This is a genomic window from Micromonospora sp. NPDC004704 (assembly GCF_053601675.1).
Window position 1 is genome coordinate 57,672 of the sequence record NZ_JBSGCD010000018.1, and the last position, 57,671, is coordinate 115,342.

At 71.2% G+C, this 57,671-nt stretch carries 48 protein-coding genes (2 of these 48 cut by a window edge); 8 read left to right on the plus strand and 40 right to left on the minus strand.

Annotated features, from left to right (window positions below):
- From ACWEFB_RS23380 to ACWEFB_RS23440, 13 genes are all read right to left on the minus strand, one after another.
- Positions 1–1,058 carry the 5' portion of an Atu2307/SP_0267 family LLM class monooxygenase gene (locus ACWEFB_RS23380; protein ID WP_452288582.1) on the minus strand. It extends 25 nt beyond the left edge of the window, so the window shows 1,058 of its 1,083 coding nt (coding positions 1–1,058); its start codon is at positions 1,056–1,058; its stop codon lies beyond the left edge, outside the window.
- A 75-nt stretch (positions 1,059–1,133) separates the two neighbouring features.
- The gene (locus ACWEFB_RS23385; protein WP_452288584.1) at positions 1,134–1,799 is read right to left on the minus strand and encodes an NADPH-dependent F420 reductase; all 666 of its coding nucleotides are present in this window, start codon (positions 1,797–1,799) and stop codon (positions 1,134–1,136) included.
- Positions 1,796–2,323, minus strand: coding sequence for a MarR family winged helix-turn-helix transcriptional regulator (locus tag ACWEFB_RS23390; RefSeq protein ID WP_452288586.1), 528 nt, complete (start codon positions 2,321–2,323; stop codon positions 1,796–1,798). The genes ACWEFB_RS23385 and ACWEFB_RS23390 overlap by 4 nt, the downstream gene beginning before the upstream one ends.
- A gap of 155 nt (positions 2,324–2,478) precedes the next feature.
- Positions 2,479–2,985: a dihydrofolate reductase family protein gene (locus ACWEFB_RS23395; RefSeq protein ID WP_452288588.1), complete on the minus strand. Its 507-nt coding sequence runs from the start codon at positions 2,983–2,985 to the stop codon at positions 2,479–2,481.
- A 309-nt stretch (positions 2,986–3,294) separates the two neighbouring features.
- Positions 3,295–4,008 (minus strand): VOC family protein, encoded by a 714-nt coding sequence (locus ACWEFB_RS23400; protein ID WP_452288590.1) that lies wholly within the window; start codon positions 4,006–4,008, stop codon positions 3,295–3,297.
- A gap of 192 nt (positions 4,009–4,200) precedes the next feature.
- Positions 4,201–4,383 carry a hypothetical protein gene (locus tag ACWEFB_RS23405; protein ID WP_452288592.1) on the minus strand — a complete coding sequence of 61 codons (183 nt, stop codon included), beginning with the start codon at positions 4,381–4,383 and terminating at the stop codon, positions 4,201–4,203.
- Positions 4,384–4,476: 93 nt separating this feature from the next.
- Positions 4,477–5,085 carry a GTP-binding protein gene (locus tag ACWEFB_RS23410; protein ID WP_326557587.1) on the minus strand — a complete coding sequence of 203 codons (609 nt, stop codon included), beginning with the start codon at positions 5,083–5,085 and terminating at the stop codon, positions 4,477–4,479.
- On the minus strand, positions 5,066–5,455 hold the full coding sequence (locus tag ACWEFB_RS23415) for a DUF742 domain-containing protein (RefSeq protein ID WP_326557586.1): 390 nt from the start codon (positions 5,453–5,455) through the stop codon (positions 5,066–5,068). The genes ACWEFB_RS23410 and ACWEFB_RS23415 overlap by 20 nt, the downstream gene beginning before the upstream one ends.
- A 6-nt stretch (positions 5,456–5,461) precedes the next feature.
- The gene (locus ACWEFB_RS23420) at positions 5,462–5,893 is read right to left on the minus strand and encodes a roadblock/LC7 domain-containing protein (protein WP_452288595.1); all 432 of its coding nucleotides are present in this window, start codon (positions 5,891–5,893) and stop codon (positions 5,462–5,464) included.
- A gap of 56 nt (positions 5,894–5,949) precedes the next feature.
- Positions 5,950–8,490 carry a nitrate- and nitrite sensing domain-containing protein gene (locus tag ACWEFB_RS23425; RefSeq protein ID WP_452288597.1) on the minus strand — a complete coding sequence of 847 codons (2,541 nt, stop codon included), beginning with the start codon at positions 8,488–8,490 and terminating at the stop codon, positions 5,950–5,952.
- A 112-nt stretch (positions 8,491–8,602) separates the two neighbouring features.
- Entirely contained in the window at positions 8,603–10,219 is a 1,617-nt protein-coding gene (locus ACWEFB_RS23430; protein WP_452288599.1) for a prenyltransferase, read from the minus strand.
- Positions 10,216–11,139, minus strand: a complete 924-nt coding sequence (locus ACWEFB_RS23435; protein WP_452288601.1) for a terpene synthase family protein — start codon at positions 11,137–11,139, stop codon at positions 10,216–10,218. The genes ACWEFB_RS23430 and ACWEFB_RS23435 overlap by 4 nt, the downstream gene beginning before the upstream one ends.
- Positions 11,136–12,497: a cytochrome P450 gene (locus ACWEFB_RS23440; RefSeq protein ID WP_452288603.1), complete on the minus strand. Its 1,362-nt coding sequence runs from the start codon at positions 12,495–12,497 to the stop codon at positions 11,136–11,138. Before ACWEFB_RS23440 ends, ACWEFB_RS23435 begins: the two co-directional genes overlap by 4 nt.
- 685 nt (positions 12,498–13,182) lie before the next feature.
- Between ACWEFB_RS23440 and ACWEFB_RS23445 the strand changes: the two genes are divergently transcribed.
- Positions 13,183–14,214: an LLM class flavin-dependent oxidoreductase gene (locus ACWEFB_RS23445; RefSeq protein ID WP_452288605.1), complete on the plus strand. Its 1,032-nt coding sequence runs from the start codon at positions 13,183–13,185 to the stop codon at positions 14,212–14,214.
- Between the two features lie 41 nt (positions 14,215–14,255).
- Here the strand turns inward: ACWEFB_RS23445 and ACWEFB_RS23450 are convergent, their stop codons facing one another.
- The 7 genes from ACWEFB_RS23450 to ACWEFB_RS23480 form a co-directional block, all read right to left on the minus strand.
- Positions 14,256–15,302, minus strand: coding sequence for a polysaccharide deacetylase family protein (locus ACWEFB_RS23450; protein WP_452288607.1), 1,047 nt, complete (start codon positions 15,300–15,302; stop codon positions 14,256–14,258).
- A gap of 134 nt (positions 15,303–15,436) precedes the next feature.
- Complete coding sequence (locus ACWEFB_RS23455) at positions 15,437–16,471, minus strand: Gfo/Idh/MocA family protein (protein ID WP_452288609.1); 1,035 nt, start codon at positions 16,469–16,471, stop codon at positions 15,437–15,439.
- 47 nt (positions 16,472–16,518) lie between these two features.
- The gene (locus tag ACWEFB_RS23460) at positions 16,519–17,484 is read right to left on the minus strand and encodes an aldo/keto reductase (protein ID WP_452288611.1); all 966 of its coding nucleotides are present in this window, start codon (positions 17,482–17,484) and stop codon (positions 16,519–16,521) included.
- Between the two features lie 5 nt (positions 17,485–17,489).
- A complete protein-coding gene (locus ACWEFB_RS23465) occupies positions 17,490–18,695 on the minus strand; it encodes a mandelate racemase/muconate lactonizing enzyme family protein (protein ID WP_452288613.1) in 1,206 nt (401 codons plus the stop codon).
- Between the two features lie 32 nt (positions 18,696–18,727).
- Positions 18,728–19,570, minus strand: coding sequence for a carbohydrate ABC transporter permease (locus ACWEFB_RS23470; protein WP_326557575.1), 843 nt, complete (start codon positions 19,568–19,570; stop codon positions 18,728–18,730).
- A complete protein-coding gene (locus ACWEFB_RS23475) occupies positions 19,567–20,472 on the minus strand; it encodes a carbohydrate ABC transporter permease (RefSeq protein WP_452288616.1) in 906 nt (301 codons plus the stop codon). Before ACWEFB_RS23475 ends, ACWEFB_RS23470 begins: the two co-directional genes overlap by 4 nt.
- Positions 20,469–21,716 (minus strand): ABC transporter substrate-binding protein, encoded by a 1,248-nt coding sequence (locus ACWEFB_RS23480; protein WP_452288618.1) that lies wholly within the window; start codon positions 21,714–21,716, stop codon positions 20,469–20,471. Before ACWEFB_RS23480 ends, ACWEFB_RS23475 begins: the two co-directional genes overlap by 4 nt.
- A 360-nt stretch (positions 21,717–22,076) precedes the next feature.
- On the opposite strand from ACWEFB_RS23480, the gene ACWEFB_RS23485 reads away from it, so the two are divergent.
- Complete coding sequence (locus ACWEFB_RS23485) at positions 22,077–22,838, plus strand: GntR family transcriptional regulator (RefSeq protein ID WP_452288620.1); 762 nt, start codon at positions 22,077–22,079, stop codon at positions 22,836–22,838.
- Positions 22,839–23,021: 183 nt separating this feature from the next.
- Positions 23,022–23,423, plus strand: a complete 402-nt coding sequence (locus ACWEFB_RS23490) for a DUF2267 domain-containing protein (RefSeq protein ID WP_452288622.1) — start codon at positions 23,022–23,024, stop codon at positions 23,421–23,423.
- 22 nt (positions 23,424–23,445) lie between these two features.
- On the opposite strand, the gene ACWEFB_RS23495 is transcribed toward ACWEFB_RS23490, so the two are convergent.
- From ACWEFB_RS23495 to ACWEFB_RS23555, 13 genes are all read right to left on the minus strand, one after another.
- Entirely contained in the window at positions 23,446–24,099 is a 654-nt protein-coding gene (locus ACWEFB_RS23495) for a hypothetical protein (protein WP_452288624.1), read from the minus strand.
- A gap of 319 nt (positions 24,100–24,418) precedes the next feature.
- A complete protein-coding gene (locus tag ACWEFB_RS23500) occupies positions 24,419–26,011 on the minus strand; it encodes a DHA2 family efflux MFS transporter permease subunit (protein WP_452288696.1) in 1,593 nt (530 codons plus the stop codon).
- Positions 26,012–26,193: 182 nt separating this feature from the next.
- Positions 26,194–27,141, minus strand: coding sequence for a sulfotransferase domain-containing protein (locus ACWEFB_RS23505; RefSeq protein WP_452288628.1), 948 nt, complete (start codon positions 27,139–27,141; stop codon positions 26,194–26,196).
- Between the two features lie 19 nt (positions 27,142–27,160).
- Positions 27,161–28,423, minus strand: a complete 1,263-nt coding sequence (locus tag ACWEFB_RS23510) for a glycosyltransferase (RefSeq protein ID WP_452288630.1) — start codon at positions 28,421–28,423, stop codon at positions 27,161–27,163.
- Between the two features lie 11 nt (positions 28,424–28,434).
- A complete protein-coding gene (locus ACWEFB_RS23515; RefSeq protein ID WP_452288632.1) occupies positions 28,435–29,418 on the minus strand; it encodes a glycosyltransferase family 2 protein in 984 nt (327 codons plus the stop codon).
- The gene (locus tag ACWEFB_RS23520; RefSeq protein WP_452288634.1) at positions 29,415–30,806 is read right to left on the minus strand and encodes an O-antigen ligase family protein; all 1,392 of its coding nucleotides are present in this window, start codon (positions 30,804–30,806) and stop codon (positions 29,415–29,417) included. Before ACWEFB_RS23520 ends, ACWEFB_RS23515 begins: the two co-directional genes overlap by 4 nt.
- Positions 30,803–32,896, minus strand: a complete 2,094-nt coding sequence (locus tag ACWEFB_RS23525; protein WP_452288636.1) for a glycosyltransferase — start codon at positions 32,894–32,896, stop codon at positions 30,803–30,805. The genes ACWEFB_RS23520 and ACWEFB_RS23525 overlap by 4 nt, the downstream gene beginning before the upstream one ends.
- Entirely contained in the window at positions 32,893–33,744 is an 852-nt protein-coding gene (locus ACWEFB_RS23530; RefSeq protein ID WP_452288638.1) for a class I SAM-dependent methyltransferase, read from the minus strand. The genes ACWEFB_RS23525 and ACWEFB_RS23530 overlap by 4 nt, the downstream gene beginning before the upstream one ends.
- The gene (locus tag ACWEFB_RS23535; RefSeq protein WP_452288640.1) at positions 33,741–35,351 is read right to left on the minus strand and encodes a lipopolysaccharide biosynthesis protein; all 1,611 of its coding nucleotides are present in this window, start codon (positions 35,349–35,351) and stop codon (positions 33,741–33,743) included. Before ACWEFB_RS23535 ends, ACWEFB_RS23530 begins: the two co-directional genes overlap by 4 nt.
- Positions 35,344–36,498: a sugar transferase gene (locus tag ACWEFB_RS23540; protein WP_452288642.1), complete on the minus strand. Its 1,155-nt coding sequence runs from the start codon at positions 36,496–36,498 to the stop codon at positions 35,344–35,346. The genes ACWEFB_RS23535 and ACWEFB_RS23540 overlap by 8 nt, the downstream gene beginning before the upstream one ends.
- A gap of 74 nt (positions 36,499–36,572) precedes the next feature.
- Complete coding sequence (locus ACWEFB_RS23545; protein WP_452288644.1) at positions 36,573–38,096, minus strand: polysaccharide biosynthesis tyrosine autokinase; 1,524 nt, start codon at positions 38,094–38,096, stop codon at positions 36,573–36,575.
- A gap of 197 nt (positions 38,097–38,293) precedes the next feature.
- The gene (locus tag ACWEFB_RS23550) at positions 38,294–38,980 is read right to left on the minus strand and encodes a response regulator (protein WP_452288646.1); all 687 of its coding nucleotides are present in this window, start codon (positions 38,978–38,980) and stop codon (positions 38,294–38,296) included.
- A complete protein-coding gene (locus tag ACWEFB_RS23555; protein WP_452288648.1) occupies positions 38,959–40,143 on the minus strand; it encodes a sensor histidine kinase in 1,185 nt (394 codons plus the stop codon). The genes ACWEFB_RS23550 and ACWEFB_RS23555 overlap by 22 nt, the downstream gene beginning before the upstream one ends.
- A 130-nt stretch (positions 40,144–40,273) precedes the next feature.
- Here ACWEFB_RS23555 and ACWEFB_RS23560 point away from each other — a divergent pair, with 130 nt between their 5' ends.
- Complete coding sequence (locus ACWEFB_RS23560; RefSeq protein ID WP_452288650.1) at positions 40,274–41,728, plus strand: alpha/beta fold hydrolase; 1,455 nt, start codon at positions 40,274–40,276, stop codon at positions 41,726–41,728.
- Between the two features lie 83 nt (positions 41,729–41,811).
- Here the strand turns inward: ACWEFB_RS23560 and ACWEFB_RS23565 are convergent, their stop codons facing one another.
- Positions 41,812–42,534 (minus strand): DsbA family oxidoreductase, encoded by a 723-nt coding sequence (locus ACWEFB_RS23565; protein WP_452288652.1) that lies wholly within the window; start codon positions 42,532–42,534, stop codon positions 41,812–41,814.
- A gap of 120 nt (positions 42,535–42,654) precedes the next feature.
- On the opposite strand from ACWEFB_RS23565, the gene ACWEFB_RS23570 reads away from it, so the two are divergent.
- Positions 42,655–43,092, plus strand: coding sequence for a winged helix-turn-helix transcriptional regulator (locus ACWEFB_RS23570; protein WP_452288654.1), 438 nt, complete (start codon positions 42,655–42,657; stop codon positions 43,090–43,092).
- 18 nt (positions 43,093–43,110) lie between these two features.
- Here ACWEFB_RS23570 and ACWEFB_RS23575 read toward each other — a convergent pair whose 3' ends face one another.
- Positions 43,111–43,701: a nucleotidyltransferase family protein gene (locus ACWEFB_RS23575; protein WP_452288656.1), complete on the minus strand. Its 591-nt coding sequence runs from the start codon at positions 43,699–43,701 to the stop codon at positions 43,111–43,113.
- A gap of 207 nt (positions 43,702–43,908) precedes the next feature.
- Between ACWEFB_RS23575 and ACWEFB_RS23580 the strand changes: the two genes are divergently transcribed.
- Genes ACWEFB_RS23580 through ACWEFB_RS23590 form a run of 3 tightly spaced genes read left to right on the plus strand, consistent with a single transcriptional unit; the run spans position 43,909 to position 45,882 of the window.
- On the plus strand, positions 43,909–45,108 hold the full coding sequence (locus tag ACWEFB_RS23580; protein WP_452288698.1) for an RNA ligase RtcB family protein: 1,200 nt from the start codon (positions 43,909–43,911) through the stop codon (positions 45,106–45,108).
- A complete protein-coding gene (gene prfH, locus ACWEFB_RS23585; RefSeq protein WP_452288658.1) occupies positions 45,105–45,725 on the plus strand; it encodes a peptide chain release factor H in 621 nt (206 codons plus the stop codon). Before ACWEFB_RS23580 ends, prfH begins: the two co-directional genes overlap by 4 nt.
- A gap of 7 nt (positions 45,726–45,732) precedes the next feature.
- Positions 45,733–45,882, plus strand: coding sequence for a hypothetical protein (locus tag ACWEFB_RS23590; protein WP_326557553.1), 150 nt, complete (start codon positions 45,733–45,735; stop codon positions 45,880–45,882).
- A gap of 134 nt (positions 45,883–46,016) precedes the next feature.
- Here ACWEFB_RS23590 and ACWEFB_RS23595 read toward each other — a convergent pair whose 3' ends face one another.
- The 5 genes from ACWEFB_RS23595 to ACWEFB_RS23615 form a co-directional block, all read right to left on the minus strand.
- Positions 46,017–46,607 (minus strand): hypothetical protein, encoded by a 591-nt coding sequence (locus tag ACWEFB_RS23595; protein WP_452288660.1) that lies wholly within the window; start codon positions 46,605–46,607, stop codon positions 46,017–46,019.
- Between the two features lie 85 nt (positions 46,608–46,692).
- Positions 46,693–47,091: an MmcQ/YjbR family DNA-binding protein gene (locus tag ACWEFB_RS23600; protein WP_452288662.1), complete on the minus strand. Its 399-nt coding sequence runs from the start codon at positions 47,089–47,091 to the stop codon at positions 46,693–46,695.
- A gap of 100 nt (positions 47,092–47,191) precedes the next feature.
- On the minus strand, positions 47,192–47,923 hold the full coding sequence (locus ACWEFB_RS23605) for a hypothetical protein (RefSeq protein WP_452288664.1): 732 nt from the start codon (positions 47,921–47,923) through the stop codon (positions 47,192–47,194).
- Positions 47,924–47,998: 75 nt separating this feature from the next.
- A complete protein-coding gene (locus ACWEFB_RS23610; protein ID WP_452288666.1) occupies positions 47,999–49,504 on the minus strand; it encodes a condensation domain-containing protein in 1,506 nt (501 codons plus the stop codon).
- Positions 49,501–57,671: the 3' portion of a MupA/Atu3671 family FMN-dependent luciferase-like monooxygenase gene (locus ACWEFB_RS23615; RefSeq protein WP_452288668.1), read on the minus strand. The gene runs 1,057 nt beyond the window's last position; the window shows 8,171 of its 9,228 coding nt (coding positions 1,058–9,228); its start codon lies beyond the right edge, outside the window — the gene reads right to left on this strand; its stop codon occupies positions 49,501–49,503. Before ACWEFB_RS23615 ends, ACWEFB_RS23610 begins: the two co-directional genes overlap by 4 nt.

Consider the following 57,671-nt stretch of genomic DNA (forward strand, 5'->3'; position numbering starts at 1 on the left):
GGAATGACCTGGGTGCCGTACAGCTCGATGTTGGTCATCAGCGCGCCGTGGGACAGGCCGCCCATGCCGTACTTCAGGTCGAAGCGGGTCGCGCCGAGAGCGGTGAGGTTGGCCGCGATCTTCCGCGCGACGGTCTCCGGCGAGCCGACGAAGAGCGCGCCGTTCGGCCCGGTCTCGAACCGGAAGGAATCCTTCGTCGGTACGGCGAACCCGCGGGTCTTGCCGACCCGCCGGATGACCTCCAGGTAGCGCGGCCAGAACTCGTCGAGTGCCTGCTCGTCGGTGGCGGCAACGTGTCCGGGTGAGTGGACGCCGACCGGTCGCGCGGGCTGTCCGAGCTTCTCCAGTGCCTGGTGGAAGAGTTCGGAGAAGGGCGCGAAGCGGGCTGGGGAGCCACCGATGATCGCCAGCATCAGGGAGTAGCCGTAACGCGCGGCACGGATGACGGACTGCGGGCTGCCACCGACACCGATCCAGGCCGGAAAAGGTCCCGACTCGGTGTACGGAACCACGTCCTGGTTGCGCAGCGGGGCCCGCGTCTTTCCCTGCCACGTCACCGGCCCGCCCTTGAGCAGCTCGGAGAAGAGGTGCGCCTTCTCCTCGAAGAGCTTCTCGTAGTCGGCGAGGTCGTAACCGAACAGCGGGAACGAGTCGATGCTGGAACCGCGCCCGAGGATCACCTCCGCCCGGCCGCCGGAGATGGCATCGAGGGTGGAGTAGCGCTGGAACACCCGTACCGGGTCGTCCGAGCTCAGTACGGTGACCGCCGACCCGACCCGGATCCGGCTCGTACGCGCGGCGATCGCGGCGAGCGCCACGTCGGCCGCCGACAGCGGGAAGTCGTCGGTGTGGTGCTCGCCGATGCCGAAGAAGTCCACCCCGACCTGGTCGGCGAGGACGCCCTGTTCGACGACGTTGCGGATCGTCTGGGCGTGGGTGAGGGGGCGGTCGCCCTCGTCGTGGCTGACGTCGCCGAAGGTGTCGAGGCCGAGCACGAGGGGGAACTTCCCGCTCTCGGTCGCGGCGGTCGGTACGGCGTCCTGGGGTGCGGTGCTCACGTCGAGTCTCTCTGTTCTGGGCGGTGGTGGGGTGGCGAGCCCGGGTGGGGTGGGACCGGCGGGACGGGGCCCGGCCTACCCGGACCCGGTCTCCAGGGACAGCTCGAACTCGGCCCGGCGCAGCGAGGCGCCGAAGACGGGGCCGCCCGGTTCCAGCAGGCGGCCGGCCCGGAGACTGTCGAGTCGTACGCTGTCGTAGCCGACGCGCTCGACGAGTTCCGCCACGACCTTCACCGCGGCGGGGTCGTCCCCGGCGACGCCGAGCGCACGGCGTTCGGGTGAGCCCGGCGGGCGGCGTTCCTCCTCCAGCTCGTGGTAGCCGAACTGGTTGAACGACTTGACGACGGTGGACTGGGCGAGCCGCCGTTGGACGATCTCGCTGCTGCCGTACCGGCGGTCGTCGAACATCTCCTGGACACCGTCGATCGGTGGCCAGTAGTTCATCGTGTCGACGACGATCCTGCCGGCGACGATGGTGGGGTCGAAGGTCGCGAACCGGTGCAGCGGGATGGCCAGCACCACTATGTCGGCGTCCGTGACGGCGTCGGCGGCCCACCGTGGCTCGGCGCCGGGTACCAGCACCTGCGTGATGAGGGCGATCCGCGCGGGGTCGCCGGAGGCCGCGATGGTCACGGGATAGCCGGCGGCGAGCGCGACCCTCGCGATCACCGGTCCGGTGTGTCCCGCCCCGAGCACCGCGATCCGCGGCATCGGCGGCGGTACGGGCGGACCAACGGTCATGACCGTCCCTCCTCGCCAGGAACGGCGGCCGGTGCCGGATGCAGGTGGCCCCGCAGCGTGCGCAGGATGTCGGCGAGCGCCTCGAACTGCTCGGGCGTCAGGGCGTCGCCGAAGTGTCTCTTGATGGCCCTGAGGTGGGGCGCGGTCGAGGCCCGGAACATCCGCGCACCGTCGTCGGTGAGCGAGACTTCGGATCCTCGGTTGTCGGTGGCGCAGTCGTCGCGGCGGATCAGTCCGCGCCGCTCCATCCGGCCGAGGTGGTGGGACAGCCGGCTGCGCTCCCAGTCGATGCTCTCGGCGAGTTCCGACGATCGCATCCGGTGGCCGTCCGCCTCGTTCAACGCCAACAGCACCTGGTAGTCGGCCGACGAGAGGTTCGACTCCTGGAGCAGCTGCGCCCCCAGGAGCTTGCGGAGTTCGTCGGTGGTGTCGAGCAACGACCGCCAGATCGCCAGTTCCCCGGCCGTCATCCGCTGCCGGGCCGCCGCGCCCACGGCTTCCTCGCCAACCCGCACGGTCCGCACCTCATCTCCTTGACGCGTCAACCATAGCTCGCATGATTGACACGTCAATGATGCGTCGACCACAGGTCGGGAGCCGTTGGATGACGAGTACGCCCAGGAATGTTTCGGGATAAAAGGTGCAGGGAGGACGAACCCGATGTCCGACGAGGCAGGCGTCAGGCGGACGTGAACGAACCGGGGATGATCTCGCCGGCTGGCTCGTACGTACCGATCATGACGCCGGTGCCGGAGACCGCGCTGTGGACCAGCCTCAGCCCGCCGGGCACGGCGCCCTCCGCGAACAGCCGCTTGCCGGAGCCGAGGACCACGGGGAAGACCAACAGGTGGTAACGGTCGACCAGGTTGTGGCGCAGCAACGTCTGGACCAGGTTTCCGCTGCCGTGCACCTGCAACTCCGGACCGTCCTCCTGCTTGAGCGCCAGGACACCCTCGGCCGCGTCCCCCTCGATCAGGACCGAGTTGCGCCACTCCAGGGTCGGACGACCGCGCGACGCGACGTACTTGGTGGCGTCGTTCATCGGGCCGGCGCCGTCCTCCGCCGAGGCGTGCGGCCAGTACGAGGTGAAGATGTCGTAGGTCCTGCGCCCGAGAACCAGGTCGAACGGCGGGCGCATCACCTCGGCCATGGCCCCGGCGACCTGCTCGTCCCAGTAGTTGACCATCCAGCCGCCGTACGGGAAACCGTGGTCGTCGTCCTCCCCGGCCGGCCCGGGGCCTGCATGACCCCGTCGAGGGTCAGGAAGGTGCTCACGATCAGCTTTCTCATCCCTCGTTTCCTCCCGATCGGGTCCCGCCGTCCGCCCACTCGTCACGGCAGCTGCCCCGGGACGGTGCCCGTGCCGTGGTCGCGGCACGGGCACCGCCGGGCGAACCGGACTCGGCATGGCCGAGTTCCATCCGGGCGGGACGCCCACCGACGAACGGACCGGCGCCGACCTGATCGGCGCGGTTCGGCCGCCGGCCGGCGGCTCCTAGGCGGTCAGGCAGAACGGGTGTCCTGCCGGGTCGGCGAAGACCCGGAACCGCTCACCGCCACCGTCCAGCCGCGACGCGCCCAGTTCCAGCGCCCGCGCCTCCCCTGCGTCGAGGTCGTCGACGAGGATGTCGAGGTGCGCCTGCTGGGGTTTGGTCGGGTCCGGCCACCGAGGCGGGTTGTAGTCGCTCACCTGCTGGAACATCACGCTCTTGCCGTCACCGGCGATGAGCGCACCCTCGGGGCCCTCGTACGTGACCTCCATGCCGAGCAGTTCGGCGTAGAAGCGAGCCAGCGCCGAGCTGTCGGGTGCGTCGATCGTCGGGGCGAACAGCCCCATCGTCGGGCCGACGCCGTCACGTTGGGACAGGTCGAACGGGTGCCCGGCGGGGTCGGCCAGCGTGATCCAGGTCGGGCCCTCGGCCAGCTTGGTGGCACCGAGTTCGACGGCCCGCTGCGCCGCCGCCTCGTGCCCGTCGACCAGCAGGTCGAGGTGGAACTGCTGCGGGTGCTCCTGTCCGGGCCACTGGGGAGCCACGTGGTTCGGGGCGAGTTGGAAGGCGATCTCCTGGCCGTCCGCCGTCCGCACCGTGATCCAGTCGGAGTCCTTCCGGACGATCTCCCAACCGGTGAGTTCCGCGTAGAACGAGGCGAGTTTCTCGATGTCCGGCGCGTCGAGTGCGACGAGCTCCAGGCGTCCTGTCACAGTCATCCCCCCATCCTGCCCCCGCTCCCCGACAATTACAGCGCACCGCGCTGCCGCCACCGTCGCGTCCCGCCCGACCGACCGATCGACCCCGGTACGCACGCACGAGCACACATCCGCCGGTCCGGGCACTGCGGGAGGGCGGCGGCGTACCGGCAACGGATAGCCTCCGGTCATGGGTGTGCACCGAGTCGCGCGTCACCGCCTGTCGGTGGCGACGGAGCTGGGATTCGCGATCATGTACGGGGTGATCGCCGGGTTCGGGTTGGTGTTCGGCGACGACCTCGGCTGGGCAATGGGTGCCGGGGTTGGCGTGCTCGCGGCGCCGCTCATCTCCCGGCAGGTCAGGACCGTCCCGGACGTTGCCGTCCTGGTGTCCATCGCGACCTACCGTGCCGGCACGCCGGCACAGGGTGCGCGACGCCGACGAGGGGCGGGCCGGCTCGATGCCCACCCCCCGTGTCCGGCTGCCGGTCAGCGGCCCGCCGCCGCGCGGTCCCGGTCCCGGCGTTCCATGGCCTTGCGCAGCAGCGCGATCAGGACCTCCTTGCCGGACTGCCGCTGCCGGGCGTCGCAGAGCATCACCGGTACGTCCGGGTCGAGGTCGAGCGCGAGCTGGACCTCTTCGAGTTCGTACCGGCGGGCACCCTCGAAGCAGTTCACCGCGACGATGAACGGGGTGCCCTGCCGCTCGAAGTAGTCGATCGAGGGGAAGCAGTCGGCCAGCCTGCGGGTGTCGGCGAGGACAACCGCGCCCAGCGCACCGAGGGCCAGTTCGTCCCAGACGAACCAGAACCGGTCCTGCCCCGGCGTGCCGAACAGGTAGAGGACCAGATCGTCGTTGATCGTGATCCGGCCGAAGTCCATCGCCACGGTGGTGGTGGTCTTCGCCTCGACACCGGAGATGTCGTCGATCCCGATGCCCTGCTCGGAGAGGACCTCCTCGGTACGGAGCGGTCCGGTTTCGCTGACGGCGCCGACCATGGTGGTCTTGCCCACCCCGAACCCGCCGGCGATCAGGATCTTGAAGGCGGTCGGCAGCCCACGGCCACCGGCGGATGCGTCAGAGTGCTCGTAGTCCATTGATCACTGCCTCGAATACGCTGTCGTCCGGTAGGGCGGTCGCCGGCCGGGGTTCCCGCACCTCCACGAAGTGCCGCTCAAGCAGGTCGCCGAGCAGTACGCGGATGGTGCCCAGGGGCAAATTCAGGTGCGCCGCGACCTCGGCGACCGACTGGGTCCGCTGGCAGAGGCCGACGATGGCGAGGTGTTCGGGTCCGAAGCCGACCTCCAGCGGAGCATCGGCCCGGATGGCCAGCACCAGCGAGATCAGGTCGAACCTGCCTCGGATGGGCCTGGTCCGGCCGCGGGTCATCGCGTACGGACGGACCACCGGCCCCGCGTGGTCATCAACCCACTGGTCCTCCAAGGATCCTCCCCCAGCGCCTGTCATGGCGGACTACTTCTCTCCACCCGGAGACGACCCCGCACCGGGCTCCCGCGCGGGTGAGGCGAGGAACTTGCCGGCCCGGGTCACCAGCATCGCCATCTCGTACGCGATCAGCCCGACGTCGGCGTCCTCGTCGGCGAGTACGGCCAGGCACGCCCCCCGGCCCGCCGCTGTGACGAACATGAACTGGGACTGCATCTCGATGATGGTCTGTTGCACCTGGCCGCCACCGAACCGCTTCCCGGCCCCCCGGGCGAGGCTCTGGATTCCGGCCGCGACCGCCGCCAGGTGCTCTCCGTCGTCGCGGCCCAGCCCCTTCGAGCGGGCGACCAGCAGGCCATCCACGGACAGGACGATGGCATGCTCGGCCTGCTTGACCCGGCCGACCAGATCATCCAGCAACCAGGCCAGGTCGGCGCTCGACGCTGTCTTGTGCACCACTCGTTGTCCTCTGTCTCCTGTCGGCGAGGGGTCGCCGAGTCGATCTCCTGGTTCGGTCACGTACGCGGCTGGTCCCGGGGTTCGTCGTCCGCCCCGTCAGCCGCAGCGGGCTGCGCCTGCGCCTCCTCGTGCGTCAGCCGGGCCGCGTCGGAGCGACCGCGCCTGGTGCCGCTCTGGTAGGAGCTCATCATCGAACGGACCTGCTCCGGCGGGCGCGGCGCCTCGACGTCGTCGGCCTCGACCGACGTACCCCGGTCCTCGTCCTGCAACGGCTTGGCGAGGTTGGCCTGCCGGACCCGCACCGGGAGCCCGGACGGGGTCTGGGCCGCCTTCCCCGGTGTGGTCGCCGCCGGCTGGTCCTCGACCGCCGGGACACCGGGCCGCTCGACGGCCGGCGACGCCGGCGACAGGCTCGACCCGGAACGTTGGTGCGGGATGAGGGCCTCCATCCGCTGGGTGGTCAGCGGTGGGCGGGCGGACCGCGCCGGCAGCGGGGGCGGCGGGTCGGTCTCGTCCGCCACCGCCGGGCCCGGTCCCCACGACATCGGTGCCGGGGCGCTCGGGTGGTCCGCTCCCCCGCCCACGGTCGTCGCGCCGACCCGCACGTTCGGCGCGACCCCGGTGGACGCCGGGCGGGCCGGCTCCGATTCCGGCTGGTCCTGCTCCGCGCCGGTGTCGGTGACCAGGCTGAGCGGGATGAGCACCACCGCGGTCGTACCGCCGTAGGGCGACTCCTTGAGGTGTGCCCGTACGCCGTGCCGCTCGGTGAGCCGGCTGACCACGTACAGGCCCAGGCGGGTGGCGTTGGCGAGGTTGAACTCCTGCTGGCTGACGATCTGGTCGTTGGCCGCGGCGAGATCCTCCTCGGTCATGCCGAGCCCACGGTCCTCGATCTCGACGACGAACCCGTTCGCCACCATCTGTCCCTTGACCTCGACCCCGGTGTGCGGGGGCGAGAAGGAGAGCCCGTTCTCGATCAGCTCGGCCAGCAGGTGGATCACGTCACCGACCGCCCGCCCGGCCAGGGCCACCGAACCCATGGGGAGCACGGTGACCCGGGTGTAGTCCTCGACCTCGGCCACCGCGCCGCGTACCACGTCGACCATCGGCACGTTGCGGCGCCAGGCGCGACCCGGCTTCGAGCCGGAGAGCACGATCAGGTTCTCGGCGTTACGCCGCATCCGGGTGGCCAGGTGGTCGACCCGGAACAGGTCCTCCAGCTCCTCGGCGTCGTTCTCCCGGCGCTCCATCGCGTCGAGCAGGATGAGCTGGCGGTGGACCAGTGCCTGGGTACGGCGGGCGAGGCTGAGGAAGATGTCCCGTACGCTGCGCCGCAGCTCGGCCTGCTCGACCGCGGTACGGATCGCGGTCTCCTGGACCGCGTTGAACGCCTGCCCCACCTGGCCGATCTCGTCGTTGCCGAAGTCCAGCGGTGGTGCCTCGGCGGAGACGTCCACGTCCTCGCCCCGACCGAGCCGCTCGACCACGCCGGGCAGCCGCTCGTTGGCCAGCGTCCGGGCCGCCTCGCGCAGTCGTTCGAGCTGGGCCACCAGGGCACGGGCCGTGGTCACCGACACGATGACCGAGGCGATGACGGCGAACGCGCCGAGGACGGCGGCGAGCAGGATGCGGACGATCACCCAGATGGCGCCCGGCGTGCTGCGCTCGACGATGCCGTCACCACCGGTGACCACGACGTCGTGGAGCTGCTGCAACGCCGGCTCGACCACGCCCTGCCAGTCGGCGAGCTTGATCGGTGGTGCCGTGCCGGTCCGGGTGCCGAGGATCAACCGGTCCTCGGAGCCGTGCAGCCGGACGAACGCGTCCCCGGCGAGCATCTCGTCGTACCGGGCCCGGTCGCGCCGCTCCAGGTCGCTGACGGTCTTGATGCCCATGAACCGTTGTGCCCCGACCAGCTTCGCGACCTCGGCGGACTCCGCGGGGGTGATCCTCCCGGCGGACAGGATGCCGGTGACCAGGGCGTCCTCTTGGGAGATCAGCTCGTACTGGCGGTTCAGGTCGATCAGGGCGGCGGCCTGGGTTGCGATCGTCTCGTCGTCCAGGCCGCCGAGCGCGTCGTAGACGCGGAAGATCCCGTCGACCACATCGGTGTAGGCGGCGGCCGCCGCGCCCCGGTCGATGGTGCGCGCGTCGACCTGGGTCCGGATGGTGTCCAGTTCGTCGAGCTGGGCGACGGTCGCGCCGACCCGACGCTCGAGTTCCGAGGAGCCGGCGACGTCGGCCTGGCGGCCCTGCGCGGACTGCCGGAACTCGGCCGCGAGGTTCCGGGTGTTCGTGCGCGCGGCGTCCAGCTCCGTGCCGGCGGCCTTGGGCGCGCCCAGGTACGCCAGCGACAGGCGTCGCTCGTCCTGGAGTCCCTGCAGCAGTGGCTCGCTCGGCTCGTAAACGTAGACGTTGAGCGCCTGGGCGAAGAGCAGGTTCGTTCCCTCGCGCAGCGTCACCCACGCGGCGAACACCCACAGGGCCGTGAGCGAGACCAGGAGAGCGACCACTTTGGTACGCAGATTCGCGCTGCTGCCGCGAGGAATGCGGGGAGCCATTACACCGTCCCAGGCCGGGTTTGGGGTCGTCTTCATATGTCGGCGATACGGCGTACCGAATACGTTGACCGGGTCATTTGGGAGTGCGCGGACACGCTAGCAGTATCGGACAAGTCATCTCAAGTCCACACAATGAGATTGCGGAAATCTAGCGCGGTGCCGGCGACGACGTCAGATCCGACCTGCTCGTGACACAGTGGAGCGCCGCCAGTGTGACCGATCGCACAATCGTCGTCGGCGTATACAGATCCTTGCCGTGCCACAACGCCGGGTACGGATCACGCCCCGCCGCGTGCCGCAGATACGAGTATCCACTAAGGACGGACCGCCGCAGCGCGCCGGGCAGTGGTGTGCCGATCCCCAGCAGAACGTGCAGCGCGTACGCGGTCTCCTCGGCGGTCCCCGACCATCGTCCCCACGAACCGTCCGGTCGCTGACCGGCGGCGATCCAGTCGACGGCCCGGCCGATCGCCCCGGCGACACCGGGCCCGCGCCCGTGCTCGCGCAGCGCCATTACGGCACACGCCGTGGCGTAGTAGGGCGAGGCGTGCCACCGGTCGTACCACGCCCCGTCGTGGTGCTGCTGTTCCCCGAGCCACCCCGACAACCGGTACGCGGCGGCCAGGTACCGCGGTTGGGCGTCCGGCCGGTTCGCCAGGTGCTGACCGAACGCGTCGAGCACGTGGGCGTTGGTCGTGATGGACGCCCCGTCCTCACCGGGCCAGGTGGAGAAGTGGCTGCCGGTGTCGTACTCCCACAGGCTGACGGGCTCGGTCGGCCGCCCGAGCCGTCCGAGGGCGTAGAGGGTGACCGAGGTGGTGTCGGCGTCGGAGGGCAGGCCGGGTCCGGTGGGCGTGCCCGTCGGACCGAGCGCGGAGACCAGACTCTCCACCAGTTCGGGCCGGGCCGCGAAAGAAACGCCGGCTCGGGCGAGTCCACTCAGGACCCATGCGCGCTCGAAGACGCTGATCGGGGTGGGACAGGGCACCGGTCCGCCCTGACGCAGTGCCAGCGTTTCGAGGTACCGCCGGGCGGCATCCGTACCGTCGGCCGGGCCGGCGACCGCGAGCCACGCCGCGGTGGCCGCCGGTGACGCGCCGACCGCGCCGTACCGCAGGGGACCGATGCCGGACGGCAGCCCGGCGGCCGGGCCGACCACCTCGAACGAGTGCGCCAGCTTGGCCGGCACCTCCGCCCCGGAGGCGATCAGCCGGCGGACTCCGATCAGCCGCGCGTGGCTCATCCCCGACGGCAGCCCGAGACGGGTCCCGGTCGGCCACCCGGACAGGCTCGCCGGCGGGTCGTCGAGGTGTCGGTTGATCGCCTCGACCAGTGCCGGCACGATCAGGTCGACCGCCGGGGTGTCGGGCAGCCGCAGCGTCCCGTCCGCGAGCCAACCGACCAGCGCGGCGATCCCCCGGTGCACCGCACCCACCAGGTCGGACTCGCCGATCGTCCGCCGACCGGCCGCCGCATCCCGGCACAGCACGGCCAGCAGCGCTTCGACCGCACTCAGGGTCGGTACGAGGGCATAGCCGCCCGGCGCACCCCAGCCGCCGTCCGGACGCTGCGCCGCCAGCACGAAACGCACCCGCTCGGCGTGTCCGGCCAACCAGGGGGCGAGCGTGACCAGTCGGGCGGTCTCGTACACCGACGGCGCGACCCGGCCCCACGGCTCCTCGACCAGACCGGCGAGCAGAGTCTCGACGTCCCCGGCGACATCGCTCGAGTCGGAAGCCGGGCCGGGGCGGACGGAGGTGGTCACAGCCGGCCCCAGAAGTCGGCGCCGCCGCCGTAGAAGCGGGTGACGAACCCCAGTTGCCGGGCCAGGTACGACGCCTCGCGCGGGCAGCTCGTCCGCAGCGGGGCGATCAGTTCCAGGCAGCCGTCGACCAGCTCGGCGACCCTCCCTGCCACCCAGGCCCGGTCGACCCCGAGCATCAGTACGTTCAGGTCGCCCCCGCCCCAGGACACGTCCCGGTCGTAGGTGGCGAGGTCGTTCACCAGCCGCAGCACCCGCTGCACCCGCTCGCCGGCCGACCGCAGCTCGTCGAGCACGTCGAGACAGTCCGGCTCGCCCGTACGCAGCCAGTGCGACAGGTTCACCCAGGACAGGCCGGTGTTGTCGGCCGCGTCCAGGTAGGTGTCGACGTCGGGCAGGCCCGACTCGTCGCCGGCCGCGCGGGCGGACTTCCAGCCCCACTCCCGGCTCATCGCGGCCAGGGTCCGGCGCAGGTCGGCCCGCCACAGCGGCGCGTACGCCGCGAAGGCCGGTGCGGTGACCAGCTCGTCGCGGATGTCCGCGAGGAAGCCGGCCAGCGGCGAACCCGGACCGGGTACGGCACCGTCAGCCACCGCGAGGCAGTTCGCGGCGATCTCGTCGACCTGCTCGGCGGCGACCGCGAGGGTGTCGACCTGCCAGTCGAGGGCGAAGACCCACAGCGCCGCCCGGTTCGCCACCCTCAGCGCGGCGGAGGTGGCCCAGGTCATGTTGCAGGCGGTCGCGTACGCGACCCCACCGATCAGGGCTGCGTCGAACGGCTTCCCGGCGAACAGGTCCGGATACGCCAGGACCCGCTCCGTCAGGTCGCGCTGCCCCGCCATCGTGAGGACGCCGATCGCGGCGAGTTCCGCGCCGGACGAGAGATCCCGGGTGGCGTCCGCCCGCGTCGCTACGGCGGTCACGCCGCCACTGCCCGAACCGGCCGGAGCACCAGCTTCGCCTCGGTGGCGGGCCGGAGCGAGGCGCCCATCCGAGGGGTGAAGTCCGCCGGGCCGACCAGCTCGGGCCGGAAACGACCCAGCAGGGTGGCGATGATCAGCGGGGCCTCGACCGCGAACAGGTACTGGCCCAGGCACCGGTGCTGGCCGCCGCCGAACGGGAAGTAGCTGTAGTACGGGTCGGGCTTCGGCCCGTCCGGGTCGAATCGCTCCGGGTCGAAGTCGTCCGGGCGCGACCAGAACGCGCGCATCCGGTGCGTCACGTACGGGCTGACGAGGATGGTCGAGCCGGCCTCGATCCGGGTACCGCCGAGCACCTCGTCGCCCACCGCCATCCGGGGGATGAACCAGCCCGCCGGCCAGAGCCTCAGCAACTCGTCCAGCACCATCCGGGTGTACCGCAGCTCCGGCACGTGGGCGCGACGTACCTGCGTACCGTCGACCACCCGGTCGATCTCGGCATAAAGCCGGTCGGCGACCTCCGGGTGCGCGGCCAGCACCGGCCAGAGCCAGGACAGCACCGCGATCGTGGTCTCGGTGGAGGTCGACACCATCGCCACCACGTCGTCGCGGATCTGCTTCTCGGTGACCTCGTCGCCCTCGATGTCCCGGGGCGCGCAGAGCGCGGAGATGATGTCGTCGCCACCGTCGGGAGCCTGCCGGACGCTCCTGATGATCGGCAGCACGATCTCGTCGAGCGTCGCGACGGCGGCGGCGAAGGCCCGGTCACCGGGCAGCGGCAACCAGTTCGGCGCCCACGGTACGACGATCCGGGGGATCATCTCCGTCGCGATCACGCCGAACGCGTCGACCATCCGTACCGCGTCGGGAACGCTGATCCGGTCGCCGAAGAGGACCCGCATCGTCGCCTGGCACACGATCCGGGCCAGCTCGGTCGGCCCGTCGACGACCAGGCCCCGCCGGGCCGGCTCGTCCAGGCCGTCGACCGCGTCACCGATCGCCTCGGCCATCCGGTCGGTCATCGTGTTCACCCGCGCCGGTGTGAACAGTGGACGCAGCACGTCCCGGCTCGACTTCCAGATCGGGCCCTCGGTGACCAGGATCGCCTCGCCGACGGCCCGGCGCACCCCGTTCCAGAGCAGCCCCTCCCGGACGTACCTTTCGGGGTTGTGCAGCACCGTCTCCAGGTGGTCCGGGGATGTCACCAGGTACGGGCCGGTCGAGCCGACGCCCAGCCGGACGATCTCCCCGTTCGCCGTGTTACCGGCGTCGACCAGCGCGTCCAGCGGATGCCGGACCAGGCTCGGCAGTTTGCGCAGGGAGAGACTTCGGGCTCGTACCCCGGACGCCGTCTCAGTCACCGGATACCTCCAAGACGTCGCTCCCGTTCGGCCTCGTCCGCGGTGCGGCGGCTGTGGGGGGACCGGCTCGTGACCGGCCGGGGCCGCAGGGAGGCAGTTGATCGAGTTGACCCGGGCCACTGTAGATCTCTCTCCGCGCCCGGTCCATCGATCGGAGGCGACTCCTTCGTCGATCGACGGCCGACGCGGACGGGGCGCGACCTCGATCACGGGACCCCGGCGGTGACCGTGGGCAACCACGCGTCCGCGCGGGCCGGTCACAGCGAGATGTTGCCTCTCATCACCAATCTTCTGATTCGCTACTTTCTGTCCCCAAGATCCGCCGCCCTACCCGGCAGACGTGCACGGCGGGCCAGGTCAAGGGCGCAAGCCCGGCGCAGCATCCGGCGATGACGCAAAGAACCGCCGCAACCGTTTGTAGTCATGCGTTTTTCACGCGGTTCGACGGGTCATCACCTCCTGTGAGGAGGGAGATTCCGTCGTGCGGCGGAACTGGGCCGTCGGAACGGCGTTCGGAACGAGCTATGACTTGGGTCACAGTCGGATCCAACGAACGACTTCGATACGTGGCGGACACATCGCCGTAACCTCGCCTGCCGCATGATCCGGATCACGGAGATCCGTACGCCGGCCTCCTGCAAGAATCTCAGGCGGTGCTGCCGTTCGGCAGAACCTGCCGCGGACGATGGAGGACCCTGTGCCGCTGCCCTCGCAGCCCCTGCGAAAGCTGGGCTTCCTGACCATCGGGCTGTTCGAGGAGGCCGATCCCCGCCGGGGCCACGAGTCGACCCTCGAGATCATCCAGCTGGGTGAGGAACTGGGCTTCGACAGCGCGTGGCTGCGCCACCGCCACCTCCAGTACGGCATCTCCTCCCCCGTCGCCGTGCTCGCCGCCGCGTCGCAGCGCACCAGCCGGATCGAACTGGGCACCGCCGTCATACCCCTGGGCTGGGAGAACCCCCTGCGGCTGACCGAAGACCTGGCAACGGTCGACATCCTCTCCGGGGGTCGCCTCAATCCCGGCGTCAGCGTCGGTCCCCCGATGCACTACGACCAGGTCAAGCCGGCGCTGTACCCGGACACCGCCGACGCCGAGGACTTCAGCTACGAACGCGTACGGCGACTGCTGAGCCACGTACGCGGCGAGCCGGCCACCGACTTCCACGGTGTCGAGGGCTTCGAGGTGTTCTCCGACCGGGTCCAACCCCACGCCCCGGGACTCGGCGACCGGATCTGGTACGGCGGGGCGAGCCTGCGGTCCGCCCAGTGGGCCGGCGAGCAGGGGATGAACTTCCTGACCAGCAGCGTGGTGAAGGCGGAGGAGTCCGAGGACTTCGCCGAGATCCAGCTCTCCCACATCCGTACGTTCCGCGCCCACCACCCCGACGGCGAGCGCGCCCGCGTCTCCCAGGGACTGGTGGTCATCCCCACCGACACCGCCTCACCGGAGCAACGCGCCAGGTACCGGGCGTACGCGGAGAAGCGGATGCCGCGTACGGCCACGCCGCAGGGGCCGGCGCGGATGATGTTCGCACCCGATCTCGTCGGCACCTCCGCCGAGATCGCTGACCGGCTCTACCGGCACCCCGCGTTCCGGGAGATCGACGAGGTCGCGTTCGCCCTGCCGTTCACCTTCGACCACGACGACTACGTGCAGATCCTCACCGACATGGCCACCCGGCTCGGCCCCGCGCTCGGCTGGCAACCGGTCGCCTGACTTCGGCACCCGACCGACGGTCGCGGCCCGCGCGATCCGGGTCACCCTGGGCGGTGCGGGTCGACCCGGGGCGGCCCGGTCGGCAGGGACTCCAACGCGAAACGCCGCGTCAGATTGGGCAGGATGGTCCGCAGCGCGCCGACCGTCTGTTGCCGGTTGCCGCCCGCGTCGTGCATCAGGACGATCGAACCGGCGGTGACGCCGGCGGTGACGTTCGACGCGATACTGCCGGCACCCGGCCGGTTGTAGTCCCTCGAATCCACGTCCCAGTGCACCGAGGTCATGCCGAGTTCCCAGGCGGTCGACACCGCGGCGGTCGTCCAGTATCCGTACGGCTGACGGTAGTACGCGATCCGCGCGTCCGGCACCGCGGCCCGGATCGCGTCGTTGGTCCGGGTCAGGTCGGCCCGGATCGCCGCCTTCGTCCGTCTGCCCAGTGCGGGGTCGTGGGACCAGGAGTGGTTGCACAGGCTGTGGCCCGCGGCGGCGATCGACCGGACCAGTTCCGGGTACGCCGCGGCCAACTCACCGACCAGGCAGAAGGTCGCCCTGACCCGGTGACGCGCCAACTCGGCGAGGACCTGTGGGGTGTACTGCGGGTTCGGCCCGTCGTCGAAGGTGAGCGCCACGTAGCCCGAGCCGGTGGTGAGCCGGCTGCCGTACGGACCGTCGGTTCCCATCGGCAGTCGTGGGCGATCATCGGCGAACGGCGGGTCCGGACCGGGGTCGGTCGAGGCGTTCGGGCCGGGGATGACCGACGTCCGGGGTGTGGCGGAAGGGCCGTCGGGCACCGGCGAGGCGGCGACGGCACCGGGCGGGCTCGGCGCGGTCGGGTTACCGGACGGGTCGCCTGTCCGTCCGGGCGTCGTGCGCGGCAGGTCGCGAGTCGGCCCGGGCGAGGCGCCGAGCAGGTCCCGTGGTGGTCCGGGCGTACCGAGCACCCGGGCGAGGACGTACCCGCCGCCCAGCATCGAGCCGACCACCAGCCCGAGGATCATGATCAGACGGAGGCTGGACGGGCCGGTCAGCCCGGTCCCGCGGCGCCCGTACCGGCCGGCCGCCGACCGGGCACCACGCCTCCACACCATGCCCGCCTCCTTGTCCGCCGTACCCGACCTCAGGGTACGTACGATTTCAGGCGGAAACAGCGACTGTTCGTATTAGTCAGGCTTCGGGGGGTTGGTGCCGTTAGTGCGCGTGGAACCCGTCCCGGCACGGCCGGTCAGCGCAGTGCCGCCTCGATGACCCGGAGCACCGCGATGCTGTCGCGCGGATCGACCGGCGGTCGGGCATTCGTGCGCAGCGCGGTGGCGAGCGCCGGGTAGTACGACTCGTAGGAGCCGCGCCGGGTGGGCACCTCCCGCAGGTCGGCACCGGCACCGATCCGACCCCACCGCTCGCGGGGCGCCACCCCGAAGTCGGGGTCACCGGGTCGCAGACCCTCCTCGAGCTGGGACTCCTGCGGGTCGAGACCGAAGGTCGTGTAGGAGCCGCGGGTCCCGCGCAGGACGAAGCGGGGTCGGACCCGGGCCGCCACGCTGCTCATCCACAGCCGGCTGCGGACCCCGCTCTCGTGCTCCAGCGACACGAGCACGTCGTCGTCGTTCACCGCGCCCGGCCGCCGGGCGTCGACCTCGGCGTGCACGGCCCGGACCGGGCCGAAGAGCAGAAGCGCCTGGTCGACGAGGTGCGGCGCGAGGTCGTAGAGGATGCCTCCACCGTCGGCGAGCACGGTGCGATCCTTGCGCCCGTCGGTCACCTCGGGCTTCCACCACTCGAAGGCGGACTCGAAGGCGAACACGTCGCCCAGTTCACCGGCGGCGAGGACCTCGCGCACGGTGAGGAAGTCGCCGTCCCAGCGCCGGTTCTGGAACACCGTGAGGGTGCGGCCGGCGGCGTCGGCCGCCGCGACGAGTTCCTCCGCCTCGGTGGCGGTCAGCGCGAGCGGCTTGTCGACCACCACGTGCAGGCCCGCGTCGAGCGCGCGGCGGGCCAGCTCGAGGTGGGTGTTGTTGGGCGTGCAGACGACGGCGAGGTCGCAGTCGCCGGCGAGCGCGAACGCCGCGTCGGCGTCGGCCACCACCCGGGCACCGGGATGGTCGGCGCGCGCCGCGTCGGCCCGGCCGGGGTCGGACGTCACGATGACGTCGACGGTGTACTCGCCGGCGGCGGTGAGCAGGGGGCCGTGGAACACCCGGCCGGCCAGGCCGTAACCGAAGAGCAGGACGCGCAGCGGCTGCGCGGGAGTCTGGGACATGGCGGTTTCCTCGTGGTCGGTGACGTTGCCGGACGTCCGGGTGCCGGTCAGGCGGGCAGGGTGGTCGGATCGACGCGGGCCGCGACGAGGTCCAGGTCGGCCCAGAGCCCATCCGGTACGGCGACAGACGCGAGCGCGACCGCCTGGTCGATCCGCTCGGGGCGCGACGCGCCGATGATGGTGCTGGCGATCCTCGAATCGCGGGTGGAGAACTGGATCGCCGCCGCGGCCAGCGGCACACCGTGATCCCGGCAGGCCGTTTCCATCTCGCCTATCGCGGCGAGCAGCTCGGCCGGTGCCTCCCGGTAGGCGTACCGGCCCGAACCGCCGGCACCCGAGCCGAGGATCCCCCCGCCGAGCACGGCGGCGTTGACCACACCCATCCCCATCGAGACGGCGAGTTCGACGAGCGGCTCGGCGGACCGGTTCACCAACGTCCACCGGTTGTGCGTGAGCACGACGTCGAAGTAGCCCGTGCGGACGTACCGTCCGATGGTGGCGAGGTCACCGCCGGCGACACCGATCGAGCCGGCGACGCCGCGATCGCGCAGTTCCCGCAGCACGTCGACGGGACCGCCGGGTTCCATGAGCTGGTCGAAGTCGTTCTTCTCCGGGTCGTGCAGATACAGCAGCGGGACCCGGTCGAGCCCGAGGCGTTGCAGGCTCCCCGCGATCGACCGCCGGGCCTGTGCCGCGTCGAAGGTGCCGGAGGCGAGGTCGCGGGCGATCTTCGTGGAGAGGAGATACCCGTCGGGCAGCCCGCCGACGCGCCGGATCGCGGCGCCGATCCGGCGCTCGGACTCCCCCGCGCTGTACGCGGCCGACGTGTCGAGCGCGCGTACCGGCCCCATCAGCGCCGCCAACGCCGTGTCGATCCCCGCCTCCGGCGGCACCTCGCGGCCGAAGTTGCCCGGCATCGAACCGAGCGGCGCGCCACCGATCGTCAGTGGGGTGATCTCCAGACCGGTCGCGCCCAGCGGGCGGGTCGGAAGGTGCTGGTCGGGACTGTGCATGGGTTTCAGCTCCGGGGGATCCAGTCGAAGAAGTGGTGGTCGGCGGGGTCCATGTGGGCCAGTGCCGCCTCGCGGTCGATCTCGATGCCCAGGCCGGGGGCGGAGCCGACCGTGACGAACCCGTCGACCACGATCGGGTCCGGCAGGCCCTTCACGATCGAGTACCACCAGTCGTCGGTCGGCACCGGGTACTCGAACGCGATGAAGTTGTCCGGCAGCGTCGCGCACACCTGGACCAGGGCCGCCAGCCCGAACAGCCCGCTGCTGACGCCGTGCGGGGCGATCTGGATCCCGTGCAGGTCGGCGTACTCGGCGACCCACTTCAGCTCGGCGATACCGCCGACGTCGCCGGGGTCGGGGCCGATCACCCGTACCGCCTGGGTCGAGATCAGTTCCTTGTAGTTGTTGCGCAGGTAGATCTGCTCACCGGTGTGCGTACGGACGCTCGTCGCCTGGGTCACCTCGCGGTACTGGCCGGCGTCGACCCAGGGCACGCCGTCGCCGCTGAGCAGGTCCTCCGCCCAGACGATGTGCAGCGGTTCGAGCTCGCGCAGCACCGTGATGGCGTCCGGGACGGTGAAGCCCGGCCCCATGTCCAGGGCCAGGCCGCGTCCCTCGCCGAGCACGTCCGTCATCGCCCGGACCGTGGCGATGACGTGGTCGATGCCCTTGCGGGTCAGCATGCCGCGGTTCGGGTGCTTGGGTCCCTCGCGCAGGTCGCCGTAGAAGAACCCGGACACGTTCGGCGCCATGAAGCCGTGGAACCCGACACCCTCCTTGAACAGGGTGAAGCCTTCCGGGGCGGCGGCCATCTCGGCCATCGACTCCGCGTAGTCCTCCGGCTGGTGACCTCGCAGGACCGGCCGTACGCCACCGTTGTAGACCCGTACCCGGTCCCGGACCTTGCCGCCGAGCAGTTTGTGGACCGGGAGCCCGGCCGCCTTCCCGGCCACGTCCCACAGCGCCATCTCGATCGCCGAGACCAGGGCGCCCCAGGGCTTGAAGCCGCCGAACCGGCGGATCCGGAGCATGCACCGCTCGACGTCGGTGGGGTCCTGCCCGACGAGGAGATCCGAGTAGAGCCCGACGAGGGTGTGGATCGCCGGCTTGGAGTACTCGATCTCGCCGAAACCGTCGATGCCCTCGTCGGTGACCACCCGGACGATCGGACTGGCCCCGATGACGGCGCAGCGGACGTCAAGGATCTTCATAGTCAGTGCTCTCTTCCGAGGCGCGGTGGGGCTCAGCCCTTGACCGCGCCGCTGGTCAGTCCGCCGATGAGGTACCGCTGCAGCGCGATGAAGACGATGACCACGGGTACGGTCAGCACCACCGACGCCGCCATCGTCGACCCCCAGTCGACGTGGTACTCGGTCGCGAACTCCGTCAGGGCGACCGGCGCGGTCCGCGCGGACTCCGACGTGGCGAACACCGAGGCGAACAGGAACTCGTGCCACGACTGGAGGAAGGCGAACATGCCGGCGGCGGCGAGCCCGGGGGCGGCGATCGGGAGGGTCACGTAGCTCACCGCGTCGAACCGTGAGCCGCCGTCGATCTCGGCGGCCTCCTCGAGGGAGATCGGGATCGCCGCGATCTGGTTGCGGATCATCCAGGTCACCAGTGGCACCGTGATCGTGAGGTGGACGAACGCGAGCCCGATGGTGGTGTCCAGCAACTGCAGCTTGTTGACCATCTTGTACAGCGGGAGCAGCAGGACACTCAGCGGTACGAGTTGCCCGACGAGGATGAACAGCGCGACCGAGCGGGCGCCCTTGAACTTGAAGCGGGCGAGCGCGTACCCGGCGCTGAAACAGAAGACCAGCGTGGCCGCCGCGACCAGCAGGCCCACGATGATCGAGTTCACCAGGGCGTGCGGCATGGACGACTGGGTGAAGACGTTGGTGTAGTTGTCGAACGTCCAGTGTTTCGGTGTCAGCGTCGGTGGGATCGCGAAGATCTCGTTGCCGGGCTTGAACGACGTGAAGATCATCAGGACGATCGGCCAGAGCGTCCAGACCAGCACGGCGGCGAGCGCGATCCAGGTGAGCACCGCGAGCACCGGGCGCCGGGCGAAGGACCGGGTCATGACAACTCCTCCAGGTCGGACCGCATCGCTCGCGCGTAGATCGCCACGAACACGGCGCAGATCGCCAGCTGCAGCACCGCGATCGCGGAGACCAGCGACTGGTCGCCGCGCTGGAATGCCTGGTACAGCTGGATCGGCAGGATGGTCGAGGCGCCGGCCGGGCCGCCGCTCGTCATGACCCAGATGATCGTGAACGAGTTGAGCGCCCAGGTGACCAGAGTCAGGACGGCGATCCAGGTGGTCGAACGGATCGCCGGCAGGACGATGTAGGCGAAGATCTGCCAGCCGGACGCCCCGTCCAGCCGGGCCGCCTCGTACCGTTCGGCCGGGATACCGGTCAGCGCGGCCGAGACCATGAGCATGACGAACGGTGCCGTGGTCCAGATCTGGATCATCGCCACGGCGTAGAGCACCACGTCGGGATTGGACAGCCAGGCGATCGGGTGCTGGATCACGTTGGCCTGGATGAGCCAGTGGTTGACCAGGCCGTAGTCGCTGGACAGGCTCCAGCGCCAGACGGTCGCGCCGACCACACCGGGGATGATCCACGGAATCATGAGCAGTCCGCGCCACACCCCGGTGAGGCGCAGGTACGGCGAACGCAGCAGCAGCGCGGCCGCGTACCCGATCAGGACCGCGCCCACGACGGACACCAGCGTCCAGACGAGCGTGTTGAGCATGATGCGCCCGAAGTTCGGCGCGTCGAACAGCCGGCTGAACGCCTCGGTGTCGGAGAAGGCGCGCTGGAGAACCGCGATGACCGGAACGACCGTCAGGACTGCCATCAGGATGGCGGCCGGGAGCATGAGGGCGATGCCGCGGCGGGTCGCCCCCGTGCCGGGCCGGCCGGCCGGGCGTGAACCCGGCCGGCTGGTCCGACGCACCGTGTCGGTCGTGCTCACTTGGCGCCGCCGAGGTTCTTCTCAGCCTGGGCCATGATCGCGGCAGCCCCCTCCTGCGGGCTCTTCGATCCGAGCGCGATCTCCTGGATCGTGTCATGTACGAACGGGATCATCGCGGTCCACCGGGGGTCGTTCGGAGCGGGAATCGAGTACTTCGCGAGCTGCTCCCCGAAGGGCTTGCGGACGTCGGTCTGGAACTTGGCGTCCTGGGTCGCGCTCACCCGCGCCGGGAAGGTCAGGGTGAGGCTCGCCATGTTCTCCGGGCGACCGAGGAAGGACGCGAGCGTCTTCGCGCCCTCGAGGTTCTTGGCCTTGCTCGGCACGATGTAGGTCCAGCCGACGCCCTCCTGGACACCGGGTCCGCTCGGCCCGGGGGCGATGGCGGTCGCGACCGGGAACTTCTGGGTCGCCGCCGTGTCGGCGTCGAAGACACCGCCCAGGTACATGCCGACCCGACCCTGGAGGAACAGGTCCCGGATGCCCGTGTTGTCCAGCTCGAACGAGCTCTTCGTGGCGTACCCGTCGATGACGGACTTGCCCATGAGCTGCAACGCCTGCTCGACGGAGTCCTGGGTGAACTTCGGCGTACCGTTCTCGATCGTCGTGCCGTTCTGCAGGGCGAAGTCGAGGAACCGCAGCGTCAGGTCGCTGGGGTCGCCCTGCATCGGCCACGCCGTCCCGGCGACGGTCGAGGTGGTGAGCTTCTTGGCGTCCTCGATGAACTCCGCCCAGGTGGTGGGCGGACCGGAGATGCCGGCCTTGTCGAACAGGTCCTTGTTGTAGATGAGCGCGTTCGTCGCCCACCGGTACGGCACCGCGTACGTCTTGCCCTCGACGGAGAGCGTCTCGGTCAGCCCGGGGGCGAAGTCCGACGCCGGCATCTTGTCGTCGTAGAGGCTGGTCAGATCGGCCAGTTGCCCCTTGTCGATGTAGGTCTTGGTGCGGGCGATGGACTCCGTGATCAGATCGGGTGCGTTGCCGGCGTCGAGCGCGACGGACACCTTGTTCGCGACCGTGGCACCGGTCGTCTTCACCATCTCGACGTGCAGCGAGGGGTTCTCGCTCTCGAACTTCTGTACCAGGGTCGTGGCGACGTCCCAGTCCCAGTCGGGAACCCACCAGGTCACGTTGTCGGACGAGTCGGTGGAACTCCGGGTGGCGTTGTACGCGATGACACCCACAACTGCGAGCACCACCACGACCACCGCCGCGAGCAGTGCCGTTGTGCGTGGACGAATGGTCATCTCTCTGCTCCGTTGCTCAAGAGGCAAAGTCCCGGCAGGCGGGGCGAAGCGCCGGCCGTGACGAGCAGTGTCATCCTGTACGTACAGGATGTCAACCCTTCGAATCGAGCGAAAAATGGTGGCCCCCGCCTCGGCGAAATCGGGCGAGAATACGGGCTCTAACGGGCGGTTGCTCCCGTCTCGGGCGGCCTTCCATCCCCGGATCATGTTGATAATCCTGTTAGCCCCATTTGCCGGTTCCGGGCGCTTCCGTGGACCCCGGACCGGCTCCGCCCCGGTCCGACCGGCCGGGGAGTGTGACGCAGAACGTCGCGACGTGCGGCTACGTCAACGCGACGGTGAGCAGCTATGGTCGTCACCGTGCACCCTGTTCCTGCCATCGACCGTGGCTCCGCGCTGCCGTTCTATCACCAGCTCAAGCTGCTGATAGTCCAGGACATCTCGGCGCGTGGGCTGGAACCGGGCGACCGGTTGCCCGGCGACTTCGAGCTGTGCGAGCGGTACCGGGTGTCGCGTACGGTCGTCCGGCAGGCGCTCCAGGAACTCGAGCTCGAAGGGGTCATCTCGCGCGTCAAGGGCCGGGGGACGTTCGTCGCCGACCGCAAGACGTCCGAGGGCTTCGGCCACGCGATGATCGGGCTGTTCGAAGAGGACGTCCGGGGGCGCAGCGGCGAGCAGTCGATCGCCGTACGGCGACTGGAGACCGTACCGGCCAGCGCCGCGGTCGCCGCCGAACTCGGAGTCGCCCCCGGCAGCACCGTGGTCGAGATCGAGCGACTGCGGATGGTCAACGAGGAGCCGTGGGCGCTGACCATCACCCAGCTTCCGCTGTCCATCGGCCGGTTCGTGCTCGACGAGGACCTGTCGAACGTCTCCCTCTACGGCCTGCTGGAACGCAAGTACGGCGTCCAGTTCGCGACCGGACGGCGGTCGATCGAGGCGGGACTCGCCAGCGAGTCGATGGCGGAGGCGCTGCGGGTTCTCCCCGGCGCTCCCCTGCTGATCCTGCGCAGCCTGGCCTTCGACGACTCCGGCGTCCCACTCGAACGGTTCGCCGGATTCCACCGGGGCGACCTCAGCCGGTTCCTCGTCGACGTACACCGCAAGCAGCCCACCGAGTAACGGGCCCCACCGGCGGTGTCGCAGCCGTCGTGTCACCGGCGCCTACCCGGAACCGGTGCGGGTACACCCGACCGGGCTCCCCGTACCGCCGTTTGGTCGGCCATCGTCGGGGAAGCCCGTTGTCGCAGGCGTCAGCGGGACGACCGGCCGGCCGTGCCCGCCGTGGAACGAGGAGGCTCCGACGTGACGTACGACGATTTCATCGCCACCGTCGCCCGACGGACAGGCCAGTCGACCGAGCAGGCCACCGCCCTCACCTACGCCACACTCCAGACGCTGGCCGACCGGATCAGTGCGGGCGAGTCGCAGGACCTGGCCGACAAGGTCCCCACCCGACTGGCCGACTCCCTGCGCAAACCGTCGAGCCGCGAGTTCGCCGACCCGTTCGACCTCGCCGAGTTCCTGCGACGGGTGGGCAACCGCGCCGGCCTGGACGACACGCAGGCCGCGCCCGGCGCGGCTGCGGTGCTGAGCACACTGCGCGAGGCGGTGCCGGACTACGAATTCGACGACATGCGCTCGCAGCTGCCGACCGACATCCGCCAGATGACCGTACCGGTGAACACGCCCGGCCTCAGCGGGTAGACAACCCGCTCGGGTGCGGGCTTCAGGAGCCGGCGGATTTCCAGATGGTCGCCCGCACCAGCAGGGTCGGATTGTCGTACAGCCTCGGCTCGGTGAACCGAGTGACCCGAATCCACGCCACGGTGCCCTGGGCGGAGACGACGCAGATGTTGCGCCCGACCTCCACCGTCTCGTGCTGCCCCAGTGGCTGCAACTCCACCTTGGCCAGGCACTGGTCGACCGTCACCTCCCCGGCCGGCACGTACCCCACCCGCGCGAACTCGCCGGTGAACAGGGTGGAGAACTCGCCATCGGAGGTGTACTCCAGGTCCGCCGTCTTCGCCTCCACCTCGTCCTGGTAGCTCGCCGCATCGAACACCCTCGGCTGGTCCACGTCCAGCCACGTTGACAAGCCCACGGACGGCGGGGCGAGCCTGAGCTCCTCGTTCACCGGGGCCAGATACGACGGGGCGGACGGCGCGGCCGCGGGGCCGGTGGTGCTCACCGGTCCGGACGTCGAGGGGGTCGCCGGACCGGGACCGGTCGGCCTCGCGGCCTCGGTCGGCGCGGGCCGGGACGCGGTGGGACTGTCCGACGGCGCGTAGACGAGAGCGAGGACCGCCACGACGACACCCACCACGGTGAACAGACCGGAAACCCCTACCCACCAGGGCGCGGAGTGCCATCGCGTACGCACCGGCGGCACCGGGGGCGGTGGTACAGGGTGGTTGCCGGTCTCTGCCACGACTCGTCTCCCGTCGACGGCGACCACTGTACGAGAAACGCGACCCACCCACTGTCCGATTGCGACCCGCAGGGCAGGCGGAACGAGGGTCGTCGGGGGCAACCACCCGTACGGCACCGGCGCGGGCCGGTCCACATCGGACGAGTCGGCGGTTCGTGATCGGGTCGAGCGTGCGGCCCGCACAAGAATCGGGAGCCCGCCCCCGGTGTGGGGACGGGCTCCGACCCGGTGTCTCCGTCGGCAACGGATCAGGCCGCTGCCGGGGCGGACCTCAGTGCACCATCACCGGCACCGCGCGGTCGCCGTCGCTCGCGTCGCTCTGCGGGCGGCTCGTGTCGCGCCTGCGTGGCAGGAACGCGATCGGGATGAACGTCGCCAGTACCAGCGCGAAGCCGACCCAGAACGTGGTCGCGAACGAGTCGGCCACGAACGCCAGACCACGCTCGATGATCGACGGCTCCACCGGCAGTTGCGCGCCCTGCTGGCTGGCGATCGCCGCGCCCGCCTCGGTGATCGGCTTGCCGGTTTGCGGGTCGGTCAGGCCCGGGATCGGATCCGAGCCGTTCAGCTGGCTGGTGAGGATCACCGACATGATCGCCGCACCGATGGAGCTGCCAATCTGCTGGAGGATGTTCACCAGCGTCGACCCGCGCGCCACCTCGTGGTTGGTCAGCGTACGCAGGGCGGAGGTCATGATCGGCATCATCGTGCCGCCCATGCCCAGACCCATCACGAACAGCGAACCGCACAGCAGCAGGTACGAGGTGTCCGTACCGACCTGGGTGAAGGTGAAGAATCCGGCGGCGATCAGCACCAACGCGAACGGCACGGTACGGCCGACCGGGATCTTGTCGGACAGGGCCCCGGCGATCGGCATGGTCAGCATCGCGCCGATGCCCTGTGGCGCCATCAGGAGACCGGCGTGCAGGGTCGACTCACCGCGTACCTGGAGGAAGTAGCTCGGGAACAGCAGTCCCGCGCCCATGAACGCGATGATGAACACGAACAGCGAGACCGACGCCACGGTCAGGTTGCGGTTGCGGAACAGCCGCAGGTCCAGCAGCGGGTGCCGCGGCCTGAACGAGTAGAGGACAAAGCCGATCACCAGGAGGGTACCGACGAGCATCGTGGCCCAGACCTTGGTGCTGGCAATCGTGCCGGTCTCCGGCAGCGACGAGATGCCGTAGAGGAACAGGGCCAGGCCCGGCGAGAGCATCAGCATGCCGACGAAGTCGAACGACTCGGACGGTTCGGCATTGTCCTTCGGCAGGGCGAAGAAGGCGTAGACGAGCGCGATCGCGCCGATCGGGAGGTTGATCAGGAAGATCCAGTGCCAGCTCGCCGCGTCGATCAGCCAACCGCCGAGGATCGGTCCGCCGATCGGGCCGAGCAGCATCGGGATACCGAGGACCGCCATCAGCCGGCCGATCCGCTCCGGGCCCGCCGCACGCGTCATGATCGTCATACCGATCGGCATCAGCATGCCGCCACCGAGGCCCTGGATCACCCGGTAGGCGATGAGTTGGCCGATCGAGTCGGCGGTGGCGCAGAGTACGGAGCCGAGCGTGAACAGCAGCAGAGCGAGCATGTACAGCCGTTTGGTGCCGAACCGGTCGGCGGCCCAGCCGCTGAGCGGGATCACCGTGGCCAGGGCCAGGGTGTAGCCCGTCATGGTCCAGGCGACCTCGGCGTACGTGGCGTCGAACTCGCGCTGGAAGGTGGGCAGCGCGACGCTGACGACGGTGATGTCGAGGATCGACATGATCGCGCCGAGCACGACCACTCCGGCAATCTTGAGAACTGCGGCGTCGAGTTTGTCGGGCACCGCTGTGGCTTGATTCGTCACATGACTCTCCAGGTCCAGCTGGCCGGTAGGGGTCGACCCAGCGCATGTCAGGCTGCATGAACTCGTCGGTGCCCGGTGGCCGTGGTGTCGTCCGGTCGCCTGGCTCCGTATGCAGAATCACAGACCCTACTTGCCGCCCGGTTAAATCCCCGGCCAGACGTGTGCTAGCTCACCTGTTCGATCGGCCGCCTCCGACCGGGTCACTTCAACGGGTAGCCGTAAGAGATGAGCAGCGGGGCGCAGATCGCGCTGACCAGGCGGCGCTGGCGCGGCGGAAGCGCCACCCGCCACGTGTCGTCCTGACGAAGCGGCAGCCGGCCGGCGGAGAAACGCATCGGGTTGCCACCCAGGTTGTGCGGTACGGCAAGGTCGGCGTACCCGTCGCTCAGAAAGGACAGATCCTCGTCGGTCAGGTCGATTCCGGCGAATTTGGCAAGGTCCCGGATGCCGTCGCGGGGACTGTCGAGCAGCTTCTCGTAGTAGACGCGTCGCACCGGGACCCGGTGCGCCGTCTCCCCCTCGCCCCAGCCGCGCGCCGAACCGAGCAGACCGGCGATCGAGTTCTGCAGGTTCCACTGCAGCGCCGAGGTTGTCGGCGGGAACCGGGGCAGCACGCCCGCTCCGGTCCCCGGATTGGCCACCTGTTTGGTCCAGGAGTAGGCGACGCCGCGAGGGTCGCGTACCAGGTGGACCACGCGCAGGTCGACGCTGCGCGCGAAGCGCAGACACAACCCGATGGTGGGGAACTTCGACGAGTCGATGATGATCCGCGCGCCGGTCACCTCGAGCGCGGCCGAATAGACCCGGGCGAAGTAGTCGACGTACTCGTTGACCAGGGCGAGCCGTTCACCGGTGAGCTGCTCCCGGGCCAGCCAGGAGACGTGCCGGATGCGCGGTACGACCCGGCGCAGGAAGACGAAGCGGTCCAGGTCGGCCCGATCCCAGCCGCCGAACGCCCGCTCCCCCACGGCGGTCCAGAAGGCGCACCCGGAGTACGGGGCTCCGCAGGCGCAGAGATTTCCGGGCTCGACGAGCCGCCACAGGTCGGTCACCTCGCCGAGGGTGCAGACACCCGGCAGCGCGCCGAGCATCCGGTCGAGGAGCGTACTGCCGCTGCGCCCCATGCCACTGATGTAGATCACCCGCATGCCGTCGGCCCTCCGCCCGTCACGAACGCGACCAGCGAGCGAGGTCGGCCGGGGCCGGGAGGGTGCCCTGCCGGGAGAGCGAGGCGGCGGCGTGCCGGCCGGTCGCGACCTGCTCCCCCGCCCCGATGAGGCCCGAGAACGGGCGTACGTCGCCGACGGATCCGGCCAGGCCGGCCTCCCGAGCCCAGATCCGGCACATCTGGTCGCCGATCCGGTCCCACCCGAACTCGGTGCTGGCCCGGTCGAGCCCCCGTACCGCCAGGTCCCGGGCGAGGGCGGGATCGTCACGCAGCCGGCCCAGCCGGTCGGCGAGCGCGGTGGCGTTGTGCGCCGGGAAGGTCAACCCGGCCGAGCCGATGACCCATGGAATCTCCCCGACGTCGCTGCCTACCACGGGTACCCCGCACGCCATCGCTTCGACCAGGACCCGGCCGAACTGCTCCCGCAGCGGGATGCCGATCCACGGTACGACGTTGCGCTGCACCAACTCGATCGACGGCAGCACGAGCGCGTCCATTCGGGCGAGCAGGCCCGGCAGCGCCCCATGGTCGGCCCAACCGCGCAGGGTCACCCGACCCGGTCGACGCGCCGCCGCCAGCTCGACGTCCGCCCTCATGCTGCCGTCGCCCACCATCAGCAGGTCGCAGTCGAGCAGTTCCGCCGCGCAGAGCAGGTCCCCGATTCCCTTGTGCGGCTCCAGCCGACCGACGAACCCGGCCGTGAACGGCCTCGGTGCCGTCGTCGCGGCGGGCTGGAACGCCAACGTGTCCACACCCAGCGGGACGAGGCTGGCCCGCCCCCGGTACCCCTTCACCCGCAGCACGTTCAACGCCGCCGGGGTGATCGGGAAGATGTGGTCGACCGCGCGGTATGCGTACCGTTCGATCAGCGGGAACGGGAGCGGGAACCGGATCACGACGTTCTGCGCCGCGTACAGCGTCACCGGTACGTCCGGCCAGTACCGTCGGCGCAGGCGCAGGATCTGCCAGGTGCTCAGGTAGGCCGCCTCGCCGATGACGTGGATGACGTCCGGCGGCTGCTCCCGGGCGAGCGTCCGCAGACTGTCGCGGGGGAACAGGACCGAGGCCATGTGTCCGGTGCGATCCTCGCTCCACCGGTGCGGAACGACATGGCAACGCAGCCGGGGCCAGCGCTGACTCAGCCGGTCCAGGTCACGGCGGGTGGTGTCCGAGACATCCGCGGCCAGGATCGTGAAGCTGACGTCGGGCCGGGCGGCCAGCGCCGCGAAGAGGCTGATCCAGTGCTCGGTACGTTTACCCACGACGCTGATCATCACGTGCATTGCGGTCTCCTGAGTTCCTTGCGTTGCTCCCGGGCGGCGGCGTCCGGAGTGGTGGAAAGCGCGATCCGGCAGACCTCGAACCAGGCACGGCCGCGCCACCCGGTCCGTTCGGTCGAGCTGCCGACCCAGCGCGCGGCGGCGAGTCCCATCCCGATCAGCGAGCGCAGCACGACGGCCAGACGCACCAGTTGGAAGGTCCGGCGCCGGTGGCGGGCGAAGAAGCGCAGCATGCTGCGGTACAGGTGCGGCGAGGTCGCTCCGGGGCCGCTGCTGGCGCCGCCCACGTGCATGGCCTCGACCATGGGCACGTAGACCACGGCCGCGCCCCGTCGCCACGCCTGCAGGCACAGCTCCTCGTCCTCGTAGTACATGAAGTAGCCCTCGTCGAGTCCGCCGATCTCCCTCATCAACCGGGTGCGCACCGCGAGGCAGGCGCCGGAGAGCCAGTCGACCGCCACGGCCGCGGCAGGCCCGGTGCAGGCGTCGTACGCGCGCCGTCGGCGGGTGCCGCTCAGCAACCGCCGCAGCGCCACGGGCAGCAGGGCACCGCCGAACCGGGACGCGAGCACGCTGCTCAGCGACTCGAACGGATGGGCGCTGATCGCGACCCGCCCGACCGGGTCACGCAGGCGCGGGCCGGCGATGCCGACGTCCGGCCCGGCGCGCACGGTCCTGACCAGTTCGCGTGCCGTCGCCGCCGGCAGTACGCAGTCCGGGTTGACCAACAGCACCACGTCGGTGTCCACGCCGGCCAGCCCCTGGTTCACCGCAGCCGCGAAGCCGACGTTGACCGGGTTCGCGATCACCTCGACCTTCGGGAACCGTTCGGTGACCAGCGCGATCGTATGGTCGGCCGAGTCGTTGTCGACCACCCGGACGACCAGGTCCGCCTGGGTCAGGGCGGCGAGGCAGTCGTCGATGTGGTTGGCGGAGTTGTAGGTGACGATGACGGCGGTGGCGGCGGGCGTGGTCATCGTGCCCCCACCGGTGTCGCCGGGCTCGGCGCCGTATTCCCCGCCGTGCTCGGCGCCGTGTTCGTCGCCCAGGTTCGGGGGGTGGGCACCGCGATCCCGCCCGGTTGTCTGGTCAGGAACACCAACGCGGGCAGCAGACCGAGCGCCCAGTGCCCGGTGGCCGGGCCGGAGAAGATCACCGACACCAGGAAGCCGCAGATCAGGGCCGTGAACGCGAACGGCAGGCCGTCCCGATCGACCAGACCTTCACGGACCGCGCGCAGGATCGGCCAGAGCAGCAGGACCAGGCCGACGAGCCCCAGGTTGGCCAGGATCATCACGTAGAAGACGTGGTAGAGCGGCCCGACGTCGGTCACCTTGAAGTCGGGCAGGTAGACGTCCGGGGTGGAGTGTCCGAGCCCCAGACCGACGAGCGGGTTCGACAGGAACGCGTCGATCCCGACCGTCGCCTCCGGTAACCGGTACCCGGCGCCCTGCCCCAGCGCGGTGGTGATCTCCGCCGAACGGTTCCGTACGCCCTCGCTGAGCATGATCGCCCCGACCAGCAGCAGGGCGGCGGCAGCGGTCATGGCGCCGGCCGCGCGACGCACCGCCCCGGTGCCTCCCGTCAGGAGAACCAGTACGGCGGCTCCGGCGAGCACCCACGTCGTGCGGTACGACGCCAGCACGACGTCGACCAGGTACAGCGCGGCCAACGCGACGAGCCCGACCCGTCGCCAACCCTCGGTACGGCAGCTCAGGACCAGCAGGGGCAGGGCCGCGATCAGGGACCAGGCACCCCCGTGCCGTCCCGGCGACGCCAGGGTCACGATGGTCAGGGCGGCGGACAGGACCACGAAGAGGGACCCCGCCGACCTGACCCGGCTCGGCGTCGTCAGGGTGTACGTCGCCATGAAGTAGTAGATCGGAATGACGGCGAAGTGGTAACCGGAGATCATCACCTTGGCGGGCGGGCTGCCGAGGATGAGTCCGTACGCGGCCGCGGCGCCCAGAAGCACGACCACCAGGAGCATCGGCAGGTCGATGACGGTGCGTACCCGCCGCTCCTCCTTCACCAGCACCAGGCGGCGGATCACCAGGCTGACCGCCCCGGCGGCGAGGAGGAAGCCGTGCAGCCCGAGGATCGAGCGTACGGAGCTGTCGCCGAGCACCGCGGTCGTGCCGAGCACTCCGACGATGGCCGTCGGCAGCACCATCCAGGGCCACACGGTGAACGCGACGCAACACCCGACCACCGCCAGGGCGAGCAGCCCGAAGTCGCGGGGCTCCGACCCCGGCGTGCCGGGGATGACGGCCGCCACGACGGCATCGTGCGGGAGCAGGACGGCAGTGGCCGCGAGCAGTCCCGCCCCGGCCACCGTCGGCGGCAGCAGTGTGGCCCCCTTCATCTACCCGCCGCCAACCCGGCGATCAGGTCCCGCAGTTGCACACCCCGCGCCGACCAGCTGTTGCGTACGGCTGCTTCCCGACGCCGCGCCGAGGCGTCCGGGCACTGGCTGGACCCCAGCGCCTCCTCGATCGCCGCAACGAAGGCGGTCGGCCCCGCACCGAGATGGACCGGCCCGTCGAGCCGTTCGAGCGCCGGCAGCGGGGTCGCGACGACCGGCTTGCCCAGGGCGAGGTACTCGTAGGCCTTCTTCGGGTGCACGTAGTCGATCAGCCCGCCGAGCCGGTACGGGATGAGACAGGCGTCGCACGCCCGCAGGATCGCCGGCACCTCGGCGAACTCCACCGGATCCCGGAGCAGGACGTTGGCCAGTCCGGCCAGCGGCGCACGGCCGGCGGGCGTGGACGGGCCGACGATCAGGAACGTCCAGTCGGGGCGCAGCCTGGCCACCTCCGCCACGAGTTCGGCGTCGAACGCGCGGGTGTCGACCGCGCCGACGTACCCCAGCAGGGGGTGGGGCAGTTGCCGCGCCCACTGCGCGACCGGTCCGGACGGGCTGAACTGTTCGGGATCGCAGCCGTTGGGTAGCGACACGGGTGGGCGGCGGGCGGCGGGAAGCCGCTGTACCAGCGCCGGTGAGGAGGCCAGGACCAGGTCGGCGGCGCCGACCGCGCTGCGCATTCCACGGCGTACGTGCCACCGGTTCCACCAGCGGGTGAACGTCCAGTCGAGATCGGTGCCGTCGTAGATGACCGCTTCCCCGCCGAGGTGACGGGATGCGGTCACGGACAGGTCCTCGTCGATCCAGACCAGTCGTCGGCCGGGGAAGCGGTCCAGCCAGCGGCGTACCAGCAGGGCGCCGATCCGCCGGTTGATCCAGTTCACCGGCGGCAGTTGCCGACCGGCCGGCAGGACCGTCGGCGGGACCGCCCGCCACAGCGACGGCGCGATCTGGCGCACCGTGAACCGCCACCGGGGACGCTGACCCGGCGGCTCCACGAACAGCACCCGGCGGTCGGCGACCAGTTCCCGGGCCAGCGCGTGCTGGCGGTGCGCCTCGGTGCTCCAGTCGACCCCGCTGAGCATCACCACCCAGTCCCGCAGGTCGCCGCTGGGCAACGGGCCGGCATCGCCGCGCAGCGCGGCGAACAGGTCACGCAGGCCGAGCTGGCCACGGATCCGGAACACCCAGCGCAACTGGCGGTCGACGAGCGTGAGCGCCTGCAACAGGCGCAGCCGGTGCCGCGGTTGGGTCTGCGCCACGTACCGGACGAGTCCGCTGAGGTGGTGGCGGGACCGGGTGGCCGAGTCCAGCAGCCGGGTGGACGAGCCACGGTCGTGGTTGACCACGGCGTCCGGGGTCATCCACAGTTGCCAGCCGAGGGTGGCCAACCGGTGTGCCAGCCGTACGTCGTTGAAGTACAGGGGGAAGTCCTCGTCGAAGACCCGGTTCGGTTCGAGGGCCTCGCGGCGCAGCAGCAGACAGCTCGCCGCCGGCTGGGGCACCGTCCGGGGATGGTCGAAGTCCCCGTCCGCCAACTGGTACGCGAGCCAGGCTTCGCGAAGTCCCGGCAGCCAACGCAGCCCGGCGGCGAGGCCGAGCGCCGCCCGGAAGCTGAGCAGGCCGAGGTAGTGCGGTTCGATTTCGCCGAACTCGTCGAGGTACTGCGGGCCCACGCCACCGGCGGCCGGCCGCTGGCGGAGGAAGTCCACCAGGGTCGACACCGTCTCCGGTTGGCACCGTACGTCGCTGTTCAGCAGCAGGACCAAATCGGACCGTGAGTTCCGGTACGCCTGGTTGACCGCCTCCGCGTACCCGAGGTTGCGGTTGTTGCGAATCAGCCGTACGCCCGGGTACGCGGCCAGCATCTCCACCGAGCCGTCGGCCGAGCCGTTGTCGACCACCACCACCTCGTAGCGGAGCGCGTCGGTCATCGCGGCGGGCAGCGACTCCAGGCAGTTCCGCGTCTTGTCCCGGGTGTTCCAGCTCACCAGCAGCACCGACACGTCCGGCGGCGGGGTACGCGGCGGCGTGGGCCGGTCCGGCCGGTCCCCGGTACGGGCGGGTGGGATCCCCGCTGGTCCGGTCATGACGCTCCCCCGGTCTCCCGGCGTTTGGCCAGGACCCGCACGTAGTCGCCGAGCTGCGGGTGACTTGCCCGCAGTGACCCGGTGGTCCGCAGGCCGCGCCACTGGCTCGCCAGACCCCACCGGCTCAACCGGCGGCTGCGCCGCAGGTAGTGGGAGGCGAAGATGGTGTCGGACCGGACGATCTCGAATCCGGACTCGGTGACCAGTCGGCGCAGCGAATCTGGATCGAAGTGCCAGAGGTGGTAACGCGGGGCCAGGTCCACCCAGGAGGCGCCGTACCGGCTGGCGGCGGCGGAGATGATGTTGGGCACCTCCAGGGCCAGCCATCCGCCCGGTGCGAGCTTGTCGTGGGCGGCGCGCAGGAACTCGCGCGGATCCGTGACGTGCTCCAGCACGTGGAAGGCACACACCGCCTGCACGGGTTCCGCGAACACGGCGTCCTCGAACATCCCACGCTGTACGGGAACACCGAGCTGTTCGCGCGCGTACCGTGCGGCCACCTCCGACACCTCGACGCCCTGCACGGAGATGCCCCGGTCGCGGGCGGCCTTCAGGAAGAACCCGCCCGCCGGTCCGGCCTCGACCAGGGTGCCGGGCCGGGCCATCGCGAGCAGCCACTCCAGCCGCCGCGCGGCCTCGAACCGCCACTGCGGCGCCAACGCGAAGTACCGCCGGTACGACTCGCTCTCGTAGTAGGACTCGTCGTACAACTCGTCCGGCGGTGCGAGCCCGTCGGCGGTCCACTGGAACGCGCAGGACCGGCAGCGGCGCAGCAGGCCGCCGAGGGCGGGTTCGCTGCGCGTTTCGCCACACAGCGCGCACTGCTCGGTGGCGACGAGACTGGTCATGGGAAATCCTTCCGAATCGTGGCGTCCGCGGGGCTCCCACCAACGGGAGCCACCGGCCGCTTCGTCAGCAACATCGGGCCGTACGCCGACCATCGGCGCGACAGCCAGGCCCGCTCCGCGCCGCCGACCAACCCGGTCGCGCCGAGCACGACCGCGGCGACCAGCAGGACGGTGCCGCCCCGGAGCAGGACGGTCAGCGTCGCGCCGGACCGTCCGGGCAGGTCCGGGAGGTACGGCGCGACGAGGGCGCCGCAGACACCGGCCACCACCGCCGCGACGAGTCCGGGGCGTACGGCACGCAGCAGCCCGCCGATCGGCCGTCCGGTCGCCCGGTGGAACCGCAGACAGAAGTACCCGCTACTGAGCGTGATCGAGATCGCGGTCGAGAACGCCGCGCCGAGCGGGCCGCACAGGCGCAGCAGGAACGGCACCATCGCCAGGTTGAGCGCCAGCGCGGTGAGCAGGTACCAGGTCTCCCGGTCCGGCCGCCCCTCCACTCGGGTGACCAGGGTGGCGGCCCCGGCGGCGAGGCCGAGTGCGTAACTGGGGGCCAGGATCACGACGGTCGCCGCCGCCCACGGCACCGGCTCGCCGATCCACCCCCGGATCACCGGATCGGCGCAGACCATCAGTGCGGCGGCGCAGGGACCGGCGAACGCCACCACGTACCTGGTGGTGGTGAGGTAGAAGTTGTCGAGCCAGTCGCGCCCGTGCTTGGCCACACCGGTGACGGCGTACGGGAACAGGACGGTGAAGATCAGCTCAGGCGGCAGTCTCAGCAGGCTCAGCAGACGGCTGCCCAGGTCGAATCCGGCCACTGGCGCGGGGCCGTAGGATCCGCCCACGAACAGGCGGCCGGCCTCGGCGTTCACCACTCCGGAGGCGCGGGTCACCTGAACCGGCAGGCCGTACCCGGCGGCGGCGCGTACGTCGGACCGGCGGATGCCCCGGACCCGGGGGGTCAGCCATCCGATGCCCCGGTGCGCGGTCACCATCAGCACCACGGCCCGGACCGCGGCGGTGGCGGCGGTCGACGCGCCCAGCGCGGCCAGGCCACCGCCGAGCCGGATCACGAGCACCCCGAGGACCGCTCCGAGCAGGGCGGTCACCGCCGAGGTCCAGGCGATCGCGGCGTACCGTTGGGTACCGGCCAGCATCGACCGCCAGGGCAATGACACCTGGTCCAGCAGCACGCCCACCATGAGCCACAGCGCGCTGTTGCGGGCCTCGTGGACCAGCTCACCGACGTCGAACAGCCGGGCCAGCAGGGGCCAGCACACCAGCGTCCCGACGACGGCGAGCAGGCCGAGGGCCACCGAACACAGCAGACCCAGGCCGAGGGTGGCACGGGCCCGCCGGCGCCCCTCGTCGTCGTGCGCCCGGGCCACCTCCCGTACCTGTGCGGTGCCGAGCCCGAGGTCGGCCAGGGAGACGACGGCGGCCAGAACACCCAGCAGTGCCCAGACGCCGAACCCGCGGACCCCCAGGCCGTCGTACAGCACCGGCAGGGTCGCCAGGCTGGCCACCGCCACCACCGCCCGGGAGACGAACAGGCTGCCGGTGTTGTGGGCGATCCGCCGTCCGGCGGTGATCGGCGTGCTAGCCACGGGGGAACCCGCGCAGCATGTCGGCCAGGGTGAGCACGAGCAGGGTCAGGTCCAAGCGCAGCGAACGGTAGCTGAGGTAGAGCAGGTCGAACCGGAGCTTTTCCTCCGCCGTGGCCGCGTACCCGCCGGTGAGCTGGGCAACGCCGGTGAGGCCGGGTCGGATCAGGTGCCGGAGGTCGTAGTGGGGCAGCCGCTTGAACTCGTCGACGAACTCGGGCCGTTCCGGGCGGGGCCCGACGAGGCTCATGTCACCGCGCAGGACGTTCCACAACTGGGGCAGTTCGTCCAGACGGGAACGGCGCAGGGTCCGCCCTATCGAGGTCACCCGACGGTCGTTCGGTGTGGCCAGTTGCGGCCCGAGGCCATGCTCGGCGTCGGTCCGCATCGTACGGAACTTCACGATCCGGAACAGCCGACCGCCCTCGCCGACCCGGTACTGAAAGTAGAGTGCCGGCCCACGCATGCCCACCGCCGCCAGGATGAGCAGCATCACCGGCAGCAGCAGGGGCAGGCTCAGCAGCACCAACGCCACGTCCAGGGTCCGCTTCACCCGCCCGCAGGCGGGCCGGCCGGACGGCCACCGCACGTGTACCCAGAGCAGCCCACCGATCCGCCGCAGCCGGGCCGGTCGGAGCAGCCCGTAGGTCGGGCGCGCGAGCACCAGCAGGTCGACCTGCCGGGTCAGGCACGCGGCCATCAGCCGCGGGTCGACCGCGTCCAGCGGCTGTTTCATCAGCAGCATCTTTGGCCGGCAGAGCAGAAGCAGGGCATCCAGTTGCTCCACTCTGGGCGGTGCGGGCAGCCGCATCACGACCTCGAACTCCTCGTCCAGCCGGTCCGCCATGGGATGGGTGGCGGATTCCAACACGGCCACGCGAACCCGTCTCCGGCCCGGCGCGGAGACCCGGCCGCGGGAATCGGCGCCGTCGGTCGTCGGTGCGGAGCCGGACATACGCCTGCCCCGCCGGTGAGCGCCCACGAAGCGTCGGCCGGGCGCCTTGTGGACACCCGGAATCCGCTCGGCGTCGAGCATCCGGTCGACGCCCGGAACCTGGTCGAGGGCGGGCAACTCGTCGAGACCGGGCACCTCGTCGACGACCGAGGTCGCGGTCGTCCGGGTGGGCAGGGTGCCGGAAAGCTTTCTCATCGACGCCTCCTAAACAGGGCAGCCGGGGACAGCGGCAGGTAGCGGTCGGTCTGATCGAGCGGGAGCGGTGGGGCTCAGCGCGCGGAGGTACGCGGACCCTCGGCGCCCGGGTCACCCGCGCCCTTGACACCCGCCTCGACCGGACGGCGCCCGTCCGACGGAGCCGTGCCCTGCCACCAGGTTCCGGCCCGGTCGGGTGCCTGACCGGGTGCCTGGGCGGCCTCCGGCAACGGCAGCACCTCGCCCGCGGCACGCGACCTGACACCGATCCGTACGCCCACCCCGTAGCGGTACGCCAAACCGACGTCGCGACGCCCCACGTCGTTGAGCACGCAGCCCACGACCTGCGCGTGAACCGTCCGCAGTGCGGCTGACGCGGCCCGTACCTCTTCCTGCCCGGTCATGTTCGCCCGTGCCACCAGGATCACGCCGTCGGCCGCCTGGGCCACGACGGCGCCGTCGGTCAGCGGCAGCAGTGCCGGCGTGTCGATCACGATCAGGTCGAAGTTCCACCGCTCGCTCTCCAGGAGCGTGGCCATCTTGCCCGAGCCGAGCAGTTCGCTCGGGTTCGACGGAGTGGCACCGCAGGGCAGCACCCACAGGGGGTGCTTTCCCCACTGCTGTAGCGCGTCGGACACCTCGATCCGACCGGCGAGCACGTCGGACAGGCCGGTCCTGCCCGGCAACTTGAGGTAGTTCGCGATCCGGGGGCGGCGCAGGTCCGCCTCCAGGAGCAGGACCCGGGAGCCCGTCTCGGCGACCATGACGGCGAGGTTCGCGGCCGTGATCGACCTGCCCTCGCCGGGAATGGCACTCGTCACGGCCAGAATCCGCACCGAGGGATCGACGCAGCGCAGGTTCGTACGCAGTTGCCGGAACGATTCCGCCCCCGGCGTGGACCCGCCCCGCAGCAGCGCGGGTTTCCTGGCCATCGAGCCCTGGTGCGGGACGACCGCCAGGACCGGCGCACCGGTCGTCTCGAGCAACATCCCGGACGTCCTGACCGTCTTGTCCAGCGTCTCCCGGAGCATCGCCGCCGCCAGCCCCACCAACAGGCCCGCCAGCAGGCCGAGCCCGAGGTTGCGCAACGGTCGCGAGGTCACCGTGACCGGGGTCGGGCCGGCGATGACCTCCAGCTTCACCGCCGGGGAGTCGGCGCCCGGTGACCCTTCGAGGGTCTCGACGAGGGCCGTGAACTCACCGAGTACGGCATGGGCGAGCCGTTCCGACCGGGCCTGGTCCACGTCGGTGATGGTCACGGTCAACAGCACGGTGTCGCGTACCGCCTGGGCGGTGATCCGCTCCTGGATCTGCTGGACGGAGAGTCCCATCGGGTGCTCGCCGGCGACCATGCCAGCCAACCGGTCGCCCCGGACCAGGTCCACGTACGACTTGATCCGCTCCCGGGAGAAGGTGCTGCCCTGCATCACGTCGGTGGTGCCCTTGCCCGGGGTGGTGACGAAGAACGTCGTGGTGGTCACGTACTGGGGCACCTCCCTGGTGGTGACCACGCCCGCGATCCCCAGTCCGGAGATCACCGCCACCAGCACCAACCACCAGCTACGGCGTAACGCGCGCAGACTGCTGCCGCCATTCACCTTCTTGCCCCCGAACCCGATAAGCGAAGACTTTGATGTGTCGATTAGAGGGTAAAGTACGTTTGCGCGGAGATTCTCCGGAATGCCCCTACATGTCAGTAATCGACCGTAGCGGGGCATAGGGTGGCCGGACGGCCAGCCTGGTGCCAGCCGTCCGGGCTCGGATCCCGGGACGAGACCGGGTACCGGCGGTGCTCCTACCGAAGCAGTTCGGCGTCGTGGATGAGCAGCGCGACCTGGACGCGGTTGTTGAGCTCCAGCTTGGCCAGCAGCCGGGAGACGTGACCCTTCACCGTGGGCACGCTCATGCCCAGCGCGGCACCGATCTCCGCGTTCGACACCCCGCGCCCGAGCGCGACGGCCACCTCGTGCTCGCGGTCGGTGAGCGCGGCCAGGAGGGTACGGGCCCGGTCGCGCCGCGACCCCGCCGACGGGTCGGCGACGTGGTCGATGAGTTGCCGGATGACAGCCGGGGACAGGCTGGCCGCACCCGCCGCGACGGTGCGGACCGCGTCGATGATGTCGTGCGGCGGGGTGTCCTTGAGCAGGAAGCCGCTGGCCCCGCCGCGCAGCGCCGCCAGGACGTACTCGTCGGCGTTGAAGGTGGTCAGGACGATCACCTGCGGCGGCGACGGCCGGCCCCGGATGCGTTGGGTGGCAGTCAGGCCGTCGACCCTGGGCATCCGGATGTCCATCAGGATCACGTCCGGCCAGTGGGCGTCGACCAGCAACACCGCCCCGGCGCCGTCGCCGGCCTCGGCGACCACCTCGATGTCCGGCGAGCCGCCCAGCAGGATCCGGAGCCCCGCCCGTACCAGTGGGTCGTCGTCGACGATCGCCAGCCGAATCGGCCGGTCCCGCCTCAGGCCGGCCACGGCAGCCATGCCCGGAGCCGGAACGTGTCGCGGTCGACGCCGTACTCCACCCGGCCGCCCGCCAGCGCGACCCGCTCACCCAGGCCGACGAGCCCCATCCCCGCCCCCGGTATGGCCGGCCGCCCGGACGGACCGGCGCAGGGGTTCGTGATCGTGATCCGCAACTCCTCACCGGCGGTCCCGGCTACCTGCACCTCGACCGCCGCTCCGGGCGCGTGCTTCCGGGCGTTGGTCAGCCCCTCCTGCACGAACCGGTACGCCGTACGGCCGAGGACCATGGACGGTCCGACCGGGGTCACCCGGCAGGAGTAGTGGATCGTCATCCCCGTCACGCGTCCGCTCTCCACCAGGTCGGGTAGGTCGGCGAGGCCGGGCTGCGGCGGCTCGGGCCGTCCCGCCGCGCCCTCCCGGAGCACCCCGACGACGGTCCGCAACTCCTGCAGCGCCTCGTGCGCGCTGGCCCGGATCGCCCCCGCGGCGAGGGCCACCTCCTCCGGCCTCGCGTCCGTACGTACCTCCAGGGCCCCGGCGTGCAGGCTGACCAGTGACATCCGGTGGGCGAGGACGTCGTGCATCTCACGGGCGATCCGGGCCCGTTCGGTCAGCCGCGCCTGCTCGACGCGCAGGTGCTGTTCGGCCCCCACGCGGGACGCGTGCTCGCGCAACGACCGGGTCAGCCCCCGGTACGCCTGCACGAACAGCCCCCAGCCCGCGGCGGCGACGCTGATCACCACCCGCATCACGATGTCGACCCACAACGGGTACGGAGGATGGTCCTGCAACAGGAAGTACGCCACACCGGTGAGGACGTTCACGGCGCCGAGCAGGAACACCACCCGTGCCCGGCATCGGATCGCGACAGTGAACAGCGCGACGGTGATCGCACCGGTGGCCATGACGGACACCGCGCCGAACGGCAGGAGCACCAGCGCGAGCCCGAGCGGCCAGCGTCGACGTACCGCCAGGGCGAACGCGCACAGCGTGCCGATCCCGACGTCGACCGGCCAGGGCAGGGCCGCCCCGGGTGCCGTCGCGTCGCCCAGTGGCACCATCAGCGCGCCGTAGCCGCAGGCCAGCCCGATCGCGATGGCGTCGGCCAGCCGATCGCGTCGCGCCGATCGGCTGCCGCCCGCGGACTCGGGCACGAGCAGGGCGAAGAGCAGGGCCGACATGTGCGCAGCCTACGAGGTCGAATCACCGGGCGGGACCTACCAAAGTCGTGGTCGGACCCGATCCGGTGCAGGGTGCCCGACCCGACCCCCGGCCGATGCGTGGGGGACTCCGCCGGGCCACCCTCGGCCCATGACACGAAGAGAACTGTGGCGGATGGCCACGGTGGTGGCCGCCGGGACGGCCTGGGGCATCGCGGCGGCCCGGTGGACACCGCGCGGGCCGCTGACCAACACCCAGGCGCTGTGGTCGGTCGGGATCAGCGTCGCGGTCGGGCTGGCCGCCGGCTGGTGGAGCCGTTCGCGGTGGGCGATGCTCGCCGCCACCGCGACCTTCGTGGTGGCACTGGAACTGACCCGGATCGGGGTACGGGGGCCGTCCGTGGACGCACCACACGCGAGCCCGTTCGGCATCATCGCCCTGCTCGCCGGTCGGGGTGTGCACGGTGTGCTGTCGGTCCTGCCGCTCGTGCTCGGCGCCGCCTACGGGGCGGGCCTCGCCCGCCGTCGCCGGCAGGTGCCGGTCGGGGCAGCCCACCCGCGCCGCAGGGGGACCCGGATCCGCCGGGCCGGTACCGCCGTGCTGACCGCTGCCCTGGTCGCGGCCACGGTGGCCGTGTCCGTGCCGGCCCGGACGGCGCCGATACCGGGTCCGGGCGGCGTCGCCGAACTGGCCCTCGTCGATGTGGGTCCGTACCGGCTCGGGATGATGATCCGTGGGGTCGACGCCGGGGCGCCGGTGCTGCTGTTCGTCCCCGGCGCGCCGGGCGGCACCGAGATCGGTTCGATGCGCCTGCATCTCGGCGCACTGGAACGGCGCTTCGTGGTGGTCACCCTGGACCGGCGAGGCGGCGGCTCCTCCTACCCGGCGCTGGAACCCACCGGTACGGTCACCCTGGACGGGGCGGTCACCGACACCCTCGCCGTCACCGACTACCTGCGGGACCGGTTCGGTCAGGACAGGATCTACCTGCTGGGACACTCCGGCGGTTCGATCATCAGCGTGCTCGCGGTGCAGCGCCGGCCGGACAAGTACCACGCGTACATCGGCACCGGTCAGGCGGTCGACCTCGCGACCAGCGACCGGCTGTTCTACGACGACATCCTCGTCTGGGCGCGCGAGACGGGCCACGACGCCCTCACCCGGCAACTCACCGACCAGGGTCCACCGCCGTACGAGGACGTGTACCTCTACGAACCGATCATGACGTACGCACCACGGGCGTACGACTACGACCACGGCCCCAACGCGAAGGGCGCCACCGGTTTCGGCCTCGACGTCCCCGAGTACACGCTGCTGCAGAAGATCCACATGATGAACGGGGTCCTCGACACCTGGAATGCCCTGTACCCCCGGATGCAGCACGTCGACCTGCGCCGCGACGTACCGCGACTCGACGTACCGGTGTACTTCGTGCAGGGCGGGCACGAGATGCGCGGCCTGGCGACGGTCTTCGACCAGTGGTACGAGCGGCTGCGGGCGCCGCGAAAGCACCTGGACGTCTTCGAGACGGCCGGGCACCGGGCCATGTTCGAGCAGCCGGACCGCTTGGCCGCGGTGATGGACCGGGTACTGACCGGACAGTGACGCGCGTACCGGTCGCCGACGTGGGGAGATCCTCTCGTGGCCTCAGTGCCTCGGGGGATGCTCGTGAACCGGGCACGCCGCGGTCAGCTGGCATCGGGGGCCGGTGCCGTGCAGCCGTCCGGGGTACACATGCCCTCGGTGCCGCCGACGACCGGCACCGGCTGCGGCGTGGGATGGCTCCCGTCCCACGCCTTGCCGATCACCGACAGCAGATCGTCGGTACCGATGGCCCCGGGTACGGCGACACGGCCGTCGAACACGAGGAACGGCGCCCCGCTGGCACCCAGTCGCTCGGCCTGTCGCTGGTCGGCCGCCACCCTGCCCCGGTAGCGGCGGTCACGCAGTGCCTCGGCCGCCTCGGCCCGGTCCAGGCCCACCTCGGCGGCGAAGTCGAGGACCTCGTGCACGGTCCACAGCTTGCGGGCCTGGCCGAAGTGCGCGCGGAACATCGCCGTCCAGACCTCGTTGCCCCGGCCCCGTTCGGTGGCGTACGCGAGCAGCTCGTGGGCCAGGTCGGTCGGGCCGAGCGTACGTTCGACCGCCCGGTAGGGCGTCAGTCCCTCCGCCTCGGCGGCCCGTTCGATCGGCCGCAGGACCCGGTCGACCGTCGTCGGGGGTGCCCCGACCATCTCGATCAACTTCCGTTGGCTGACGCCCTCGCGCGGCAGGTCGGGATGCAACTGGATGGACCGGTGGACCACCTGCACCCGGTCGCCGTACGGAAACCGGTCCAGGGCCAGGTGCAGCCGGTGGTCCATCAGCCCGCAGTACGGGCAGACGATGTCCGACCAGAATTCGATCTTCATGACGCCCCTCCTCCATTCATTTCTTACTTCCTGTTCGTAGCCCCATCATGCATTAGTATCGGAGAGCCACAAAAGGCACATTCATGTGCGTAGCAACCGACTGACGAACAGGCGGCGACCATGGGCGCGGGGGAACTCCGGCGGCGACGTACCAACGTCCGGGCGAACGTGCGGGCCGTTCCGGGGCCCTGTGCGCACTGGAACGACGAGGACGCCGACTTCATCCGTGAGGTCCTGGACCTCGTCGGCGACAAGTGGAGCGTGCTGATCATCGGCACCCTCGCCGACGGCCCCACCCGCTACTCGGACCTCGCCGACGCGATCCCCGGCATCTCCCAGCGCATGCTCACGCTGACCCTGAAACACCTGCAGCGGACCGGGCTGGTCAACCGGACCTCCTACCCCGAGGTTCCGCCACGGGTCGAGTACGCCCTCACCGAACTCGGCACCTCGTTGCTCTCCACCGTGCTGGCGCTGGCCGCCTGGTCCGCCGACCACCACGCCGAAATCCGCCGCCACCAGACCGCGTACGACAAGACGGCCGCGACACAGCGGTAGGCCCCCGACCGGTGCTGCTCAGCCTGGCGGGATGATCCGTACCGCCGGCCATCGCTGCGCGGGACGATGGCGGGCCAGCCTGGCACGGGAGACCTCCAGGCTGACCCGTCGAGGATTGCGCCGCCACACACCTGCCAGCAGATCGGACAGCCCGACCGGGGCGCAGACCTCGATCGCCTCCGCAGCGACCAGACGAACCGCTACCGAGGTGGCGGTCTCGGGCCAGGTGCCGACCGCATCGGCGATGTTCCGGAACGGGCTGACCGGATCACCGCCGAACTTCCGGCTGTACCAGGTGTGGACGGCGGCCTGGTTGCGGGCTTCCCACGGCACCTGCGGCCAGGCACGACGCAGTTCGCCGGTCGCATGGTCGTCGCCCTCGCGGCCGAGGTTGCCGGGGTCGAAGTATGCGACGTCCAGGTCCCGTACCTGCTCCGGACGGAAGCCCGAGCCATAACACTCGCCCCAGACGAGGTCACGGATCGTGCCCGCTCCGACCCACGCGTCCGGCAGCCCGCTCCCGCGAACCGTCACGAGGACTCGCATCAGCCAGTCACACGACCGGACGAGGTCACGCAGTTGATCCTCGTCCGCCGGACGGGTCAGCATCTCCGTACCGTATCGGCACCGCCCGCCACCACGACGTCCCGGCGCGGGCGGACCCCGTCGAAAACCGGTTGCCGCGCGCGGCCGACTCGGGGACCGTGGTGGGCATGACGTTCTGACGGACAGCACCCAGTGATTCCGAGGCCCCACCGCGCCGGCCCGCGCCGTGATGCCGTCCGCCCACACCCTTTTTCAGTGAAGAGAGCGTCTGTGTCCGCGTCACCCTCCCGGCAGGGGTCCCTGCCGCCGTCGACCCCGGCCACGGGTTCGGCCACCGTAACCGTGTTCGCGTCGTCCACGAGTTGGATCGAGTCCGATGCCGTCGCACAGTGCCACCAGGTGGCCGCCTTCGACGGAATGATCCACGTCGCCGCCATGCCGGACCTGCACCCCGGCAAGGGCGCCCCGATCGGCGCCGCCATGGCGTCGACCGTGCTGTACCCGTTCCTGGTCGGATCCGACATCGGGTGCGGCATCGCCGTGTTCCCGATCAGGCTCAAGCGTGCCGTACCGGCGAAGCTCGCCGCCCGGTTCCCCGACCTGGACCGGGCGCTGGACCCCGAGGCCGACGCCGACGATCCGGCCTGGTCCGTTGTCCGGGGTGACATCCCCTCCGGTCACGTCGAGGGTCTCGGCACGGTCGGCCGGGGCAACCACTTCGTCGAACTGGCCCGGATCGGGACCGTCTTCGAGCCGGACCACGCGGACCGTCTCGGCCTCACCGCCGACGACCTGGTCCTCATCGTCCACAGCGGATCCCGGGGACTGGGCGAGCAGATCCTGCGCGCACACACCTCGGTCCACGGTGCCGGTCCCGCCCCCGATCCCGCCACCTACCTGGCGATGCACGACGACGCCGTACGCTGGGGCGCGCTCAACCGGCGGCTGATGGCCGCCCGGGTCGCCCACGCCCTGGGTGCCGAGCCGACCGAGCCGATCGTCGACCAGTGCCACAACCTGGTCGAGCACCGCGACGGGGTCTACCTGCACCGCAAGGGTGCGGCACCGGGTGACGGCCGGGACGTGCTGATCGCCGGTACCCGGGGCACCCCCTCGTACCTCGTGGCCGCCCATGCCGGGCCGGAGGCGAACCATTCGGTGGCGCACGGCGCCGGCCGCAAGATGTCGCGGGCCGACGCCCTGCGTCGCGGCCGGGCCAAGCACACGGTCGAGGAGCTGCGGCGTACGCCGGTGGGATCGCTGGTGGTGTGCGGGGACCGCCAACTGCTCTTCGAGGAGGCACCGACGGCGTACAAGCGGATCGAGCAGGTGATCGCCGACCTCGTCGACCACGACCTGGCCACGCCGGTGGCGACCACGGTTCCCCTGGTCACGTACAAGACGCCGGACCTCGGGTCCACGACCCGCCGCGACCGTCGGGACCACCGACGCGGAGGTGGCCGGTCGTGAGCGTCCACCTGCTGCTGTCCGCCGGACGTGGTCCGCAGGAGTGTGCCTGGGCCCTGGGCCGGTTACTGCGCCGGCTGGAATCCGACGCCACCCGGCAGAACCTGGAGGTCCGTCGGATCGAGGTCGTACCCGGCGACCGGCCCGACACGTACCAGTCGGTCCTGGTCCGGATCGCCGGGGCCGGCGCCGAGGCGTTCGCCGCCGCCTGGACCGGCACCCTGTGCTGGCAGGCTCCCAGCCCCTACCGGACCAGCACCGGCCGCAAGAACTGGTACGTCACCGCCCAACCGTGCCGGGTCGACACCCCGCACACGACGTTCACCGAGGCGGATGTCGACATCGTCGCCTGCCGTACCGGCGGCCCCGGCGGGCAGCACCGGAACAAGGCCAGTACGGCGGTACGGGCGATCCACCGCCCCTCGGGCATCGTCGTGGTGGTCGACACCGAACGGCAGTTCAGCCTCAACCGGCGTACCGCCATCCGGTTGTTGCGGGAGCGGATCGAGCACGGCGACGAGCTGGCGGAACGCGCGGTCACCTCCGCCCGCTGGCGCATCCACGACGGGCTCGTACGCGGCAACCCCGCCCGCGTCGAACGTCCCGGACCCGGCGGCTAGGTCCGGGATGCGTCCACAGCCGGCCGGCAGTCCGATCATCTCGCCGCAGCCGGCACCGGGCCGGGTCACCCTGCGGGGGCTGCGTTTCCGTGGCCGGAGCATCGACGTCGAGTCCGCGCCCGGCCACGTCTCGGTCACGGTGGACGGCCAGCCGTGACGGTCACCGATGGCAGCGCGGTGGTGCCGTCCTGAGCCGGGTGAAGGATCCGTGGTGCAGCGGACGCTCGTGGCGGATGCCCCGGCAGAGTGCCGGGTCATCCGCCACGCGGAGGTCCTATCCCGCGACGCGTGTCAGTCGTTCTGCTCGACGTGCAGCTCCCAGGTACGCAGCGTCCCGGTCAGCGCACTGTTGCTCGCGAAGTCGAACAGCCGCCACTGGACGGTCACCACGTGCGGGCCGGGTCCGGTCACTGTCGCGCACGCCTGCAGGGCGTCGGACTGTCCGGCGTCGGTGGTGAAGACGACCGCGCCCGGCGGTAGCGGCGCTCCGTTCACCAGGATGCGGACCTGCAGCGCGTCGACGACGGGGGCCAGGACGTTGGGCTGGCCGGTCAGCAGCGCCTCGCCGGTGAAGGTCACGATCACCTGGTCGGTGCTGGCGGCAGCCGCCGGCCCGGCGACCGCGATGGACGCGTCCGTCAGCGGTACGAAGACGCCGCCGGTCTCGCCGATCGTCGTGGGTGCGATCTTGGTCAACACCGCGGCGCGTAGCTGCGTCTTGCCCTCGCACCGGTAGACGTCCCCGGGCTCCAGAAGGGCCTGATCGGCGACCGCCCCGACCGGCCCGACCGCCGCGTCCGCGCGGCCCACCACCATCGACGCGAGCACCAGCGCCGCCAACGCCGGAACCACCAGCAGCCTGCGCTTTCCCGATATCCTCATGACGTCTGCTCCCTGTCTCCCGAGCCGCGCTCTGCGGCCCGGGGCGACAGTCGCACCGGGTGGTCAGGGTGGCGTCAGGGTCGCCTCAGCGTCGCCGTCCCGGCGTCGAAGCAGCGGCGCCCTCATCCAGGTCGCCGGCGATCGACGCCGGGGCACGCATGCGCCAGGCATCGGTGACGAGTTCCGTCAGGCGGTCGACGTCCACCCGCACCAGCCGCAGCATCACCAGGGGCAGACCGTCGTACCCGGGTGTGGTGAAGAAGATCTCGGGCTCGCCGAGGAGCAACGCCTGCTTCTCCGCTTCGTCGCCGACGTACAGCACGGCGACGTCGGTACGGATCACGCGTGGCTTGCCGGGTATGCGCTCGGGGTAGGACCAGACGAAACCCTGGTTGGCGACCCGGAAGTCGAAACCGGCGCTGTCGATCTCGACCACCTGCGGCAGCGCCAGCGCCAGCCGACGGACATCGTCGGCGTCAGCCATCGGACCCGCTCCGCAACACCGCCACCTGCACCCGCACAGGCTAACCGATGCGTCGGACAAGATCGGAGACGCGAGTGCCGGGGCGCCTACCTCCGACGGGTCACCCGCCTGCCGTGATCTTGTCGAAGTCGATGACCTCGCTCGCGGCGGGCGCCTTGATCTCGAAGGTCGATCCGTATCCGCTGAACACGACCTGACTCGTGGACCCGGCGCTCCCCAGGAGCAGCGGGTACGGCTCGCCGGTCGCCGCCACGTACAGGATCTGGTCGGAGCCGTCGATGAGCGCGATCGCCGGTCCGGCGTCGATGGTCTTGATCTCGCCCTTGGTGACCGCTCCGTCGGGCTTGATCAGCTCGCTGATCTTGGCGGTCTTGAAAACCTCGCCGAGGGTCGGATCGTCCGGCTTGATCTTCACCCACCTGTCCCCCAGCAGCGGGGCGATGGCCGGACCCTGCGGGCCACCGTTCTCGGTCCAGAACTGGGCGTTTGCCTTGAAGTACGGCTGGCCGGCGACCCGGAGCAGGTGGATGGTGCTGCCGCCGGTGCCGATCGAGCCGACGAGGTCCTCGCCGTTGAAGGTCAGGTCGACGGCCAGCGTGTCACCGTCGCTCTCGGACTCCCCCTTGACCTGGAACGATCCCGCCTTTTCCGCAGCGGCGACCGCCTTCGTCCTGATCTCGTCCGCCGTCAGCGCCGCGACGCCGTTGCCGTCGGGCACGGTGGTGGCAGCGGCAGCCGGCGCGGCCTGGGAGCCGCTGTCGGCCTGTCCGCCGCAGCCGGCGAGCAACGTGCCGGCGATGGCGATGGGCACGAGTACGCGAGCTACACGCATGGTTGAGCCTTCCTTCGTTCGCGACCCCCCAAGATCGGAACGGCCGCGCGAAGCATAAACAGGCCCTCGCCCAGGTCAGAGGGCGGGATGTCGATCAAGGGCGGGGAGGGTCCGGTCCGGGTCGGCGCAGGCGTCGGCGAGCAGTTCGACGTACTCGGCCACCCATCGACGGGCGGTCTCGTCGGTGAGCCGGTCCAACGGGTACTCCAGATAGCCGTCGAGCCGGTCCGGGTGGGGCACCAGACCGAACATCAGCGCACCCCGCTCGGCGTCGGTCGGCACGTCCCGCACCCGTACGGTCAGGTCCGGCAGTTCGAGTCGCATGTCCAGGGTGTTCTGGAACGCGAAGCTCACCATCACCCCGGACGGCATCCCGCCGCCTGCCGGCCCGAGGAACTGCCCGTAGATCCAGGCGGTGGGCAGCAGGTTGTCGATGCCGGCGAAGAGGCCGGCGGCGGTCTGGTCGACGAGTTCGGCGAACGTCGCGGCGGCGGCCGTACGGATCCGCAGCGGCAGTGCCGTGGTCATCACGGCGATTGCCTCCTCGTACAACCGGGGTGAGCGGTTGGCGTGCGGCACCGAGAGTGTCACGTCGGGTTGCCCGCTGAGCCGGGCGAGCAGGACCGCCATCGCGGCGGCCGTGACCGCGTTCACGGTGGCGCCCCGGGCGCGGGCGAGCGCCTGCGCGGCGAGGCGTACCCGGTCCGGGATCTCGAACCGGTGGGTGGCGGCCCGACCGGTGGGGCGGTCCGGGGCGGGGCCGTCGAACGGCAGGTCCAGGGTGAGCGGTCCGTCACCGAGGTGCTCCGCCCAGTGGGTGAGTCGTCTGCGCCGGGTCGGCTCGTCCCACTGGTCGCGCTGCCAGCGGGCGTATCCGGTGCACTGCGCGGCGGGCGGCCCGAAGTCGGCGGTACCCCCGGTGTGGGCGCTGCGGTAGCCGGCGGCCAGGTCGCGCAGCAGCACCGAGATGGCCCAGCCGTCGCAGGCGATGTGGTGCACGACCAGGACCAGCCAGGACTCGTTCCGGTCGAGGCGGATCAGGGCGTACCGGACCGGTGCCTCGTCGGCCAGCGCGAACGCCGGCTCCACCACCGCCCGGCACGCCGCCTCGGCCCGCGTCCGGGCCTCGTCGGCCGGAAGCGCGGTCAGGTCGACGACCGGGAGGGGAACCGGCCGGTGGGCGAGGATCCGTTGGATCCGGGTGTCGCCGTCGCGTCCCAACCGGGCCCGCAACGCGTGGTGCCGGGCGAGCAGCCCGTCGACGGCGGCGTCGAGCGCGGCGACGTCCAGGTCCCCGACCAGTTCCAGGCGCAGCCCGACGTTCCAGCCGCTGGAGTTCCCGGTCCGTTCGACGTTCTCCATCATCCGGTTCTGCTGGGCCGAGAGCGGCGCCCGCGTCACCTCACGCTCGTCGGTCGGTCCGGCCAGCCACCGCAACAGCTCGCCCTTGTACGACCGCAGCCCCGCCACCAGTTCCGGGGTCAGGACCGCCGCCGGGGCGTCGTAACGCAGTGTCCCGTCGACACCGGTGAGCCGTACGTCGGCGACGGAGACGTACTCCAGCACCTCCTCGAAGGTCACAGCGTGCCCCGTACCCGCCCGGGGTGGGCCGGACCGTCGGTGGTGGACTGCCGGCGCAGCCGTTCGACCATGGCGGCCACGGTCGGGGCACGGAAGAACTCCAGTGCCGGATACTCGACGCCGGTCGTCTCGCGTACCCGGTTGAGCAGGCGCAGGGCGTTGATCGAGTGCCCGCCGAGGGTGAAGAACGAGGACTCCTCCTCGATCTGCTCGGGTTCCCGGTCGAGTTCGGCGGCCCAGAGCGCCCGTACCGTCTGCTCGGTGTCGCCGACCTGCGGCGCGGCGACCGGCGGGGGCGGCGGGGGTGCGGGCGGCGGAGGAGGTGCGGCGGCCGGCAGGTTGGGGTCGGGCATGCCGGTACGGATCGTCGGCTCCGGCAGGCTCGCCCGGTCGAACTTGTTGTTGCCGGTCTGCGGCAGCACCGGCAGCAGTGCCCACACCCGTGGGATCAGCACGTCGGGCAGCACCCGGGCCATCGACGCCACCAGCCGGTCGGCGATCTCGTCGTGCGGTACGCCCGGCGCGGGCACCACGTAGCCGGCGAGGTACGCGTCCCCGTTGTGGTCCCGCCGGGCCACCACGATGCCGTCGGCGACCAGATCCAACCCCCGCAGTACGGCCGACGCCTCCCCCGGCTCGACCCGGTTACCCCGGATCTTGACCTGGTCGTCGGCCCGCCCGAGGAAAACGAGCACCCCGTCGGTGGTCCACCGGACCAGGTCACCGGTGCGGTAGAAGCGGGCACCGGGCCCACCGCCCGGGTCGTCCACGAACCGTTCCGCGGTCAGCTCGGGCCGGTTCAGGTACCCGCGCCCCACCCCGGCACCACCGATGAGCAACTCCCCCACCGCACCGAGCGGTGCCAGGTTGTCCCACTGGTCGCGTACCTCGACGTGGATGTTGTCCAGGGGACGGCCGATCGGGATCGGGCCGGCGGGTGCTCTCGACGCGTCCGCCACCACGTCCACCACCACGACAACCGTCGTCTCGGTCGGCCCGTAGATGTTGTGCAGCACGTACGGCAGGTCGGGGTGCGGGCGTACCCGGAGCTGCTGGCCGCCGACGGCCAGGTGGCGCAGGCGTGGCTGGGCCGCGACGGGCAGCGAGAGCAGCCCCTCCCCGATCGGTGTCGGCAGCATCGCCACGGTCACCCCGGCGGTACGCATCCAGCGGGCGAGCGCCATCGAGTCCAGGCGTACCGCGTCGTCGGCGATCGCCAGGCTGGCGCCGGCCATGAACGTCGGCCAGATCTCCAGCATGGAGGCGTCGAAACTCTGGCCACAGACGGCGGCACTCCGGTCGGCGGCGGTCAGCTCCAGCTTGTCGTGGTACCACCGGCACAGGTTCAGCACGCTGCGGTGGGTGATGACCGCGCCCTTCGGCCTGCCGGTCGAACCGGACGTGTAGATCACGTAACACGGTGCGTCCGGGTCGTCCGCCACCCGCGCCAGGCTGCCGCGCACGGCGGACTCGTCGACCTCGGCGTCGAGAAACAGCGGGCGGACCCCGTCGGGCAGGTCCGGTGGCTCGTCGCCCTCGGTGGTCAGGACCACCCGGGCCCCGCTGTCGGAGATCATGAAGTGCACCTGCCGGTTGTTGAGCAGCGGATCCATCGGCAGGTACGCCGCACCCGTACGCAGCACCGCGAGCGTGGCCACGATGAACTCCGGTGACCGGGGCAGCCACAACGCCACGATCTCGCCGGCTCCGACACCGAGGCGGGCCAACCTGTCCGCGAGCGCCGCGGCCCGCTCGTCGAGCTGCCGGTACGTCAGCACGCTGCCGCCGCCGATCACCGCCACGCTCTGCGGTGTCCGCTGCGCCCAGTGCCGTACCGCGTCGTGCAGGCAGCCCTGCGGCAGTTCGCGGCGCCGGCCGGTACCCCAGCGGGTGAGCTTGTCGCGGTCCGCGTCGAGGACGCCAACCAACGCCGAGATCGGCGTACGGGAATCGCGGGCGGCCGACTCCAGGGTCGCGACCAGGTACGCGAGCCACCGTTCCACGCTGCTGGGATCGAACAGGTCGGTGTTGTACTCCAGCCGGCAGTTGATCCCGTCGGCGTGGTTGGTCACGTAGAGGCTCAGGTCGGCCAACGCGCGCTCGGCCCGGTGCTCCAGCGTGCGGGCGCTCACACCGGGCAGGTCGAACCCGAACGCGTCGTCGTTCTCAAACTCGATCATCGTTTGGAAGATCGGGTTCCGGCCGGTGTCCCGTACCGGGCGCACCGCGCGTGCCACCGCGTCGAGCGGGACGTGCGCGTGGTCGTACCCGTCCAGCGCGGTCCCGCGTACCCGCCCGAGCAGGTCGGCGAAGGTCGGGTCGCCGGAGAGGTCCAGCCGCAGCGCGATCGTGTTGAGGAAGAACCCGACCACCTGCTCGGCGCCGGCCGGCCGGTCCGACACCGGCGTACCCACGATCAGATCGTCGGTACGGGTGAACCGGCGCAGCGTGGCGGCGTACCCGGCCAGCATGGTCATGAACAGGGTGGCCCGGTGTTCGGCGCCGAGCCGCCGCAGCCGCTCGGACAGCTCCGGGTCGAGCCTGCGCCGGACCGACCCTCCGTTGCCGGTCTGGACGGTCGGGCGCGGGCGGTCCGTCGGCAGGTCCAGCACCGGCAGGTCCCCGGCCAGCCGCTCCCTCCAGTGGTCCAGGTCCGAGCCGTTGCCGTGGGTGTGATCGTCGTCGGCTGCCTCCCGGCGGGCCAGGTCCAGGCAGTCCACCGGCACGTCCGGCAGGTTGGCCGGCTCCCCGGCCAGTTCCGACCGGTACAGCGCGGACAGGTCCCGGGCCAGAACGGTCGCGGAGGTCGCGTCGACCACTATGTGGTGGAACGAGAGGACCAGCACGTGTCGCTCGTCCGACCAGCGCAGCAGCCGGCTCACGAACAGCGGGCCGGTGGCCAGGTCGAACGCGCGCCGGCTCTCGGCGGCCAGCGCCGACCGTACGACCTCGTCCTCGTCCCGGCCGGGGTGTTCCTCGACCGCGAAATCCACGGTGCCCCGCCCGAGCACGATCTGCACGGGATCGCCGTCCCGCTCGCGGAACACCGTACGCAGTGCGCCGTGCCGGGCCACCAACCGGACGAGTGCGGCGTGCAGGGCCGGCACGTCCAGCCGCCCGTCGAGGCGTACGGCCGTCGGCTCGTTGTAGGCGCCCTGACCCGGATTCAACCGTTCGAGGAACCACATCCGCGACTGACCCCGCGACAGCGGCCCCGACCGGTCCGGGCCGACCTCCGGGTCCGGCCTCGTGAACCGGTCGTGCACCGACACCGACGCCGACGCCGTTACCCCGGCCGGCGCGGGCGCACCGACGGCCGCTGTCGCGGACGCGTCGACGGCCGCTGTCACGGGTGCGTCGACTGCTGTCGCGGGCGCCATGACGGGAGCGGGGGCGGTCCGCGCGCGATCGGTTGCGTGGTAGCGGGCGCGCAGGCGGTCGAGTTGCGGCAGCCCCGCCCGCAACTGCTCGGGCCGCACCCCGAAGTCGACCAGCGCGGCCACCTCGTCGACGCCCGCCGCCGCGAGCGCGTCGATCAGACCCGCGCCCTCCTCCGGCGAGCCGATCAGCGCCCGGGACTCGCAGTACCGGTCGTAGGCGCGCCGGAACACGTAGTCGAGGTCCTCCTCGCGGGCGCCGTCGAGGTCGACCTGGAAGCCGAGGCTGTTGGTCATCTGCCCGAACAGCGACAGGGAGGAGCGCATGTACGCCCGCAGCGGCGCGTACGCCTCGGACCGGGCCCGCCGCGACTCCTCGCCGAGGTAGGTGTGCACGAGCACGACCACCCGGCCGCCCTGCGGGTCGAGCCCCTGTGCGGCGCGGGTCTTGCGGTACCGCACGATGTTGTCGGCCAACTGCTCCACCGACTGGCTCATCAGGTTCGTGACGATGCCGAGGTCGTGCTCGGCCGCGCGCCGGTACGACTCCGGGTTGCCGACAACCGCGACGAACATCGGTGGCACCGCCTGTACGGGGCGGGGCAGGGTGCGTACCTCGATGGTCTCGCCGGTGCCCGACCGGCGCCGCACCGACTCACCCCGCCAGAGACGTCGTACCTGGTCGAGGTGGCCGTACATCACCTCTCGGTGCGGTCCGAAGTTTTCCGGGGCGAGGACGAAGTCGCCCGCGTGCCAGCCCGGCGCACACCCGATCCCGACCCGCCCGCCGGACAGCCGGTCCACCATGGACCACTCCTCGGCGACCCGGATCGGGTCGTGCAGCGGCAGGACCACCGATCCCGCGTGCAGCCGGATCCGGCTCGTCTCCCGTGCCAGCGCGCTGGCGAGCACTACCGGGTTGGGGAACACCCCGCCGAAGGAGTGGAAGTGCCGCTCGGGTATCCACACGGCGTGGAACCCGTGCTCGTCCGCGAACCGGGCGGTCTCGATGATCGACTCGTACGGGTCGCCCCGGTCCCCGTCCTCCGCTCCCCCATCCTGCGGGTAGTCCCCGAAGAAGTACACGCTGAAATCCGGCGCCGCCCGTGCGACGGGTACGGCCGCCCGTACAACAGGCTCGACCTCCGGCATCGACGGCTCGGCCGCCGGCACAACCGGTTCGGCCGGCGGCACGCGTCGGGTGGACACGGCCGGCACCGGCGCGGACGCGGGTACGGCAACGGCCGGTGGACGGGTGAGGAAACCGGCCGCGCGCATCTCCCGGAGCGAGCGCTGCACCGCGTCGATGACGGTGTCGACGTCGTTGTCGGTGTGTTCGGTGGAGAGGAAGAAGTTGCGCCACTCCCAGACGTACACGCCCTTGAGCAGGAGGTGGTGGTAGAGCAGTTCGAGGTCGGCCCGGTGCTCGAAACGGAACTGCGAGCCGAAGTGGCCGAGGCGGACCGGGTACTCCTCCTCCTCGAAGAACGCGTTCAGCGTGCCGACCAGGCGGTTGGTCCGACCGTTGAGGTCGTGCTGGAGGTGCGGGCTCTGCTCCTTGAGCCGGGTCAGTACGGCACGGGCGGCCACCATGGACACCGGATGCTGGATGTAGGTGCCGCCGAAGAACGTCGTCTCGCGCTCGGGGCGACTGTTGTCGCCGTACCGCCAGAAGCCGCCGTCGACGCCGTCCATGATCTCGGCGCGGCCGGCGATCGCCCCGATCGGGAAGCCGCCGCCGAGCAGTTTGCCGTACGTGGCGAGGTCCGGGGTCACGCCGAACAGACCCTGGGCGCCGCGCGGGTGCGGCCGGAACCCGGTCAGCATCTCGTCGAACATCAGCACGATGCCGTACCGGTGGGTGATCTCGCGCAGTCGGTGCAGGAACGCGGCCGGTCGGAGCGTGGGGTGGCGGCTCTGCACCGGCTCGACGATGACGGCGGCCAGCCGTTCGCCGAGCGCCTCGATCGTCTCCAGGGCATCCGGCGTGCCGTAGTCGAGGACGACCAGGTCCGCGACGGCGCTGGCCGGGATCCCGGTGGAGACGGCGACGGTGGTCCGGTCCGCGCCGGTGCCGACCGAGCGGCCGAGCACGTTGTCGGCGTGGCCGTGGTACGACCCGTGGAACATGACGATCCTGTCCCGCCCGGTGGCGGCCCGGGCGAGCCGGATCGCGGCGGAGTTCGCCTCGGTGCCCGAGTTCGCGAACGCCACCCGTTGCATCCCGGTCAGCTCGCTGAGCAGGGTCGCCGCCTCGCCGGTGTCGACGCTGCGCGGGCCGAGCTGGATGCCGCGGGACAGGTGTTCGCGTACCGCGTCCGCGACGAAGTCCGGCTCGTGACCGAAGAGCAGCACACCAAAGCCCATGGTGATGTCGAGGTAGCGGTTGCCGTCCACGTCCTCCAGCCACGCGCCCTTCGCGCGCTGGCCGGCGATCGGGTACAGCATCTCCTTGGTGGCGCTGCGGAACCCGACCACCGCCCGGCTGTCGGCCAGCACACCCCGGTAGTGCTGGGCGATCTCCTTCGAGCGCCGGGTCTTCGCCACGAACCGGCGCCGCAGGTCCTCCACGTGGGCCCGCTGGCCGTCGGTGGAGACCGCCCCGGCCTGGCCGGCGCCGTGGGCCACGGTCACCCTCGGCCCGTGCACCTCCGCCACCGCCGGCGGCAGCGGCGCCGGAGCCGGTTGCGCCACCTCGGGTACGACCACAGCGGCCGACGCCCGCACGACCGGCGGCTCCGCGACCGGAACGAGCACCGGCGTGCGGCGGGACAGGATCAGGCGGGACAGCTTGTCCGGGGTGTCCGCCTCCTCGAACAGCTCCCGCATCGCCAGCCGTACGCCGAACTCGCCCTCGAACTCCCGCAGGGCGTTGATCATCGCGAGGGAGTCGGCGCCCATCTGGAAGAACGGGCGGTCGACGTCGATGTCTTCCGGGGCGCAGCCAAGGTGCCGGGCGGTGACCTCGCGTACCCGGTCGACCACCGGACCCAGGTCCCCGACGATGGACCCGGCGACCACGCCGGTACCGGTGTCTCGGCCGGTGTCAACGTCAACCATCACGCCTCCAGGGTCGGTACGGGCCAGCGGCGGTCCGGTCCAGTGGACCCGTCGTTGGAACGGGTAGGCGGGCAGCGGCACCCGGCGTCCCGCGCCGGGGCCGAGCAGGGCGTCCCAGTCCAGGGCGACCCCGTGTACGTGCAGCCGGGCGACCGCCTCGACATGCTGGTCGAGCCCGGCGTCCCGACGGTGGGCGGCGAGCACCGGTGACCCCGGCAGCGCCGGCCGGAGCAGCCCGACCAGGCTCGGATGCGGGCTGAGTTCCAGCACCGGGCCGGTGGCCGATCCGTCACCGGCCACCGCGAGCGCCGCCGCGACCAGGTCGAACCGGACCGCGTCCCGGGTCTGCCGGAGCAGGTACGCCGGACCCACCCGGTGCCCCACCGGCAGTACGGTCCCGTCGACGCCGCTGACCAGCGGCGTGTCCAGGGGTGCGAGCGGGATCGTGGTGAGCACCTCGCCCAGCGGGGCGAGGATCGGGTCGAGCAGGGCCGAGTGGAAGGCGCGGTTGACGGCGAGCCGGTGCCAGCGCAGCCCGCGCTCGTCCAGCCGCCGGCAGGCCGCGTCGACCGCCTCGACCGGCCCGGCGACCACATGGTTCTCCGCCGCGTTGATCGCGGCGAGGCCGAGCCGCCGGTCGCCGGCGAGCAGTTCGTCGACTGCCGGGCGGGCGGCGAAGACCACGACCATCCCGCCCGGTGCGGTGTACTCCCGCATCAGCCGCCCGCGCAGTCCGGTGAGCCGCAGCCCGTCCTCGATCGACAGTGCACCCGCCGCCGCCAGGGCGGCGTACTCGCCGACGCTGTGGCCGGCGACGAGGTGCGGTGTCACCCCGAACGATCGCCACAGTCGGGTCAGCGCGGTCTGGAAGGCGAACAGCGCCGGCTGGGCCACGTCGGTCTCCCAGACCGGACCGTCGGCCGAATCCACGCCCGCGTTGCCCAGCAACGGTGTGAGCAGGGTCGGCCCACCGGTCCGGCGCTGGTACGCCTCGCACTCGTCGAGCACCGCCCGGAACTGCGGATAGCGATGGTAGAGGGGTCCGGCCGGACCGGCGTACGGGGAGCCCTGTCCGCCGTACACGAAGACGGGTGTGGCTCCCCCGGCCGGGACCGGGCCCGCGGTCGCGACCCGGTTCGCGCGCTGCTGCTCCGGGGCGGCGAGGTAGCTGTCCAGCGCGTCGGCGAGCGCCGTGGGGGTCGGGCCGGTCACGACGAGCCGGTGCCGCAGGTGCGGGCGGCCGATCGCGGCGGTGGTGACCAGGTTGTCCAGGTCGAGTCCGGGGTCGGCCCGGAGGTGGTCCCGGAACCGGCCGGCGAGCGTACGCAGGCTTCCCGGATGGTCCGCGGACAGCGGCAGCGGGACCGGGACCGGGACCGGGACCGGCTCGACCGCCTCCGGCCGGGCCGGCACGACGTGTCGCGTCCGCCCGGACGATGCCGCAACCGTTGGTGGCGGTGCTTCGAGGATCAGGTGGACGTTCGTGCCCCCGACCGCGAGCGAGGTCACCCCGGCTCGGCGGGGACCGGGCAGGTCGGGCCACGGCTGTGCCTCGGTGGGGATGAAAAACGGGCTGGTGGCCAGGTCCAGCGCCGGGTTGGGCCGTTCGAAGCCGACCAGCGGCGGGACCTCCCCGTGCTTGAGTACCAGCACCGTCTTGAGCAGACCGGCCAGACCGGCGCAGGCGTCCAGGTGCCCGATGGCGGGTTTCGCCGAGCCGATCGCGCAGT

What these genes read in the sequence shown, in the direction of transcription:
- ACWEFB_RS23525 (WP_452288636.1), bottom strand. Translation starts at nt 32,896, where the DNA reads ATGACCGGACCAGCGGGGATCCCACCCGCCCGTACCGGGGACCGGCCG.
- ACWEFB_RS23560 (WP_452288650.1), top strand. Translation starts at nt 40,274, where the DNA reads ATGACACGAAGAGAACTGTGGCGGATGGCCACGGTGGTGGCCGCCGGG.
- ACWEFB_RS23415 (WP_326557586.1), bottom strand. Translation starts at nt 5,455, where the DNA reads ATGACAGGCGCTGGGGGAGGATCCTTGGAGGACCAGTGGGTTGATGAC.
- ACWEFB_RS23570 (WP_452288654.1), top strand. Translation starts at nt 42,655, where the DNA reads ATGGGCGCGGGGGAACTCCGGCGGCGACGTACCAACGTCCGGGCGAAC.
- ACWEFB_RS23515 (WP_452288632.1), bottom strand. Translation starts at nt 29,418, where the DNA reads ATGACCACGCCCGCCGCCACCGCCGTCATCGTCACCTACAACTCCGCC.
- ACWEFB_RS23530 (WP_452288638.1), bottom strand. Translation starts at nt 33,744, where the DNA reads ATGACCAGTCTCGTCGCCACCGAGCAGTGCGCGCTGTGTGGCGAAACG.
- ACWEFB_RS23575 (WP_452288656.1), bottom strand. Translation starts at nt 43,701, where the DNA reads ATGCTGACCCGTCCGGCGGACGAGGATCAACTGCGTGACCTCGTCCGG.
- ACWEFB_RS23600 (WP_452288662.1), bottom strand. Translation starts at nt 47,091, where the DNA reads ATGGCTGACGCCGACGATGTCCGTCGGCTGGCGCTGGCGCTGCCGCAG.
- ACWEFB_RS23470 (WP_326557575.1), bottom strand. Translation starts at nt 19,570, where the DNA reads ATGACCCGGTCCTTCGCCCGGCGCCCGGTGCTCGCGGTGCTCACCTGG.
- ACWEFB_RS23505 (WP_452288628.1), bottom strand. Translation starts at nt 27,141, where the DNA reads ATGCGGGTGATCTACATCAGTGGCATGGGGCGCAGCGGCAGTACGCTC.
- ACWEFB_RS23465 (WP_452288613.1), bottom strand. Translation starts at nt 18,695, where the DNA reads ATGAAGATCCTTGACGTCCGCTGCGCCGTCATCGGGGCCAGTCCGATC.
- ACWEFB_RS23455 (WP_452288609.1), bottom strand. Translation starts at nt 16,471, where the DNA reads ATGTCCCAGACTCCCGCGCAGCCGCTGCGCGTCCTGCTCTTCGGTTAC.
- ACWEFB_RS23460 (WP_452288611.1), bottom strand. Translation starts at nt 17,484, where the DNA reads ATGCACAGTCCCGACCAGCACCTTCCGACCCGCCCGCTGGGCGCGACC.
- ACWEFB_RS23385 (WP_452288584.1), bottom strand. Translation starts at nt 1,799, where the DNA reads ATGACCGTTGGTCCGCCCGTACCGCCGCCGATGCCGCGGATCGCGGTG.
- ACWEFB_RS23450 (WP_452288607.1), bottom strand. Translation starts at nt 15,302, where the DNA reads ATGGTGTGGAGGCGTGGTGCCCGGTCGGCGGCCGGCCGGTACGGGCGC.
- ACWEFB_RS23405 (WP_452288592.1), bottom strand. Translation starts at nt 4,383, where the DNA reads ATGGACACCAGGACGGCAACGTCCGGGACGGTCCTGACCTGCCGGGAG.
- ACWEFB_RS23605 (WP_452288664.1), bottom strand. Translation starts at nt 47,923, where the DNA reads ATGCGTGTAGCTCGCGTACTCGTGCCCATCGCCATCGCCGGCACGTTG.
- ACWEFB_RS23425 (WP_452288597.1), bottom strand. Translation starts at nt 8,490, where the DNA reads ATGAAGACGACCCCAAACCCGGCCTGGGACGGTGTAATGGCTCCCCGC.
- ACWEFB_RS23445 (WP_452288605.1), top strand. Translation starts at nt 13,183, where the DNA reads ATGGAGGACCCTGTGCCGCTGCCCTCGCAGCCCCTGCGAAAGCTGGGC.
- ACWEFB_RS23540 (WP_452288642.1), bottom strand. Translation starts at nt 36,498, where the DNA reads ATGAGAAAGCTTTCCGGCACCCTGCCCACCCGGACGACCGCGACCTCG.
- ACWEFB_RS23565 (WP_452288652.1), bottom strand. Translation starts at nt 42,534, where the DNA reads ATGAAGATCGAATTCTGGTCGGACATCGTCTGCCCGTACTGCGGGCTG.
- ACWEFB_RS23555 (WP_452288648.1), bottom strand. Translation starts at nt 40,143, where the DNA reads ATGTCGGCCCTGCTCTTCGCCCTGCTCGTGCCCGAGTCCGCGGGCGGC.
- ACWEFB_RS23480 (WP_452288618.1), bottom strand. Translation starts at nt 21,716, where the DNA reads ATGACCATTCGTCCACGCACAACGGCACTGCTCGCGGCGGTGGTCGTG.
- ACWEFB_RS23550 (WP_452288646.1), bottom strand. Translation starts at nt 38,980, where the DNA reads ATGGCTGCCGTGGCCGGCCTGAGGCGGGACCGGCCGATTCGGCTGGCG.
- ACWEFB_RS23400 (WP_452288590.1), bottom strand. Translation starts at nt 4,008, where the DNA reads ATGACTGTGACAGGACGCCTGGAGCTCGTCGCACTCGACGCGCCGGAC.
- ACWEFB_RS23410 (WP_326557587.1), bottom strand. Translation starts at nt 5,085, where the DNA reads ATGGACTACGAGCACTCTGACGCATCCGCCGGTGGCCGTGGGCTGCCG.
- ACWEFB_RS23520 (WP_452288634.1), bottom strand. Translation starts at nt 30,806, where the DNA reads ATGAAGGGGGCCACACTGCTGCCGCCGACGGTGGCCGGGGCGGGACTG.
- ACWEFB_RS23395 (WP_452288588.1), bottom strand. Translation starts at nt 2,985, where the DNA reads ATGGTCAACTACTGGGACGAGCAGGTCGCCGGGGCCATGGCCGAGGTG.
- ACWEFB_RS23595 (WP_452288660.1), bottom strand. Translation starts at nt 46,607, where the DNA reads ATGAGGATATCGGGAAAGCGCAGGCTGCTGGTGGTTCCGGCGTTGGCG.
- ACWEFB_RS23590 (WP_326557553.1), top strand. Translation starts at nt 45,733, where the DNA reads ATGCGTCCACAGCCGGCCGGCAGTCCGATCATCTCGCCGCAGCCGGCA.